General features: G+C 37.1%; 48 protein-coding genes (1 of these 48 running past the window's edge). 19 read left to right on the top strand and 29 right to left on the bottom strand.

What is annotated here, in order from left to right; genetic code table 11:
• Positions 1 to 51: 51 nt before the first annotated feature.
• The 3 genes from ansB to Q4D72_RS03400 all read right to left on the bottom strand — a co-directional run bounded on the left by ansB (position 52) and on the right by Q4D72_RS03400 (position 4,311).
• On the bottom strand, positions 52 to 1,107 hold the full coding sequence (ansB, locus tag Q4D72_RS03390; protein ID WP_303076013.1) for an L-asparaginase 2: 1,056 nt from the start codon (positions 1,105 to 1,107) through the stop codon (positions 52 to 54).
• Between the two features lie 205 nt (positions 1,108 to 1,312).
• Complete coding sequence (locus tag Q4D72_RS03395) at positions 1,313 to 2,638, bottom strand: anaerobic C4-dicarboxylate transporter family protein (RefSeq protein ID WP_303076089.1); 1,326 nt, start codon at positions 2,636 to 2,638, stop codon at positions 1,313 to 1,315.
• A gap of 494 nt (positions 2,639 to 3,132) precedes the next feature.
• A complete protein-coding gene (locus Q4D72_RS03400) occupies positions 3,133 to 4,311 on the bottom strand; it encodes a proline dehydrogenase family protein (RefSeq protein WP_303076014.1) in 1,179 nt (392 codons plus the stop codon).
• Between the two features lie 205 nt (positions 4,312 to 4,516).
• Here Q4D72_RS03400 and aroB point away from each other — a divergent pair, with 205 nt between their 5' ends.
• From aroB to Q4D72_RS03415, 3 genes are read left to right on the top strand one after another with little or no spacing between them, the layout of a single operon-like run.
• Positions 4,517 to 5,590 carry a 3-dehydroquinate synthase gene (aroB, locus tag Q4D72_RS03405; protein WP_303076015.1) on the top strand — a complete coding sequence of 358 codons (1,074 nt, stop codon included), beginning with the start codon at positions 4,517 to 4,519 and terminating at the stop codon, positions 5,588 to 5,590.
• Positions 5,591 to 5,594: 4 nt separating this feature from the next.
• Entirely contained in the window at positions 5,595 to 8,165 is a 2,571-nt protein-coding gene (locus Q4D72_RS03410) for a reprolysin-like metallopeptidase (RefSeq protein WP_303076016.1), read from the top strand.
• A gap of 2 nt (positions 8,166 to 8,167) precedes the next feature.
• On the top strand, positions 8,168 to 9,073 hold the full coding sequence (locus Q4D72_RS03415; protein ID WP_303076017.1) for a PorP/SprF family type IX secretion system membrane protein: 906 nt from the start codon (positions 8,168 to 8,170) through the stop codon (positions 9,071 to 9,073).
• Between the two features lie 24 nt (positions 9,074 to 9,097).
• Here the strand turns inward: Q4D72_RS03415 and Q4D72_RS03420 are convergent, their stop codons facing one another.
• The 3 genes from Q4D72_RS03420 to Q4D72_RS12135 form a co-directional block, all read right to left on the bottom strand.
• On the bottom strand, positions 9,098 to 12,382 hold the full coding sequence (locus tag Q4D72_RS03420; RefSeq protein ID WP_303076018.1) for an AAA family ATPase: 3,285 nt from the start codon (positions 12,380 to 12,382) through the stop codon (positions 9,098 to 9,100).
• Positions 12,383 to 12,386: 4 nt separating this feature from the next.
• On the bottom strand, positions 12,387 to 13,598 hold the full coding sequence (locus Q4D72_RS03425; RefSeq protein WP_303076019.1) for an exonuclease SbcCD subunit D C-terminal domain-containing protein: 1,212 nt from the start codon (positions 13,596 to 13,598) through the stop codon (positions 12,387 to 12,389).
• A gap of 109 nt (positions 13,599 to 13,707) precedes the next feature.
• Positions 13,708 to 14,472, bottom strand: coding sequence for a UbiA family prenyltransferase (locus Q4D72_RS12135; protein ID WP_368502027.1), 765 nt, complete (start codon positions 14,470 to 14,472; stop codon positions 13,708 to 13,710).
• 173 nt (positions 14,473 to 14,645) lie between these two features.
• Between Q4D72_RS12135 and mnmA the strand changes: the two genes are divergently transcribed.
• Complete coding sequence (gene mnmA / locus Q4D72_RS03430; RefSeq protein ID WP_303076021.1) at positions 14,646 to 15,839, top strand: tRNA 2-thiouridine(34) synthase MnmA; 1,194 nt, start codon at positions 14,646 to 14,648, stop codon at positions 15,837 to 15,839.
• Between the two features lie 65 nt (positions 15,840 to 15,904).
• On the opposite strand, the gene Q4D72_RS03435 is transcribed toward mnmA, so the two are convergent.
• From Q4D72_RS03435 to Q4D72_RS03460, 6 genes are all read right to left on the bottom strand, one after another.
• On the bottom strand, positions 15,905 to 16,984 hold the full coding sequence (locus Q4D72_RS03435) for an LptF/LptG family permease (protein ID WP_303076023.1): 1,080 nt from the start codon (positions 16,982 to 16,984) through the stop codon (positions 15,905 to 15,907).
• A gap of 29 nt (positions 16,985 to 17,013) precedes the next feature.
• Positions 17,014 to 18,189, bottom strand: coding sequence for a bifunctional phosphopantothenoylcysteine decarboxylase/phosphopantothenate--cysteine ligase CoaBC (gene coaBC / locus Q4D72_RS03440; protein WP_303076025.1), 1,176 nt, complete (start codon positions 18,187 to 18,189; stop codon positions 17,014 to 17,016).
• Between the two features lie 122 nt (positions 18,190 to 18,311).
• Entirely contained in the window at positions 18,312 to 18,626 is a 315-nt protein-coding gene (locus Q4D72_RS03445) for a DNA-directed RNA polymerase subunit omega (protein WP_303076026.1), read from the bottom strand.
• 24 nt (positions 18,627 to 18,650) lie between these two features.
• Positions 18,651 to 19,451, bottom strand: a complete 801-nt coding sequence (locus Q4D72_RS03450) for an outer membrane protein assembly factor BamD (protein ID WP_303076027.1) — start codon at positions 19,449 to 19,451, stop codon at positions 18,651 to 18,653.
• Positions 19,452 to 19,487: 36 nt separating this feature from the next.
• Positions 19,488 to 20,234, bottom strand: coding sequence for a 3-oxoacyl-[acyl-carrier-protein] reductase (gene fabG / locus Q4D72_RS03455; protein WP_303076028.1), 747 nt, complete (start codon positions 20,232 to 20,234; stop codon positions 19,488 to 19,490).
• A gap of 34 nt (positions 20,235 to 20,268) precedes the next feature.
• Positions 20,269 to 20,589 carry a translation initiation factor gene (locus Q4D72_RS03460; protein WP_303076029.1) on the bottom strand — a complete coding sequence of 107 codons (321 nt, stop codon included), beginning with the start codon at positions 20,587 to 20,589 and terminating at the stop codon, positions 20,269 to 20,271.
• 125 nt (positions 20,590 to 20,714) lie between these two features.
• Here Q4D72_RS03460 and Q4D72_RS03465 point away from each other — a divergent pair, with 125 nt between their 5' ends.
• Positions 20,715 to 21,722: a M28 family metallopeptidase gene (locus Q4D72_RS03465; RefSeq protein WP_303076030.1), complete on the top strand. Its 1,008-nt coding sequence runs from the start codon at positions 20,715 to 20,717 to the stop codon at positions 21,720 to 21,722.
• Positions 21,723 to 21,775: 53 nt separating this feature from the next.
• Positions 21,776 to 22,300, top strand: a complete 525-nt coding sequence (locus tag Q4D72_RS03470; RefSeq protein ID WP_303076031.1) for a DUF2892 domain-containing protein — start codon at positions 21,776 to 21,778, stop codon at positions 22,298 to 22,300.
• Between the two features lie 56 nt (positions 22,301 to 22,356).
• On the opposite strand, the gene Q4D72_RS03475 is transcribed toward Q4D72_RS03470, so the two are convergent.
• Together Q4D72_RS03475 and Q4D72_RS03480 are read right to left on the bottom strand one after the other, a co-directional pair.
• Entirely contained in the window at positions 22,357 to 23,058 is a 702-nt protein-coding gene (locus Q4D72_RS03475; protein ID WP_303076033.1) for an LrgB family protein, read from the bottom strand.
• 2 nt (positions 23,059 to 23,060) lie between these two features.
• Positions 23,061 to 23,405 carry a CidA/LrgA family protein gene (locus Q4D72_RS03480; RefSeq protein WP_303076090.1) on the bottom strand — a complete coding sequence of 115 codons (345 nt, stop codon included), beginning with the start codon at positions 23,403 to 23,405 and terminating at the stop codon, positions 23,061 to 23,063.
• A gap of 240 nt (positions 23,406 to 23,645) precedes the next feature.
• On the opposite strand from Q4D72_RS03480, the gene Q4D72_RS03485 reads away from it, so the two are divergent.
• Positions 23,646 to 24,599 carry a hypothetical protein gene (locus Q4D72_RS03485; RefSeq protein ID WP_303076034.1) on the top strand — a complete coding sequence of 318 codons (954 nt, stop codon included), beginning with the start codon at positions 23,646 to 23,648 and terminating at the stop codon, positions 24,597 to 24,599.
• Between the two features lie 72 nt (positions 24,600 to 24,671).
• On the opposite strand, the gene Q4D72_RS03490 is transcribed toward Q4D72_RS03485, so the two are convergent.
• Positions 24,672 to 26,594 (bottom strand): DUF294 nucleotidyltransferase-like domain-containing protein, encoded by a 1,923-nt coding sequence (locus Q4D72_RS03490; protein WP_303076035.1) that lies wholly within the window; start codon positions 26,592 to 26,594, stop codon positions 24,672 to 24,674.
• A 17-nt stretch (positions 26,595 to 26,611) separates the two neighbouring features.
• The gene (locus Q4D72_RS03495; protein WP_303076036.1) at positions 26,612 to 27,910 is read right to left on the bottom strand and encodes a dicarboxylate/amino acid:cation symporter; all 1,299 of its coding nucleotides are present in this window, start codon (positions 27,908 to 27,910) and stop codon (positions 26,612 to 26,614) included.
• A 259-nt stretch (positions 27,911 to 28,169) separates the two neighbouring features.
• On the opposite strand from Q4D72_RS03495, the gene Q4D72_RS03500 reads away from it, so the two are divergent.
• The 3 genes from Q4D72_RS03500 (at position 28,170) to Q4D72_RS03510 (ending at position 30,588) form a co-directional block, all read left to right on the top strand.
• Positions 28,170 to 28,589: a hypothetical protein gene (locus Q4D72_RS03500; protein WP_303076037.1), complete on the top strand. Its 420-nt coding sequence runs from the start codon at positions 28,170 to 28,172 to the stop codon at positions 28,587 to 28,589.
• A 54-nt stretch (positions 28,590 to 28,643) separates the two neighbouring features.
• Entirely contained in the window at positions 28,644 to 29,327 is a 684-nt protein-coding gene (locus Q4D72_RS03505) for an ABC transporter ATP-binding protein (protein ID WP_303076038.1), read from the top strand.
• Between the two features lie 577 nt (positions 29,328 to 29,904).
• On the top strand, positions 29,905 to 30,588 hold the full coding sequence (locus Q4D72_RS03510) for an RNA methyltransferase (RefSeq protein WP_303076039.1): 684 nt from the start codon (positions 29,905 to 29,907) through the stop codon (positions 30,586 to 30,588).
• A 177-nt stretch (positions 30,589 to 30,765) separates the two neighbouring features.
• Here Q4D72_RS03510 and Q4D72_RS03515 read toward each other — a convergent pair whose 3' ends face one another.
• From Q4D72_RS03515 to fbaA, 3 genes are all read right to left on the bottom strand, one after another.
• Positions 30,766 to 33,357 (bottom strand): carboxypeptidase-like regulatory domain-containing protein, encoded by a 2,592-nt coding sequence (locus Q4D72_RS03515; protein WP_303076041.1) that lies wholly within the window; start codon positions 33,355 to 33,357, stop codon positions 30,766 to 30,768.
• A 5-nt stretch (positions 33,358 to 33,362) separates the two neighbouring features.
• Positions 33,363 to 34,061 carry a GLPGLI family protein gene (locus Q4D72_RS03520; RefSeq protein WP_303076042.1) on the bottom strand — a complete coding sequence of 233 codons (699 nt, stop codon included), beginning with the start codon at positions 34,059 to 34,061 and terminating at the stop codon, positions 33,363 to 33,365.
• Positions 34,062 to 34,580: 519 nt separating this feature from the next.
• Positions 34,581 to 35,648: a class II fructose-bisphosphate aldolase gene (gene fbaA, locus Q4D72_RS03525; protein ID WP_303076044.1), complete on the bottom strand. Its 1,068-nt coding sequence runs from the start codon at positions 35,646 to 35,648 to the stop codon at positions 34,581 to 34,583.
• A 330-nt stretch (positions 35,649 to 35,978) separates the two neighbouring features.
• Here fbaA and Q4D72_RS03530 point away from each other — a divergent pair, with 330 nt between their 5' ends.
• Positions 35,979 to 37,175 carry a heparan-alpha-glucosaminide N-acetyltransferase domain-containing protein gene (locus Q4D72_RS03530; RefSeq protein WP_303076046.1) on the top strand — a complete coding sequence of 399 codons (1,197 nt, stop codon included), beginning with the start codon at positions 35,979 to 35,981 and terminating at the stop codon, positions 37,173 to 37,175.
• 59 nt (positions 37,176 to 37,234) lie between these two features.
• Here the strand turns inward: Q4D72_RS03530 and Q4D72_RS03535 are convergent, their stop codons facing one another.
• Both Q4D72_RS03535 and Q4D72_RS03540 read right to left on the bottom strand, forming a co-directional pair.
• Positions 37,235 to 38,881, bottom strand: a complete 1,647-nt coding sequence (locus tag Q4D72_RS03535; RefSeq protein WP_303076048.1) for a S41 family peptidase — start codon at positions 38,879 to 38,881, stop codon at positions 37,235 to 37,237.
• 92 nt (positions 38,882 to 38,973) lie between these two features.
• Complete coding sequence (locus tag Q4D72_RS03540) at positions 38,974 to 41,022, bottom strand: cytochrome c biogenesis protein CcdA (protein WP_303076050.1); 2,049 nt, start codon at positions 41,020 to 41,022, stop codon at positions 38,974 to 38,976.
• Positions 41,023 to 41,186: 164 nt separating this feature from the next.
• On the opposite strand from Q4D72_RS03540, the gene Q4D72_RS03545 reads away from it, so the two are divergent.
• Positions 41,187 to 42,068, top strand: a complete 882-nt coding sequence (locus Q4D72_RS03545; protein WP_303076051.1) for a PPK2 family polyphosphate kinase — start codon at positions 41,187 to 41,189, stop codon at positions 42,066 to 42,068.
• Here Q4D72_RS03545 and Q4D72_RS03550 read toward each other — a convergent pair.
• From Q4D72_RS03550 to Q4D72_RS03565, 4 genes are read right to left on the bottom strand one after another with little or no spacing between them, the layout of a single operon-like run.
• A complete protein-coding gene (locus Q4D72_RS03550) occupies positions 42,065 to 42,628 on the bottom strand; it encodes a phosphatase PAP2 family protein (RefSeq protein ID WP_303076053.1) in 564 nt (187 codons plus the stop codon). The two genes, Q4D72_RS03545 and Q4D72_RS03550, sit on opposite strands and share 4 nt — an antisense overlap.
• A gap of 16 nt (positions 42,629 to 42,644) precedes the next feature.
• Positions 42,645 to 43,229, bottom strand: a complete 585-nt coding sequence (locus tag Q4D72_RS03555; RefSeq protein ID WP_303076055.1) for a Uma2 family endonuclease — start codon at positions 43,227 to 43,229, stop codon at positions 42,645 to 42,647.
• Positions 43,230 to 43,246: 17 nt separating this feature from the next.
• Positions 43,247 to 43,831, bottom strand: coding sequence for a Uma2 family endonuclease (locus Q4D72_RS03560; RefSeq protein WP_303076057.1), 585 nt, complete (start codon positions 43,829 to 43,831; stop codon positions 43,247 to 43,249).
• A gap of 47 nt (positions 43,832 to 43,878) precedes the next feature.
• Complete coding sequence (locus Q4D72_RS03565) at positions 43,879 to 44,109, bottom strand: hypothetical protein (protein WP_018279119.1); 231 nt, start codon at positions 44,107 to 44,109, stop codon at positions 43,879 to 43,881.
• Positions 44,110 to 44,250: 141 nt separating this feature from the next.
• Between Q4D72_RS03565 and Q4D72_RS03570 the strand changes: the two genes are divergently transcribed.
• From Q4D72_RS03570 to Q4D72_RS03585, 4 genes are read left to right on the top strand one after another with little or no spacing between them, the layout of a single operon-like run.
• Positions 44,251 to 45,768 carry a helicase HerA-like domain-containing protein gene (locus tag Q4D72_RS03570; protein ID WP_303076065.1) on the top strand — a complete coding sequence of 506 codons (1,518 nt, stop codon included), beginning with the start codon at positions 44,251 to 44,253 and terminating at the stop codon, positions 45,766 to 45,768.
• A gap of 16 nt (positions 45,769 to 45,784) precedes the next feature.
• Positions 45,785 to 46,339, top strand: a complete 555-nt coding sequence (locus Q4D72_RS03575) for a hypothetical protein (RefSeq protein ID WP_303076067.1) — start codon at positions 45,785 to 45,787, stop codon at positions 46,337 to 46,339.
• A 6-nt stretch (positions 46,340 to 46,345) separates the two neighbouring features.
• Positions 46,346 to 47,128 (top strand): Rossmann-like and DUF2520 domain-containing protein, encoded by a 783-nt coding sequence (locus tag Q4D72_RS03580; protein ID WP_303076068.1) that lies wholly within the window; start codon positions 46,346 to 46,348, stop codon positions 47,126 to 47,128.
• Positions 47,109 to 47,618, top strand: coding sequence for an HAD family hydrolase (locus tag Q4D72_RS03585; protein WP_303076069.1), 510 nt, complete (start codon positions 47,109 to 47,111; stop codon positions 47,616 to 47,618). Before Q4D72_RS03580 ends, Q4D72_RS03585 begins: the two co-directional genes overlap by 20 nt.
• 505 nt (positions 47,619 to 48,123) lie before the next feature.
• Here Q4D72_RS03585 and Q4D72_RS03590 read toward each other — a convergent pair.
• The gene (locus Q4D72_RS03590) at positions 48,124 to 48,594 is read right to left on the bottom strand and encodes a helix-turn-helix transcriptional regulator (RefSeq protein ID WP_303076070.1); all 471 of its coding nucleotides are present in this window, start codon (positions 48,592 to 48,594) and stop codon (positions 48,124 to 48,126) included.
• A 168-nt stretch (positions 48,595 to 48,762) separates the two neighbouring features.
• Here Q4D72_RS03590 and Q4D72_RS03595 point away from each other — a divergent pair, with 168 nt between their 5' ends.
• The 3 genes from Q4D72_RS03595 to Q4D72_RS03605 all read left to right on the top strand — a co-directional run bounded on the left by Q4D72_RS03595 (position 48,763) and on the right by Q4D72_RS03605 (position 53,072).
• The gene (locus Q4D72_RS03595; protein ID WP_303076072.1) at positions 48,763 to 49,851 is read left to right on the top strand and encodes a M14 metallopeptidase family protein; all 1,089 of its coding nucleotides are present in this window, start codon (positions 48,763 to 48,765) and stop codon (positions 49,849 to 49,851) included.
• Between the two features lie 96 nt (positions 49,852 to 49,947).
• Positions 49,948 to 50,427 (top strand): Lrp/AsnC family transcriptional regulator, encoded by a 480-nt coding sequence (locus Q4D72_RS03600; protein WP_303076073.1) that lies wholly within the window; start codon positions 49,948 to 49,950, stop codon positions 50,425 to 50,427.
• 83 nt (positions 50,428 to 50,510) lie between these two features.
• Positions 50,511 to 53,072, top strand: a complete 2,562-nt coding sequence (locus tag Q4D72_RS03605; protein ID WP_303076075.1) for a phosphoenolpyruvate carboxylase — start codon at positions 50,511 to 50,513, stop codon at positions 53,070 to 53,072.
• 134 nt (positions 53,073 to 53,206) lie between these two features.
• Here the strand turns inward: Q4D72_RS03605 and Q4D72_RS03610 are convergent, their stop codons facing one another.
• The 3 genes from Q4D72_RS03610 to Q4D72_RS03620 all read right to left on the bottom strand — a co-directional run.
• The gene (locus Q4D72_RS03610) at positions 53,207 to 55,579 is read right to left on the bottom strand and encodes a thiamine pyrophosphate-dependent enzyme (protein WP_303076091.1); all 2,373 of its coding nucleotides are present in this window, start codon (positions 55,577 to 55,579) and stop codon (positions 53,207 to 53,209) included.
• Between the two features lie 118 nt (positions 55,580 to 55,697).
• Positions 55,698 to 56,741 carry an endolytic transglycosylase MltG gene (gene mltG, locus Q4D72_RS03615; protein WP_303076077.1) on the bottom strand — a complete coding sequence of 348 codons (1,044 nt, stop codon included), beginning with the start codon at positions 56,739 to 56,741 and terminating at the stop codon, positions 55,698 to 55,700.
• A 105-nt stretch (positions 56,742 to 56,846) separates the two neighbouring features.
• Positions 56,847 to 57,671: the 3' portion of a DUF4301 family protein gene (locus Q4D72_RS03620; protein ID WP_303076078.1), read on the bottom strand. 723 nt of this gene lie beyond the right edge of the window; only the last 825 of its 1,548 coding nucleotides appear in the window; the start codon falls outside the window, past its right edge — the gene reads right to left on this strand; it ends in the stop codon at positions 56,847 to 56,849.

Consider the following 57,671-nt stretch of genomic DNA (forward strand, 5'->3'; position numbering starts at 1 on the left):
GAACTTTGACAAAGGTTTTAGGTGGGGATACGCAATTATTGCGTATTTACCCTAATATTCATTAAAAAATTGCTGTATTTGCTTCCAATCTTTTGTTTTTGTGAGGGCTAACATCAATAAAACGCGTGCTTTTTGCGGATTTAGCGCTTGTGCCGCCACAAAATTGTATTTTGCATCGTCTACTTCAGCATCCAAAGTGGTTGCGCCTGTCGCTACCCTTGATGAACGCACGATTTGAATGCCTTTTTGCTGTGCTTTGACAGCCAAATCAAATAACGTATGGTAAAAATTACCGTTTCCAACGCCTGCGTAAACGATTCCGTCAAATTTAGCGTCGATAAAGGCTTTCATTGGTAATTCGGACATATTCGAATAGCCATAAACGATGCCAACTTTGGGAAGCGACTTCAAATTATCGACATTAAAGACCGATTGTTTGGTATGTTTGTTGAGCGGTTGTCTGTTAAAGAACACTTTTCCGTTGTGGAGGTACGCCAGCTTTCCATAATTTGCCCCTTGGAAAGTTTCAACCGCCGTAGTGCTGTGTTTTATCACATCTTTGGCGTCTAAAACGATTTCGTTCATAGCTACCATCACGCCTCGGTTTTTAGCTTCGGGAGATGCCGCTACAACCACGGCATTGTATAAATTTAACGGTCCGTCGGCACTCATACCCGTTGCCGGACGCATTGCACCGACCATCACCACGGGTTTATCGGAGTGAACGGTTAAATTGAGGAAATAAGCGGTTTCTTCCATCGTATCGGTTCCGTGCGTGATGACAACGCCGTCATATCCTTCCTTATTAAGGAGTTCATTGATGCGCTTGGCAAGTTTTAACCACACCTCATCATTCATATCCTGCGAACCAATCTTAACGAGCTGCTCGCCGCTGACTTCGGCAATATTTTTTACCTCCGGAACCGCTTGCAAGAGCTGATAGATGCCCAACTCGCCCGCTTTGTAGTTCGATTCGGTTGCTGATTTGCTCACTCCGGCAATTGTTCCGCCTGTTGCGATAATTCGTATCTTCGGTTTTTGTGCGAAGACTGCCACTGACATTACTAAAAGCAATGAAAAGGCAATTTTTTTGATTGTTTTTTTCATTATTGTTAATTTAAAATTTTTTCCAAATGTTGATTTTAATTTTTTACCCTTATTAAAGGTTTAATTTTCCGTAAAGGCAATTTATTTTATAAATGATGAGCCAAATGTACGGCTATTTTTTTGTTTTTCCTATATGGAAATCGTTAAAAAATTGATAAAAAGCACCTTTTGTCCTCTATTTTTTGTAGGTTTACCCTAAAAAAGGCTATATCAGTAAGATGATGGCGTATCCTACGGCGATGGCAACGATGGTTGCGACGAATCCCGGCAGTTGAAAGGAGTGATTGAGCACATATTTGCCAATGCGGGTAGTTCCGGTGCGGTCAAAATTGATAGCAGCCACCACCGTTGGGTAATTGGGTATGAAAAAATAGCCGTTTACCGCCGGAAACATTGCCAGCAGTGCCATCGGGGGAATTCCCAGCGCAATACCAAGCGGATAGAGCGTGCGTACGGTTGCCGCCTGACTGAAAAGCAAAATTGACATCACGAAAAGTGCCACGGCGAACAAAAACGGGTATTCCGTTACGATGCCTTCAATGTTTGATTTGAAAAAATCAATATTTCCGGCAAAAAAAGTGTCGCCCATCCACGCAATCCCGAAAATGGCGATGACGGCTTGCATTCCGGCAAGGAAAACGCTTCCTTTTACCGCCTTTTCGGTATTTGTTTTGGTGAAAATCAAAATAAGTGCCGCTACCGACATCATTACGATTTCAATAATCGGAATCATATCAAGCGTAATGGTTTCTTCACCTACCAAAAAGGAAGGTCGGAGCGAGCGAAACGAACCAAACAGCACGATTAATAGCACTCCGGACAAGAAAATGATTACCGAGGTGAGCGCTTTTCGTTTTTCCTGCTCACTGATGTTTTCTTGTTGGGAGGTTTCAATTTGTAGCAGCCCTTCGCGTATTCGGCGTTGGTATTCGGGGTCTTTTTCCAGTTCCACGCCCACAAATTTCACGGCGATGGCTCCCGCAATAACGCCGATGAGTGTTGCCGGTACACACACCATTAATATATCACCAAGTTCGATGCCTTTACCACCCAAAAGTGCCGTTCCGAGCAGTGCCGCCGTTGCTGCCGATATGGGGCTGGCTGTTATAGCCTGTTGAGAGGCTATTACGGAGATGCTGAGCGGGCGCTCGGGTCGGACTTTACTTTTTGTAGCGATTTCGGCGATAATCGGGAGTAGGGAATAGGCAATATGCCCGGTTCCGGACAAAAAAGTAAAGAAGTAACACACGATTGGTGCTAAAAACGTAATCATTGAAGGGTTTTTGCGAAGGATTTTTTCGGCGACACGCACCAAATAGTCAAGACCTCCGGCGGCTTGTAGCGTAGCTGCCGCTGTGATAACCGCCACGATGATTAACATCACGTCAATGGGGGCATTACCCGGTTTTAGTCCGAATCCAAACACCAAAATGGCAAGTCCGAGCATTCCGAAGACACCCAACCCGATGCCCCCCACACGCGCCCCGATGAAAATAGCCATCAGAACGATTAATAGTTCCACGTAAATTATCAAATCCATAATCTCACTAATTTTGTGGCTAATTTAGTGAAAAAATTTAAAATTAATAGCTGTTTTTTTGATTATTTTTTACAGAAAAGTATTTTTTTAGAGAGAAGTTGGTATTTTTGGTCAATTACACAAAATAACCAACGAAAATCAGAAAAACATACGAAGGAAATTACTTTTTTTAGCATAAAAAAATCGGACATTTATTTAATATCCGATTTTATATAGCTACTTCTATGTAATTTGTCTTTTTATGTCTGTTCTTTTGTCTTGAAACAAAAGAACCAAAAATTCAAGACTTTGGATACTACGCTAAAAATCAATTTTATTTCGCTGAAAATCTCCGAACTTGCTCCCTGCGGTCGCTTCGAACAGCGGATATTTTCCACGCTTCATTCATTGATTTTTTTAACGCTTCGTCTCCAAGGTCGGAGGCTCACTCTTGAAAATAACTACAATTTAAAATGGGTTAGCTATATTATCTGAAATGCTATTTTTTATTTTTCTTTTTGTCTTCGTTTGTGTTCTTGCATTAAAAGCGTTAATTCGCGCCCCATTTGCCCGGCTACGGAGGTGTTTTCTTGGGCGCGCCGTATCAGATAGGGCATCACTTCGCGTACGGGACCAAACGGAAGGTATTTAGCCACGTTATACCCTAATTTTGCAGCATTAAAACTGATATGATCACTCATTCCGTAGAGTTGCGCCAACCAAACGCGTTTGTCGTTGTGTTTAATTCCTTTTTTGTCCATCAAATCCATCACCAATGCCGAACTTTTTTCGTTGTGAGTGCCTGCGAAGAGCGAAATACGGTCAGTATGTTCAAGAATATAGTTGATGGCGCCATCGTAATTATCGTCGGTTGCTTGTTTTGAGACGCAAATAGGGGAGGTGTAGCCTTTTTCGGCGGCTCTGGCGTTTTCTTTTTCCATATATGCCCCGCGAACTACTTTTACGCCGATAAAAAATCCGTTATCGATGGCGCGTTGGTGTAATTTTTTGAGGTAATCGAGCCGGTCGTGCCGATACATTTGCAAGGTATTGTACACGATGGGCTCTTCGCGGTTGTATTTTTGCATCATTTGCTCAATGAGGTCGTCAGCGGCGTCTTGCATCCAGCTTTCTTCGGCATCAATCATAATAGGAAGTTTGTAGGCAGCTGCTTTGGCGCAGGCTTGGTCAAACCGATACACGATGCGTTCCCAAGCTTTTTTTTCTTCATCGGTAAGGGGTTGTTTTTCAGAGATTTTTTGGTAGATGGCAAGTTTCCCGAATCCTGTGGGTTTAAAAACGGCAAAAGGAGTTCCTTCATTTTGGTTTTGATGCACAAAATCAATGATTTCCATCGTTTTATTGAAGGTGGCTTCAAATGAGGATTCGTCTTCTTTTCCTTCAACGGAATAATCAAGTACCGAACCCACGCCTTTTTGTTTCATCTTGCGGATAACCGGCTTACAGTCAGCTTCTGAAACACCGCCACAAAATTGATTGAAAACGGTTTTTCTGATGAGCCATTCCACCGGTAAATGTAGTTTTAGGGAAAGATTCGTCAGGGTTGTACCCATACCGATGAGGGTATTGTTGCCAATAAATCGGAAAAGCCAATAGGCTCTGCCCAGTTCAAAGTTGTCTTTCAGAGCGAATGCGGTTTTGGTGTCGTTAAATCGTGTGCTCATTGTTTACGTAATTTCTTTTTGTTTTGTTAGTTATTAAAAAACTTTTTTTCTTTGTAAATAAAGAAAATTAAAGGGTTGGATAAAAAACAATTGTTTTTGAAAACGCAAAAGTATGATATTTTTTGTTTGTAATTCAATTTTTATCATTATTTTTACCCGAATTTTTTCAGATTTTAAAACTCACCAATCAATTTTTTACGGAATTATGAAATTAAGTACCATTAACGCCTCAAATTACGGGATTTACTTCAACGCTTCGGGTTTTGTTTTTTTGAATGAATTGCTGTGGAAAACCAATTATTCAAAGATTTTTGTTTTGACTGACAGCAATACCAACCGATGTTGCTTGGCGTTGTTTTTATCGGAAATAACCGCTGATATTCCACTAGAAATCATTGAAATAGAAGCTGGAGAAACCTTTAAAAATTTGCAAACCTGTGAACAGGTGTGGTATGCCCTTTCTGAATTGGAGGCTGACCGTAAGAGTTTGTTAATCAGTTTAGGAGGCGGAGTTGTTACCGATTTGGGTGGTTTTGTGGCTTCGACCTATATGCGGGGGATTGATTTTTTAAATGTTCCGACTTCACTTTTGGCAATGGTCGATGCTTCGGTAGGCGGCAAAACGGGAGTTGATTTGGGCGTTTTGAAAAACCAAATAGGAGTGATTAACAATCCGTTGGGGGTGATAATTGACAGTCGTTTTCTGGAAACACTTCCCGGAGAAGAATTGCGCAGCGGAATGGCCGAAATGTTTAAACACGGTTTGATTCAGTCCGAAGTATATTGGCAAAAAATGCTGAATTTGAGTAATTTAACGCTTGATGATTTGGATATGCTTATTTACGAATCGGTGGTGATTAAAAACAAGGTGGTGATGCAAGACCCTACCGAAAAAGGCTTGCGAAAAACGCTCAATTTTGGACATACGCTCGGGCACGCCATTGAATCGTATTGTTTGGAAAATGAAAATCGGCAAAAACTGCTTCACGGTGAGGCAATTGCTATTGGAATGATTTTGGCGGCTTTTCTTTCGGTTCAAAAATTAAATTTTTCATCGGTGAAGTGTGATGAAATTAAGTCCGCATTTAGCAATTACTTTGAAAAACAGTATTTTACCGTAGAAGAAATTGCCGAAATTATCAATTTAATGAAGTTTGACAAGAAAAATTCACACGGAAATATTAATTTTGTGCTTTTGGAAGATTTTGCAAAACCCAAAATCAATTGTTTGGTTGAAAACGGCTTGATTTACAGAGCTTTTGACTATTATTCAAATTAATGGTATGAGGAAATTATTATTCATTTTTTTATTATTTATCGTTGCAAATGTAAAGGCACAAACCTATTGGCACCGAACCGATTTATCGCAACGTCGAGAAAATAAAGTCGGGTACCATTATTATACACTTGATAAAGAGCAATTTAACAACGTTTTAAGTGCCACTAAAAATCAAGCGGATAGGCAAGTGATTTTGGTTCAAATCCCTGCTGATGATGGTAATCTTGAAGCCTATCGGATTCAAAAAACGTCAGTGCTTTCAGCGGAGTTAGCGAAGAAATATCCTCATATTAAAACATTTACGGGTGTTTGCGTTACTAAACCTGAAAAAACAATTCGGTTTACGTGGTCTGATTTTGGGCTTAATGCCATAATGGAAGAAAATTTTGAATATTCATTTATTGAAGCTGTTGATAATGAAGGTGTTAATTACAAGGTTTATCACAGAAATTCATCTGAAAGTGAGTCTTTTGAATGTAAAACGATAGAAGAAATGAAGCCGGAAAGAGATATAACCCGAAAGGCTACTTACCAAACTGATAATCAGTTGCGAACTTTGAAAATTGCGATTGCAGCGACGCATCAGTTTACCAATTATTTCGGTGGAAAAAATAAGGCTTTTGCACAGATTGTCAGCACAATAAATCGGATAAATCAGGTTTACGGAAGGCAACTTTCTATTCAGTTTGAGTTGGTTTCAGATGAGCGTCTTTTGTTTGACAATATAGCAAATGATCCTTTTCGGAACATAAATTATGACAATTGGTATGCTTCGGAGTCGCGTGTTTTGCAAAATACGCTTGATGCACAATTGGGCGAGGCGAATTACCACATAGGGCATTTGTTTCATAATCAGAACCTTGGTGGAAATGCGGGATGCATAGGTTGTGTTTGTACCAACGGACAAAAGGGACGGGCGTTTTCGTCGGTTCGTTTTCGAAGGAATATGGATATGGACGCGTTTGACATCAATGTGGTGGCACACGAAATAGGGCATCAACTCGGGGCGTATCACACTTTTTCACACGAATATGAAGGAACAGGCTCACAGATGGAACCCGGAAGTGGCTCAACCATAATGGGATATGCGGGAGTTATCCAAAATCAAAATGTACAAAATGTTTCAGATGCGTATTTTCACCATCGTTCGGTTTACGATATTATGCAAGTGGTTGCTAATCGCAGTTGTGCCTCTGTTTCAGCTACTTCCAACAAATCGCCTGAAATTGGTGAAATGAAGAGTTATACGATTCCGCACGGAACAGCCTACCGATTAAGCGGTTTGGCAACAGATGCCGATGGCGATAAACTGTACTACACTTGGGAACAAGCCAATGACCGAGACCGAACAAACTACACATTTTCGCCCTTGTCACGTAGCGGAGCCATAGCGCGTTCGTTATCGCCCACAGCTTCACCGATACGGTATGTTCCGAGGTTAAGTCGCATTGTGTCAGGTAATTTAACGCAAACCAATCCGGATATAGGTAGTGCTTGGGAAACGGTTACAACGGTTGGGCGAACGCTTAACTGGTCGTTTGTGGTATCAGACCGTAATTTAGCGGGAATGCCTGTTGGAAGTACGGTTTACAAAACGATTCAGGTGGTGGTGAGTGCTTCGGCAGGCCCGTTTCGGGTAACGTCACATTCTGAAAATTCTAATTGGTATATTGGTCAGCAACAGCTTATTACGTGGGATGTGGCAAGTACGGATTCCGGAGATGTCGGCGTGAAAAATGTAACCATTTTATTTTCAACCGACGGTGGAATTACATTTCCGCATACGTTGGCTTCGGGAGTGCCTAATAACGGAACAGCGCGGGTTTCCGTGCCTGATTCGTTGCAAACTCCAAACGGAAAGTATATGATTTTGGCTGAGGACAATATTTTTTTAGCCGTAAATTCGGGGATAATCACCGTAAAAGCCGATGAAGATACTGACGGAGACGGAATTATGTCAAGTAAAGACAATTGCCCGGAAGCACCCAATGCTGACCAAGATGATTTGGATAAAGACGGTATCGGTGATGTCTGCGATGATGATTGGGACGGAGACAACATACCCAACGCCACTGATAACTGCCCCAGAAAAGCCAATCCCGATCAAGCTGATTTGGACAGAGACGGTGTAGGTGATGTTTGTGATGACGATACGGATAATGACGGATTTTTTGACGATACGGACAATTGCCCAAGTATTTACAACCCTGACCAAGCGGATTTAGATCAAGACGGTATTGGCGACTTGTGTGATAATGACATTGATGGCGACGGCATTGAAAACAGTATTGATACTTCATTAGATTATGTGTTGATTTCCAATGCTTTTACACCTAATAACGATGGGGTTAATGACTATTTCACTATCGTTAGGGCTGAAAACTACCCAACCAATACACTTCGGATTTTCAATCATTTAGGGCAATTGGTTTATGAAATGAGGGGGTATAAAAATCAATGGAACGGTATTAGCATAGGAGGCAGCAAAGTTCCGCAAGGTTCTTATTACTATATATTTACGTTAGATGCCACTGAAATTTACAAACGACAAGGATGGATATTTATCAATTATTAACGATGAAAAAGATGTTTCGCAATAGTTTATTTATCGGTTTGAGCGTTTTTGCTTTTTGGCAGTTGAAAGCTCAAAATCCGACGTATTTATTTTATAATCAGCATAAAAATTTGGTTAATCCGGCTGCGGTAGGCACGGAGAGCGGGCATACGCTTTCTGTTGATATTCGCAATCAGTGGCAGGGCGTGGTTGATGCCCCTCAAACGCAAACTTTCTTCACTACACATAAAATCAATGACCGTATCGGGCTTGGGTTTTCGATTGCAAATAACAAAATTTTTATACAAAAACAAGCCGGAATTTATGCCGATTTTTCATATTCATTGCAATTGAGTGACAGCACCAAAATATACACCGGAATCAAGTTTGGAGGCGACTTTTTTAACATTGACGGAAGCCGTATTCACACTTATACAAGTCCGTACAACACGCGTTATGACCCTTATTTACAGACCATATCCGGAAAATTTCAAGTGAATATCGGCACGGGTATTTTTTATGAACATCCGAAGTTTTATTTGGGTATTTCGATTCCTAATTTATTGGCTTCCAGAGAAGTTAAGCTTAAGGATGATGTAATGACCTCGGTGGCTGAACGTTTGCATTTTTACGCTATGGGGGGCTATCATTGGCGTATTTCGGGTGATTTTACGCTGCGACCAAGCCTGCAAGTGCGCTTTGCAAAAGACGTAAGTCCGTCATTTAACATCACGCTGGCAGGGGTTTATCTCAAAAACAGCGAAGCGGGGATTACCTACCGCACCGACGGCGCTTTGGGGGGCTATGTGTTGTTTTTCGTACCGAACTATTTTGTCGGGGTAGGGTATGGCTATGAAAGCGTAACACAATCACAATTAAATTTATACGCACGTAATTCGCACGAATTTTTGGTGCAATTTAAATGGTAGTTTGGTGTTTTGCATTGAAATTATTTAGCTTACAATTTGTATTTTTGAATGTCCGTTTCCGGTGCTAATCACCTCAATATGCGTAGCGATGCGTTCTTTAAGTTCCGATAAATGTGAAATTACGCCGATGATTTTCCCTTCGCTTTGCAGGTTAGAAAGCGCGCTGAGGGCTACATCTAAATAATCGGTATCAAGCGTTCCGAAGCCTTCATCAATGAACATTGTGTTGATTTCCATATTTTTACTTGCCATTGAAGCTAAACCCAAGGCAAGGGCAAGCGAAACCACAAATTTTTCGCCACCCGACAGGTTTTGAGCCGTTCGTTGCTGGTCATTCTGAAATTTATCGATTACCAAAAGCTCAAACGGATTTGCCCCATTGTCATTACTGCGTTTTAGCAAATATCGTTCCGACATTTTTTGCAATTGTTGGTTGGCGAGGCTTATCAAATGCTCAAAGGTCAGCGCTTGGGCAAAGTTGCGGTATTTTTTGCCGTCACTCGCTCCGATGAGTTCATTTAAACTGCTCCATTTGTGATAGATAGCTTCTTGTTTTTCTTTTTCGTTGCGTTTTGTCTCATTCTGTTTTATATTTTCGTCATTGAGTTTTAAGGTTTGTTCACAGGCGCCTACTTTTTGTGATAAATCGGCATAGAGGCGTTTTTTTTCTTGGAAGGAATCAAGCAATTCCTCTTCGGTTAAAGTGGTGATTTGTTGTGTTTTAAGAGCTGATAATTCGGTTTGTTTTTCGTGAGCGATGGCTTTATGCCGTTCAAATTCAGTATTTGCATCGTTTTTAGCTTTTTCGGTTTTTGTTTTTGCCGTTTCACTTTTTTCGAGTAAGTTTTTTAGGTGGTTTTCTTCCGCTTCAACTGATTTAGAACCAAAAATAAGATTACGTGAATGTGTTAATTTTTCTTTTTCTGCTGTTATTAGTTCTTTTTCATTTTGTTTATTTTTTAAAAACGATGAGTTATTCTCTAATGATTTATTATTTATAGCAATATCGGAAGTCAGATTGGTAATTTGGAGGGTTATGTTTTCCGTTTGTTGTTTATTTTCATTCCAAAGTGTTACGTAATTTTTTAGTGACTCAATATTTTCAGTGTCATATTGTTTGATTTTTTCCAAAAAAGCATTTTTTTGAGTTTCTTGTTTTGTTTGTAATGAATTGATTAATAATTGTTTTTGTGAAAGTTGCTGTTCAGCTAATTTTTGTTCGGTTTCGGATTTGTTTTTAGCATTTAGGGCGTTATCTCGTTCATTTTGCAATGTTATGATTTCAGTATCACGAAGATATGAAATTTGTTTTTCCAATTGATTAGCACTCTCAATCAGGGAATTAAGCGTTTTAAAATGATTTCGTTTTTCTGACAGAATAACGTTTAATTTTTCAGATTTATCATCACCTGTGGGGAACGAAAAATTAATGGGATGCCGTTTTATGTCATTTTCAATTTCATTTTGTTTAAAACCAAATTCTTGTATTTTTTTTTCTTGTTTATCCTTGTTTATTAGATTATTTTCTTTATCGGATAGCGTTTTTGTAAGTTTTTTTTCATTTTCTTGAATATTATTTAAAAAGAATAAGTGTTTTTCTTTTAGGGAAGCTAGTTTCGTTTCGTTGTCGTTTATTTCAGGCGTGCCTTTTTCCATAAACGGATGTTCCAAAGCACCACAAAGCGGACAGGCTTCTCCGTGTTTGAGTTGCTTGCGATGTGCGTCTAAACTTTGTATTTTTAGAGTTAATTGTATGTTTTTGTTAAGTAAATCTATTTGATTATCAATGTGTTTTAACGTTTCTTTGTCTGATTGTAATTTTTCTGAGAGTTGCTCTAATGTTGTTTCAAAGGCGTTGTCTTTATCGGTGAAATCCAAAATTTCTCGTTTGTTTATTTCGATTTGATTTTCGATTTCGAGCCAATTTTTGAGTTGCACTCCCAAAGCCGAAATTTTTTCTTTTTCGGATTGAAGTTCCGAGATTTCCTTTCCGTTTAAGAGCGTTTTTAAAGCCGATTTTTGTGATTCTAATTCTTGAATTTTTAACTCTAATTCATTGTTTTTTATGTTAAAATCAGAGCTACTTTTTTGAAAATCAGCTTTTTTAGAAGTAACTTCATTTTGCAATGAGGTGATTTGTTTTGTAAAATCATCAATTTCATTTTCGGTTGCAATAAGCAATTGATGCTCTTTTTCAATAACAGAAAACTCTCGTGTAAGTTGTTCATACATATGATGTTTGTGCAACCAGTTTTGTTTTTCAGTAAGGACTTTCTGCAATTTTTCGAGTTGGGAAGTTTGGTTTGTGAGTGTTGCAGCAAGGATTTGATGTTCTTTTTCCAATTCCAAAATGCTGTTTGAAATGGGAGCTAACATTTTTTCTTTTTCTGAAATTTTGGTATCCAATTCACGTACTTGTTTAAAAATTGGTTCTTGTTGTGCTTGCTGTTTTTTTAAGTTTTGTAAAATTTCGTATTGTTGTTCAAAAACGATGTTGGCTTGAGTGGCTTGGGCTTGCAGTATGGGTAATTTTTCGTGAATTTGATTGATTTGATTTTCTAAATGTCGTACATCGTGCAGCCATTTACGGGCAATTTCCAGTTGCTCAAGTTCGTAAGTGGTTTGTTCTGTTTGTTTTTTAATAGTTTCAATATCAGTGATTAAACGTTGTTTTTCTTCTGCTGAAAGCATTTTGATGGATTGTAATTCGGCATTGATGAGGCTCAATTTTTCTTTTTCATTTCGGTTGCGTTCAAACACTTTTCGTGAAATTTCGCCATAGATTTCCGTGCCGGTAATTTGCTCCAATAATGCACCTTTGTCGTTTTTGTCGGCTTGTAAAAAAGCGGCGAAACTGCCCTGTGCCAGCAAAATAACCTTGGTGAATTGCTCAAAAGTAAGCCCTATGATGGCAACGATTTTGGTATCGCAACTCCGTATTTGGTCGGCAATGATGTTGTTTTGTTCATCGGCAATCATACGGTTTACAGGTTTTAATTTTCCGTTTCTGTTACGTTCTTGTTTCCAAGAGGTTTTCCATATCTTTTTATTTGCTTCGAAAATAACTTCTGAGTAGCAATCATTTTTTCCTTTGGTCATCACTTCATTTTCGGTTCCGCTAACTTCCAGCCGAGGGGTTTTTCCGTACAAGGCTAAGGTAATGGCATCAAGTATGGAACTTTTTCCGGAACCGGTTTTGCCCGTGATGGCAAAAAGCCCGTCATAGGTGAAGACTGATTGGGTAAAATCAATCTCATTTTCACCGGCTAATGAGTTTATATTCTTGAAGTTAAGTTTAAGGATTTTCATACGATTAATCTTCTGTTTCTAATGAATTAACAATTTCTTGGTAAGTTATTTTAAGTTCTTGCTTTTGTGTTTCGGCAATGCCATTTTTTTCTAATAATCTTTCAAAAACATCAATCGGGTTTAGTTGATTGAGGGTGTTTTCAGTATCGTTTTGTGTTAATGATTCATTCGAAAGTTGTTTGTTTTGTAACTTTAAAATTTCGATTTTTGAATGCGCTACTTGCTCATTTACCCACGAGCTTAGTTCGGTAAAAATAGTTTTTCCGTTGTAAATAATCTCCACCCAAACAGACGTATTTAATGCTTTAAGCTCTTCCAATCGATTGTAAATGAATTCTTTATCTCCAATAATTGATTTCAATTGCTGAAAAACAGGAATTTCAATTGTTTCAATAGGATTTTGTGCTTCAAAATCAATTATGTAAACACATTTTTTTTGTTTTGCTTCACCAAATCCCATCGGAATGGGAGACCCACAATATCGAATGTGATTTTTGATGACAGACGGAATATGATAATGACCAAGTGCCACATAATCAAATGCTTTTGGGAAAATATCGCTACTAATGGCTTCCACATTCCCGATGTAGGTTTCACGAACGCCATCGTCATCACTTCTTTTTCCACCGATAACAGACAAATGTCCCATAGCAATAATTGGGATTTTTTTAGAAATTTTAACACAGATTTGTTCAGCAATTGTAGCAATTTCCTGATAGTGTTTTTTAATATTTTCGTTCACGCGTTTGGAACGGTCGGTATAACTCTCTTTTTCAGTGAATTTACTGATGTCACGTTCACGTAAAAAAGGAACACCACAAATAATCATTACAGGGTTTAAGTTGCTGTCTTTGATTAGGATAACTTCATCTTCAAGGGAATTGGTAACGCTGCCAATTACGGTGATGTTCAAGGCTGCCAAAAGTGCTTTTGGAGCGTTTAAAAAATTGGGTGAATCGTGATTGCCCCCTACAATAATCACGTTTTTGCAGGGCGTGTTTTGTATTTGTGTTAAAAAATCATAATATATTTTTTGTGAGGTAATGCTTGGTGTTGCGTTGTCAAATACGTCTCCTGCAATCAAAAGAATATCAATGGATTGCTCTTTTAAAGTGGACTGTAACCAGTTCAGAAAAGCAATGTGTTCTGCTTGTCTTTCTTTTTTTGCATAAAGTGTTTTTCCTAAATGCCAATCTGATGTGTGTAATATTCTCATTGATTTTCAGTTTGTAAAGAGGTCTTACTGCCATTTTCGATATAAAAATATGAAATCACTTTAAAACGAGCAAAAATAGGAACTTTTTTATAATTTTTTTACTTTTAATTTAGAATTTATTAAGTAAAAGATAAATAAATCCAATAAAAATAGGAATGCTTTCACCCCAAAAAGTGTAGTAATACCGACTTTTTTCTGTGCTAGAAAATATTAAGAAAAGGCTTATAGTTGTGGTAAACAAAAAATTGATAACAAAAGGAATTTCGTTATACAGATTGAAAAAAAACAAAATTATTATAATGCTAATTCCTATATTTTTAGTGTTTTGAGTGCCTAATTTTCTGGGGAAAGTTACAATGCTGACATCTGTTTTTATGTCGCGAATATCAAAAGGTAGGATTAAAATTCCAATCCAAACAAAAAAAGAAAAGGCATATAACATTACTTTTTGGTCGGGTAATCGTTCGACTATGACGGGCATCAAAATACTTGTTAAAATCCAACAAAATGCTACAATGACGATTTTTGCATACGGAATTTTTCGTAAGTTGAATCGGGTGGGGTAGGTGTAGAAAAATAATATTACGAAAGTAAAAAGGCTGATTTTTTGAATATTAAACGGAAGGTAACACAGTGAAAATATGGAGATTAAAAAACAAACAGTATTTAAAATAATTGCTTTTTTGATTCTTCTTTTGGAAAAATTATATCCGAAAATGGTACTACAAAAAATAAAGCACAGTAGTACATAATTTGGTTTAATATGCTGTGTATCAAAGGTAAGAAACGTAATGAATACCACCGATAAAGCAACGTGGATACTGTTATCTAAATAAAAATCAAATACTGTTTTTATCTGTTGTTTTATATTCATTAGGTTGATTTTGTGCTTTTTACGTAGTTCAAATTGCGTGGTTTTTATAAAAAGATGGCAAAATTATGAATTTTAGCCTAAAAACAGAAGTAGGAGTGATGTAAAATAACGAAAAATCATAAAAAAATAGTAACTTTGCATCTTGATAATTAACTAAAAATTCGGCAGATAGTATGAAAAAGGTAGTCGTAGGGCTTTCGGGCGGTGTGGATAGCAGTGTGGCAGCGTATTTGTTGCAACGGCAAGGGTATGAGGTGATTGGGCTTTTTATGAAGAACTGGCACGATGATTCGGTAACCATTTCCAACGAGTGTCCGTGGCTGGAAGACAGCAATGATGCTCTTTTGGTAGCCGAAAAATTGGGCATTCCGTTTCAGACCGTTGATATGAGCGAACCTTACAAACAACGCATCGTGGATTATATGTTTAACGAGTATGAAAACGGACGTACGCCAAACCCTGATGTACTGTGTAACAGAGAGATAAAGTTCGATGTGTTTATGAAATTGGCTCTTTCGCTTGGGGCGGATTTCGTGGCAACAGGGCATTATTGCCGAAAGGAAGAAACCGAAATCAACGGCGAAAAAATCTATCGTTTGCTCTCAGGGAAAGACACTAATAAAGACCAGTCCTATTTTTTGTGCCAACTATCACAAGACCAGCTCAGTAAGGCTCTTTTTCCGATTGGGGAACTGCAAAAATCAGAAGTCAGAGCCATCGCTGCCGAGCAAGGACTGATTACCGCCGAAAAGAAAGATTCTCAGGGACTTTGCTTTGTTGGGAAGGTGCGTTTGCCTGAATTTTTACAACAAAAACTGCAACCCAAAACGGGTGATATTGTTGAAATTCCGACCGATTGGAAAGGCTATCAGGCGTTTGACAGTCTAAAAGCGTTTGAAACCTACGAAGATGAATTGAAATATTTGTCGCAACGTTTTCATTATCAGCTTTCTGACGGAAAGAAAGTCGGCTCACATCAGGGGGCTCATTATTTCACCAAAGGGCAACGAAAAGGGCTACACGTAGGCGGAACACCTGAACCGCTTTTTGTGATAGAAACCGATGTAAATCAGAATGTTATATACGTAGGGCAAGGGAATACACACCGCGGACTTTTCCGAAATGCCTTGTTTATTGACAATGCAGAATTGCATTGGGTTCGCCCTGATTTGGCTCTGCAAACAGGTGATAGTAAGGAAGTTATGGTGCGAATCCGTTACCGACAACCCTTGCAAAAAGCGGTTTTGTACAAGGCTGAAAGCGGATTGTTTATTCATTTTGAAAATCCGCAAAGTGCTGTTACTGAGGGGCAGTTTGCTGTTTGGTATACCGAAGATGAGCTTATCGGTAGTGGCGTGATTGCATAATCAGAAGCTGTAAAGTAATTGATAATCAAAAAAACAAGACGGTAATCACTTGATAATTAGTTGTATTAACTTCGCACGGATTTGAGTAGGTAAATTGCCAGTAGTAAAAATATAATATTCGGGATGGCGACTGCCATTAAGGGCGACCAACCCGAAGTTTCGGCAAGTGTGCCAAAAATACGGTCGAAAAATACGAATACAAAGCCGATAACAATCCCGAATGCTAAGTTTACACCCATTCCACCTCTGCGTTTTACCGATGACACGGCAACTCCGATAATAGTCAAAATAAAAGCCGTAACCATCAGGCCCCATCGGCGGTATTTTACTAATAGATAGAGGTTTAAGTTAGGTGATCCTTTCATTCTTTCGCGCTCAATGAATTTATTGAGTTCAAAAATATTTTTGTTTTCAGCGGCATATTCCATCGGCATTAAATCTTCAATTGAGAAGTTGAAAAGCGTGTCAAGCACAGGCTTACGCTCAATGATGTCCTCGTGTTTACCGATGGTGCGTTTAACGTAATCCGTTAATCGATACGTTTTTACGCTGTCATTTTCAATCCACTGAATGGATTGCGCCATTATTTTTTGTTTCAGATAAATTCCTTCAAAATGTTCCACCGAAAAATTGTAACCCGTTTTTTCGTTATAGTTAAACGAACTGACGTACAGGTAATCGTTTTCTGAAAATTGATTGTACAAATCGTTCACGCTACTGACAGTTCGGCTGCGTGTGTATTTATTGGCAAAATCGTTGTAATATTGGCTTGCTTCCGGAACAACAAACATTCCCATAACAAAAACAATTACCGAAATGATGGAAGCTCCGATAAAAAACGGACGTAAAAAGCGGTTAAACGAAATTCCGGAACTTAAAATGGCAATAATTTCGGTGTTATTCGCCAATTTGGACGTAAACCAAATGATGGATAAAAACAACAAAATCGGGAATAAAATATTAGCGAAATAAATGGCAAAACTCCCGTAATAGATTAATATTTCGTCAATTGGAGCTTTTCGTTCAATCATTTTATCGACCTTTTCCGATAGGTCAATAACGATGCCGATGGGTACAAAAAGCACCATCAGAGCCAAAAAAGTGGTCAAATATCGTTTTAATATGTACCAGTCTAATATTTTCATTTTCAGTATGGAAGCCCTCAAATAGGGTGCTACATTATTTTTTGAATTTCGTTTAAAATATCTTTGGCTACTTCTTTTTTGCTTTTTAGCGGAAAAGCAGTTTGACTCTTATGAGTGATGAAAGTGATTTTATTAGTTTCTGTTCCAAAACCTGCTCCTTTGTCTTTCAATGAGTTAAGAACAATGCCGTCTAAATTTTTTCGGGTTAATTTTTTGTTGGCATTTTCCAATTCGTTTTCGGTTTCCAAAGCAAAACCGATAAGCACTTGTTGTTTTTTTCGTTTGCCCAATGCTGCCAAAATATCAACGGTGTTTACCAGCTCCAAAATTAAATTTGTGTCCTTTTTCTTAATTTTTTCAGGTGCTTTTGTTTTCGGGGTATAGTCTGCTACGGCTGCTGAAAGAATCGCAATATTGGCGTTATCAAATTCATTTATAGTGGCTTCGTACATTTGTAAGGCGCTAATTACTGGGTGTACCTGTACCTTTTTATCGATATTCGTTTCAGCGGAAGGTCCTAAAATCAAATGAACCTCGGCATCTTGTGCAGCAGCTTCATTGGCAAGGGCTATTCCCATTTTTCCGGTGGAAAAATTCCCTATAAAACGCACAGGGTCAATGGCTTCGTAAGTAGGTCCGGCGGTAATGACTATCTTTTTTCCTTTAAAGACGCTATTTTTACAAAGTGTATTTTCAATTGCGGTAACGATGTCTTCCGGTTCTGCCATTCTGCCTTGCCCAACCAGTCCGCTTGCCAGTTCGCCATATGCGGCAGGAATAATTTGATTTCCAAAGGATTGCAGTTTTTCCAAATTCTTATTCACCGTTGGATGTGCGTACATATCCAAATCCATAGCGGGAGCCACAAAAACGGGCGCTTTTGCTGAAAAATAAGTAGCGAGTAATAGGTTATCACACTGACCGTGAGCCATTTTTGCCAAAGTGTTTGCCGTGGCGGGCGCTATGAGCATCACATCAGCCCAGAGTGCCAAATCAACGTGGTTATTCCATTGATTATCATTGGTTTGAAATGATGAAAGTACTTTGTTTTTAGAAAGTGTAGCTAATGTCAGCGGGGCTACGAAAGCCTCGGCATTTTCGGTTGTAATTACCTGTACTTGATGTCCTTGCTTAACGAGCAGGCGTACCAAATGAGGCGTTTTATAGGCTGCAATGCCACCCGTAATCCCTAAAATTATATTCATTTTTAGCTTAAAAAAGATGAAACAACGGCTTTTAACACAAACAGATAAACTCCATACAATGAAATAATTAAGTTTGATTTTCATTGTTTGGAGTTATGCTAAATTGTTTAAACAGGTATGGATTAGTTTGATTCTCTGTAATAAACCTTATCTTCCAACCATTCTTTAATGGCGATAGCTTGTGGCTTAGGAAGTTTTTCGTAAAATTTAGAAACTTCAATTTGTTCCTTATTTTCAAAAATTTCCTCCAAATTATCGTTGTTGGTGGCAAACTCATCCAATTTTTCGATGAGTTCCTTTTTTATTTCAGAATTGATTTGAACGGCACGTTTTGCAATGATTGAGATTGCCTCGTAAATATTTTCGGTAGGCGCTTCAATGGCACTTCGGTTGTAGGTAACCGTAGTTGTAGGTGCATCAATCTTTTTAAAATCCATAGTTTGTAATTTTTATAATAAGAGTTACGAATAATTTTTTAATGATGTTTCAATTTTCCCAAGCATTCTGTCGGCGTCTTTTTTATAGCGCGTTTCAGGGAACGACTTCATTAGGGTTTGATAGGCTTCTTTAGCAATGTCCAGTCGTTCTTTCTTTTTGTGTTCCACGCTGTTTGCTGCCCATTCGTAAGCGGAATGCAACCGAATGTAAAGGGCCTCCTCTCTGAAAACACTTCCGGGATTGTTAGCTAAAAAATTGTCTAATGACTTGATAGCCGCCTGATAATCACGGATTAAATCATATTGTTTGGCTATTTCAAATTCTTTTTTTTGTAAACGAGTAACCAAATCCAAAGTCATTTCATTGGCTTCTGCGGCGTATTCAGAGCGTGAATGGCGGTCTAAGAAAAGTTGTAACTTTTCAAGTGCACTGTTTGTAAAAGTCTGGTCTACACTGTATTTGGGTGCTTCGGTGTAAAGCGATTTTGCCTCTAAAAAAGCGGCTTCGGCAACCTTTTCACTTCGTGGATACAATTTTTGAAAACGCTCAAACTGATACGCAGCCAAGTTGTATTGCTTAGATTTGTAATATGAATCACCGAACATATACAGCACGCGTTCGCCTTGCGGTTTTCCGGCATAGGCAGGTGAAAATTGCTCAAACAACCGGATTGCTTTTTTGTATTTTCCGTCTTTATAGAGTTGTTCAGCCATTGTGTATTTGGCTGAACTATCGGGTGATTTCAACACCTTTTGATACTCTCCGCAAGAGCTTACCAATCCGGCTCCTACCAAACTTATAATGATGTGTTTTTTTATTTGCATTGGGCAAAAGTAAACAGTTTTTATGATATATCAAAATTATGTAAGCATTCCGCCATCAACGTTAAGCACCTGACCTGTTATGTAAGCCGACATATCAGAGGCTAAAAACACGCAGGCGTTTGCCACGTCTTCGGGTTTTCCGCCGCGTTTTAGCGGAATATTATCGCGCCAGCCTTGCACTACTTTTTCGTCAAGCACGGCGGTCATTTCGGTTTCGATAAAGCCCGGTGCAATGGCATTACAACGAATGTTTCGCGAACCCAATTCAAGCGCGATTGATTTGGTAAAACCAATGCTTCCGGCTTTTGATGCGGCGTAGTTTGATTGTCCCGCATTTCCCTTTACACCAACAACGCTGCTGATGTTAATGATGGAACCTTTTCGCTGTTTTAGCATTGTGCGTTGCACGGCTTTGGTCATATTAAAAACGGATTTCAAATTCACTTCAATCACTTTGTCAAAATCTTCTTCCGAAATACGCATTAGCAGATTATCTTTGGTAATTCCGGCGTTATTAACCAGAATGTCAATATTTTCAAATTCTGATACAACCGTATCAATAAATTTTTGAGCTTCGTTAAAATCGGCAGCATTACTTTGATATCCTTTGGCTTTTATACCCTTGGCTTTCAGTTCATCTTCAAGTTTTTGTGCCGCCTCAACCGATGAGTTGTACGTAAAGGCGATATTGGCTCCGTGTGAGGCAAAAACTTCGGCAATTCCTCGCCCGATACCCCTGCTTGCTCCCGTAATAACGGCTGTTTTTCCTTCTAATAGTTTCATAATTTAAAAAGTTTATAAGTAATTATTATTTAATTTATCCTCCTACACGTTTCACCTTAAAACCCTTACTTTTGAGAAAATCCATAATTTTTTCGCGATAATCTCCCTGAATGATGATGGTGTCGTTTTTGAATGATCCGCCAACGCCTAAAAGTGTTTTGATTTCTTTGGTTAATGTTTTAAAATCGTGGTCTGCCCCTGTGTATCCTTCAATGACAGTTACGGGTTTGCCTTTGCGTTTTTCGTATTTGCATAACAGCGGGTCATCTTGCAACCACACATTTGAGGGTTCTTGCTTGGCAATCGGCTCTTCAATATGGTCAGGAAACAAATTTTTGAGTTGTTCACGCAACATTTTGTCAGTGTGTAATAAAATCGGGCAAATGTACGAATAAAAAAATTAATTTCTGGGAATATTCAGATTAAATTTAAATTCTTTGCTAATTTTGCACCCGTTAAATTTTAATGATTACAGAAAAAATGAAAAAATTATTTTTTGTCTTTTTTATGCTATCGCTACTAAGTTGTAGTTCGCAGAAAGCTGACTTACAGCAAGATGATAAAATATTGTCGTTGTTTTTGAATGAAATTTCACAGCCTCGGCTTCGTGAAACTTTGCAAGTAATCGCTGCCGATTCAATGCAGGGACGTGACACAGGGAGTGAAGGCATCAAAAAAGCAGCCAATTACATCGTTTCACGCTATGAGAAAGAAGGGATTAGCCGCCCGCCCAAGGCTTCGGGCTGGTTTCAAAGCATTCCAAAATCGTTTTGGGGCAATCGTTTTGGTGATTCCGACAACATTTGGGCTTTTGTGGAAGGAAGTGAAAAACCCGATGAAATTATCGTTGTTTCAGCGCATTATGACCATATCGGAAGCAGTTTTGGTCAGATTTTTAACGGCGCCGATGATAACGGTTCCGGAACCGTAGCCGTGATGGAATTGGCACGTGTTTTTACCCAAGCCAAACTAAAAGGATTTTCATCCAAGCGTTCCATACTGTTTTTATTGGTGACCGCCGAAGAGAAAGGGCTTTACGGTTCGGATTATTATTCCCAAAATCCGTTGTACCCTTTGAAAAATACGGTTGCCAATATCAATATTGATATGATTGGGCGGGTAGACGATTTACATACCGATAATAATTATATTTATGTGATTGGAGCAGATCGACTAAGTTCTGAGCTTCACGCTATTAACGAAACGATGAATCGAAAGTATGTCGGCTTGCATTTAGATTATAAATATGACGACCGAAATGACCCTTGGCAGATTTATTATCGTTCTGACCACTACAATTTTGCAAAACACGGCATTCCGTCCGTATTTTTCTTCAACGGCATTCACGATGACTATCATCAGCCTACTGATACGTATGAAAAGATAGATTTTGAGGCACTTACCAAACGAACCAAGCTCATTTTTGCCCTTACGTGGGAGCTGGCAAACCGCTCCGAGCGCATCAAAGTTGATAGAGACGGAAAATAAAATTGTGAAATCACATTTAATTTGCTACTTTTGCACGCCTAAAAAACAGAAAAATGAAATATTTACAGAATAAATACGTAAAAATAGGTATAGCCGCATTGATTGTCGTGTGGGCAGTTTATCAGTTTGTGGAAGGAAATATCGGTAACGGCATTGCGTTGTTGCTCTTGTCGTTAATTCCCGTTTTTTTGTATTTCCGCAATGAATTTATTTTGCTGGCGTTTTTCAGATTGCGAAAACAAGACTTTGCCGGAACACAAAAATGGTTGAGCAAAATTGTGGAACCCGAAACGGCTTTAATCAAAAAACAACAGGGATATTACAATTATTTACACGGAATTATTTACTCGCAAATTAACTTGACGCAAGCCGAAAAATTCTTCCGTAAGGCGCTGGATTTGGGACTTACGATGGATTATGACGTTGCGATGGCAAAACTGAGTTTGGCGGGAATTATGATGCAAAAACGCCGAAAACGAGAAGCTCAAGAATTGCTTGCCGAAGCCAAAAAATTAGACAAGCAAAATATGATGACCGAGCAAATCAAAATGATGCAGCAACAATTGAAAAAGATTTAAGTATAGTTTTTTTAATCAAAAAGAGCAGTTTACACACGTTTGTAAATTGCTCTTTTTTACAACCAAACACTGAGCCATTTCATAATCGCGGGGGCTAAAACAGCTGTGAAAATTCCGTTGAAAATCATTCCTAAACTGGCATAAGCGGCGTGTTTTTCACTGAGCCGAAACGCTGCCATAACACCCAGTCCGTGAGCCGCCGTTCCCATTGCGATGCCTTTGCCCATCGGGCTTTTCACGCTGCATATTTCCAAAATTTTAAATCCGAAAAGGCTGCCTAAAATTCCTGTGGCAAGTACCGAAGTAACCGTAATGGCGGGTATGCCGCCAAGGGTTTGTGATATTTCAATGGCGATGGGCGTTGTTACCGATTTGGGTGTGAGTGAAGTAACCACCTCTTTGCCTGCTCCCAACCATTTAGCGGTAAAACAAACCGAAAAAATCCCCACTAAACTGCCAATAAACTGACATACAATAAGCGGAATTAATTGTTTTTTGATTTTTGAAAGTTGCAAATATAACGGCACACCCAGTGCAACAATTGAGGGTTTCAGCCAAAACTCAATAAAAACGCCCGCTTGTACATATTTTTCGTATGAAATACTGAAAACCAACAGATAACCAATCAAAACCGCTGTGGTTATCAAAACCGGACTCAATAGGGGCGATTTGTATTTTTTCTGTAAAAATAAGGCTCCGTAATATATAAGGAAGGTCAAAGTCAAAAGCAATAGCGGATTTTCTGAAAATGAATTCATCTTTACTTTATTTTTTTGCGTAAAAATTGATAAACGTGTCCGGTAACTACCATAACAGCTATCGTACTGACAACTATGGCGGTACTAATCGACCAAAAGTTGCTTGAAATCACATCGAAATAAACCAAAACGGCAACACTCGGCGGGACAAAAAACAGCCCTAAGTTTGCAATCAAAAGGTCTGAAATCGCTTTTACCCACTGCAATTTTACCCACCCCAAATGCAAAAACAGGGTCAGAAAAAACATTCCTATAATACTTGAAGGAAAACGGATTTGCGTCAGGTAAACAACCAATTCACCCAAAGCCAAACACCCGAAAATAATGGCACAATACCGAACTAACATAACTACGAAATAGAAAAATCGTTGCAAAAATACTTTCTTTTTTGCAAAAACGAGTTATTTTACAAGAAAATTTTAAATTATGAAAATAATTAAAAAATAGTGTATTTATTTGGTTTTTAGTTTTTTATGTCTTTAAGCGATTTCTTGCACGAAAAAAAATATGTGAAAAAAAACATAAAATTTTGTGAGGCTATCAAACTTTTGTATATATTTGCCCTGTGAACAAAAAAGGAAAAAGCTATGATGAATTCAGACAACTTAAAAGAGACTCAACAGGAAGAATTTTCATTTGAAAATGAGTACAACAATGAGCCTAAAAAAGGGGGGGGAGTAGTATCCAAGATTTTAATTGGAATTTTGGCTATCACGACCGGTTTTGTGGGATACCACGCTTATTCGCTTCGTACAGAAAAAGAAAAAAACGAGGCTGAGCTTAACCTACAAAAAGAGCAAATCATCAATGAGCTTGGAGCTTTAAAAACCAGTTATGATAAAGCTGTTGAAGAAAATAAAGCTACAAGCCAAGAGTTGGTTGAAGCTCGCAATAAGGTGAGTCTATACATAGACTCTCTTAAAACGATGAAAGTTTCCATCGCCTCATTGAACAAGTATCGCAATCAGGTGTTTGCCCTAACCAAAGAGCGTGAGCGTTTGTTGGCAATCAATGATTCGTTGCGCCGTTCAAATGCTGTGATTACGCAACAACGCGACAGCGTTACCGGAGCGTTGCAAAATGCTACCGTTTATGCCGATTCATTGGTGCAACAAAACACGAAGCTTAAAAAAGTGGTTGAAAGTGGTGAGGCGTTGAGCATCAGTAAGTTAGTTACCGAAGCTGTGAAAGAGCGTTCAAGCGGAAAGTTAATTGAAACTAGCCGTTCAAGAGCTGCTGACAAAATTCGTGTTTGTTTTACCGTAACCGCTAACAGGATTGCTAAATCCGGAACACGTTACTTCTACGTGCAATTGATTGACCCAAGCGGAATTACATTAGGGCAAAATGAAACTACCTCAATGGAAGATACAACCATCAATTACAGTACCGCTGCACGGTTTATCTATGAAAACAAAAACATTGATGTGTGTGATTTTGTAGCAAAGTCAGGTGACAGATTTGAAAAAGGAACTTACAAAGTGGTTGTTTTTGATGACAAACTCCGTAATGTGGGTGAAACAGAATTTGTTCTTAAATAAGGAATGTTTAAAAAATTATTAATTAATACAAAATCCGGAGTTATCTTTTGATAACTCCGGATTTTTTTATGATTAAACATACGTTAAACTTACTTTAAAACGCTGCCGTACCAAATCTTGCACCTGTGAAATGGATTTGAAACAACGTTTTAATTTGGTTTTTTCTTCCTTGCTTAAACTATTGATATCCAAATATCTTCCGTTGTTATCGTGTTTTAATCCGCTTTTAATTCTGAATTTTAACAGTGCTTTGGCGGCATAGGCGGCATCTAAATAAAGTTCTTTATTGGCAGGTTCGGCTTCGGCTAACTTTTCAAATCGTTCGGCGGTGTTGGTAACGTTTTTGATTTTAAACAAAAGTGTAAGCAAACGGGCTATATCACTAATGGTTGTCAAAGCTCGGGCTTTTAAATCAAATTGGTCTTTGTATTTTCCGTCGTGTTCTACAATAAAATTTCTGAAAAATCCAAGAGGAGAAGGATTTTCAAGCGCACTTTTTGCCAATAAAGCCATAAAACGCTCATTATTTTGAGTAAAATCAACTACTTTTTCACTCAGTTTTTGCACCAGTGTAGGTTCGCCGAAAGAAAATGCCATATCATAAAAAATCGAAAACATCAAAAGGTCGGCATCGTTGGCATTAGATATCCACTTATGAAACTGGGATTCCCATTTTTCCAAACTCAAACACCAATTTGGGTTTCGAGCCATCATATCAGCCGGACAGTAATCGTACCCGATTTTGTTGAGCATCGTGTTGATTTTATCGGCTAATTGCAGAAAATATTCTTGTGTTTTTTCATAATTTTCTTCCGTAACATTCTCAAAAACAATAGCGTTGTCTTGATCAGTGAGTAAAAATTGTTCTTTTCGGGCATAGCTTCCCAAACCTACCCACGCAAAACGAACGGGTGGGGGAGCAGGCATTCGTTTGATACATATTTCAATGACTTTTACGGTAATGGCTTCAAAAAGCTGATGAAACAAATCGGTTATCAAGCCTAACGGAATGTTTTGTAACACATAGCCTTTCAGTAAGTTAAGTGATTGCTTGCGAATCCGTTTTAGGTGTTTTGACTTTTTTGAGCGCTTTACGGCTTTCATCAGTTCAGGGATACTGTTGCCTTTAACGGTTTCAATGTCGTGCTGAGTCATAATGCCGCATACAGCGGTTTGAGGACTTCCGTCTTCGGTGATTATCAAATGATTAATGTTATTTTTAATCATTTCAAACTGGGCTTGGGCGATGGTCATTCGTTTTGGATAGGTTTTGACGGGGGTGCTCATCACTTGTGCCACTTTCATATCCAATGAAAAGAAACCCGTTGCGATTTGTTTTCGTAAATCCTTGTCGGTAACGATGCCGAGCGGTTTTTTATCGGAATCGGTTACCACAATGCTGCTCACACGCTTTTCCGTCATTAAAGAAGTAGCTTGTTGAATGTTTTCTTCTGGTTTGATTTTGACTACTTTACGAACATAAACAGCCGGTTGTAGTTCAAAAAAATCTTTTTGAAGCATATTGCGGTCAAAATTCTGATACAAAAACTTGGTATAATCAACCGAATAGGGATTACGTGTTTTTGAGGCAAAAATTTCGATTAGATACAGCCCTATTTTGGTATCTTTTTCAATAATGGGGCGAAATTCATTGGCGGGAATCCCGTAAACGATTGATTCTTCTTGTGTAACAGCCGTCATCATATAAGGCGTGTTGGTAATAATCGGTCGCACGCCAAACACATCGCCTTCATCACAAATATCCACCATTTCCGAGTTGTCATTCACCGTTTGCCGAATTTCAATAGCGCCTTCTTTTACGATGTATAAATAATCGTGTGCTTGGTCGTGTTCTTTGAATAAAATTTCTCCCTTTTGTAAATAAATAACCACTACTTCCTTTGATAAATTGAGCAAATCATTCTCATCAATAGCATCAAAAGGAGGATATTTTTTTAAAAAATCGTGAACCCTACGGGCTATGGTATTTTTCATATATATATGATTTACAGCTAAGTATGTTGTTGTTTTTCATTTACATCGTGTAACTTCCCAACCGATTTCCCGACAATCATTGCCACACAGGCATCGCCGGTAACGTTGGCTACGGTTCGCATCATATCCAGTGGGCGATCAACGGCAAAGATAAGTGCCAATCCGGCTTCGGGTATGCCCGCTTGTTCCAAAATGATAACCAACATCGCGATGCTGGCACCCGGAACGCCCGCTGCCCCGATAGAAGCTAATGTGGCGGTAACGACAATTCCCAACTGAGCCGTGAAACTCAAATCCAAGCCCGAAGCCTGTGCAATGAAAATGGTGGCGATACCGAGATACAAACTGGTTCCGTCCATATTTATGGTAGCGCCCAACGGAATTACAAAGCTCGCAACTTCTTCATCTACACCCAATTCGTCTTCCACGCGTTCCATCGTTAAGGGCATTGTTGCCGAGCTTGAACTGGTTGAAAATGCCAATAGCTGAACCGGAGCCATTTTTTGAAGGAAAAATTTCGGCGTTCGTTTGGTGAAAACCCATACTAAAATGCAATAGATGCCCATCAGTATCGTTAAACCGCTAAACACGCACAAAGCATAAACAAACAAAGCCGAAAGTACCTCTGAATTAGGCACTTCAACAATTAAACCGGCAATGAGGGCAAACACACCGTAAGGGGCAACTTTCATTATTAAATCAATGACTTTCAATATAATATCATTGAGGCTGTTGAAAAAATCCTTCATCGGTTTGGTTTTTTCTTCCGGAATTAAAATCATCGCAAACCCGAAAAGAATGGCACAGAAAATAATTTGCAACATATTGGAATTATCCGTCGCTGATAGGAAAAGGTTGTCCGGAATAAGATTTTCAATGGCATCAAGCGGTCGGGCTTCTTTTTGTTTTTGCGCAATGCTGATGCTTTTATCTGCTTGTGATTTAAAGCCTTCCATCAATTCGGTTCGGGTTTCGGAGGTAAGCATTTTGCCGGGTTGTACGATGTTTGCCACCGTAAGCCCGATGGAAACCGCCAAAACCGTTGTCATCATATAAATTAAAATGGTTCGTGTACCGATTTTTGAGAACTTGGAAATATCTTTCAAATCGGAAATTCCTTTGATTAATGAAGCTAAAATCAGAGGAATAGCAATGATTTTTAGTGCTTTGATGAACATATTTCCGAAGGGCTTGATGTAATCCAAAACAAAGTTTTTGCCCCACGAAAATTGCAACATTACCAAAGCCAACAAACCGCCGGCAAGCATTCCGATGAGGATTTGCCAGTGTAACGCTATTTTTTTCTTTTTTTCCATACGCTTAAAAATGTAAAAGTGATTGAAATTCTTTTCTTCTTGATTTGACCCGCAATATATAACTTTTTTGAAAAATAGTAAATTTATAAACTGTTTTTTCTATTTTTGCAAGCGAATTTTTTAACACTTACAGGTGATTTTTACAGATTATCTTCGTTTCTTGGTTCGCTCAATTCATTTACACGGAGTGCATTCTCCTTTTGTTTTTGATTTGATTACAAATTGTTTATGCTTAAAAAATCAAAAAACAATTGCTCCGATGAATCAGTTGCTTCAAACGGGAATTTCATCAAAACAATTTTCACTTTTGTTGCAAATAATTCGGCATTTTGGCGTGAAAAATATGCTGATTGATGATGAAAATCTTCAAAAAATACTCAATTCCGTTTTTAAAAATATTCAGATTGAAAGCAATTTTGATTTGGAAATGAAAACCAAAAAATACGATTTGATTTTCCTGAAAAATAGCTTGAAAACCAGTTGCCCGACTTCTTTTTTGACCTGTATGCACAATGATAGTGTTTTGATACTTAATGATATACATACGAAAATGAACAAACCGCATTGGCGTAAAATTGTGCAACATCATCAAACAACGGCTTGTGTTGATACTTTTAAGCAGGGATATGCTTTTATCCGTAAAGAACAAAAAAAAGAACTTTTTTTCGTTAAAGTGTGATATTTTTCATATATTCGCACGAAATAACCAAATCTCCCAAATATATAGCACGCTATGAATTTATTGGAAATTAGAGACATAAAACGCGATTTTAAATTAGGAAGCGAAATTTTGAACGTTCTTAAAGGAATTCATTTGGATATTAAGAAAGGGGAGTACGTAGCGCTGATGGGACCGTCAGGTTCGGGCAAATCCACATTGATGAATATTTTGGGGTGTTTGGATACGCCCACATCGGGGGAATATTTTCTTAACGGAAAGGATGTGAGTAAGTTATCTGACGGGGAACTTGCCGATATTCGCAATAAAGAAATCGGATTTGTGTTTCAAACTTTTAATTTGATGCCGCGAACAACGGCGTTGGATAACGTTGCTTTGCCAATGGTTTATGCCGGAATTAAAAAAGAAAAACGCCAAGAGCGCGCTCGTGAAGTTTTGGAATTGGTTGGGTTGGCTGACCGTATGAGTCATAAACCCAATGAGTTATCCGGAGGGCAACGCCAGCGGGTTGCCGTGGCGCGGGCTTTGGTTAATCATCCTTCGATTATTTTGGCTGATGAACCCACCGGAAACCTCGATTCCAAAACCTCGTACGAAATAATGGCGCTTTTTGACGAGATTCACCAAAAAGGAAATACCGTTATTTTAGTAACCCACGAAGAAGATATCGCGCAACACGCTCATCGAATTATTCGATTGCGTGACGGATTGATTGATAGTGATATACAAAAACAATAAAACAACAATGAAAAACATTTTGTTGTGTTTTATTTTTAAATAAATAACAGCATACAGATTTTAAACACGATAAAAATTTGATTTATATCTTATAAATCAAATTTTTTATTTGTTATATGATGTATTTTAGAGTAAAACTGTTTTTTGTACGTTAAATCTTTGTCAAAGTTTTAAACTTTGACAAAGATAAAATATAAAAATTATTTTTTGATATAAAAAAATATAAAAGTAATGTTGAAATTTTAAAAATAAACGTTGTAAATTATATTTTATACATATAAAATTAAAAAAGTAATGTTGTAAAAATGATTTTTAATATACAAAATCATTTTTTATACGTTAAAATATTTGTTAAAGTTCAAAATTTTGACAAAGATAAGAAATAAAAGTTATTTTTGATATGCAAAATTATTTTTTATATATTAAAATTTTTAAAAATGCTAAAATTTTGGAAAAAGTAGGAGGGAAGAGCTGTTTTTATGATAAAAAATAATATAATCAATAATTTTTTATTAAAAATCTGATGAAAAAAGTAAAAATAATCAAGTTGAAAACAAAAACTAAATAAATTAAAAGAATGAATACGTTAGAACATACATTTTTAACATACTTAGAGAATTTTATAACTGATGCACGAAAAAATAGATTTGAAGAAATCCTTTCGCAACGCACGAATCACTTTACCGTAGCAATTGAAGACGTTTTTCAGATGCACAACACAAGCGCCGTGATACGCAGCTGTGAAGTTTTTGGTGTGCAGCAGGCACATTTGATAGAAGAACGTTTTGGAAAGCGTTTAGACGCAAAAATAGCGATGGGAGCGCAAAAATGGGTTGATACTTTTCGATATGAAAGCACAAAAAACTGTATTGATACGTTACGCAAGAAAGGATATCAAATTGTGGCAACAACTCCACATACAAAAGCTAATTTTTTAGATGACTTTGACATCAGCAAACCAAGTGCTTTCTTTTTCGGAACTGAAAAAGATGGTTTGTCACGTGAAGTATTGGAACAAGCAGATACGTATTTAAAAATTCCAATGGTAGGATTTACCGAGAGTCTAAACATTTCGGTTTGTGTAGCTATTATTTTGCAGCAACTAACTGAAAAACTACGAAAATCAAGTATAAATTGGCAACTTTCAGATGAAGAAAAACTAAAAATACGTATTGATTGGACTAAAAAGTCAATTCGGAATGTAAATGACGTTATAAAACGTTTCAATGAGCTTCATAAAGCGTCATTCAACGTTATTTAAACTATTTTTGACATATAAAATTAAAAAAATAACGTAGTTTTTTTAATTTTTATCATCTTTTTAAATTTAAAAACCTTTGAGAATCTTTTTTGTATGTTCTCAAAGGTTTTTCTTTGAATTTTTTGTAATTTTATAGATGAATTATGGTAAAGTTAATCTGAAAAATTACTTTTTTTTCTAAAATTTGAATTCGAATGTAAGATAAACATATCGGTTGAATATTTTATTCTTTGAAATTTCAAGAAAAGATTCATTTAGGTCATAGGTTGTGAAAAAATGAGTATTAAAAAGGTTTCCGCTACCTATACTATACCGAAATCGAGGTGTTTTATAAGCTAGTTCAGCATCTAAATTCACAAAATGATGTTTATCTTTAAAAAAGTAAATATGCTGAACGTATAGTTGCGATAATAATTTCTTATTTATAAATTGCTTTTTTAAAAGTATAGATGTATTTAAGAAATTAACAGCTTTATGATGTGTAGTTGTTGAGTTCTTAAAGATAAAGTGAGCATACTTTGGCAAAAAAGTAGCTGAAAAATCATCATTTACTTTATATAAAAGGTCTAAACTATTTATAAAACGTTGTGCTTGTGATGTTTCAAGTGAATTTTCTTGTAGATATTCAGTTTGGTTACCTAAATATTCCGAACTTATAGTTAGCCAAAGCTTTTGGGAAAGTCGTTTTTTATATTTTATAGAATACAAATTGAATTGGTTAGTAAGCTGATTGGCTTGGGAATATATAAAATCATTTTTGTAAACATAATTATTTTGATTTTTAGTTTGCCCGTGCAAATAGGCAACTTCCAATTCTGATTTGTTATTAAAAATTTTATTAAAATTAGCTGTATAAGTGGTATTGTATGTAGGAAAAATGGTTTGGCTACTTGTAAAAATGGTTTGGTAATCTAATAAGAGGTTTCCGCTTACTATTTTTTGGAGCGGGAATGTTGTTATATTTTTTTCTATTGATGCCGAAATATTAGTAAAGTTATCCCAATTGTAAGTTAATGTTGCCTCATACTCGGGAAAGCTGTTCTTTTCATTGGGAAAGCTTTCCCAAGGAGTGGGAAAGGTCAAAAATGAGTAAACTAATCTTCCTTTTATAAAAAGATTGCCCAAAAATAGATTTAATTTGTAATAAATTGAATTTTTTTGATAACTTAGCTTTGTTTTTTGGTTTCCAAAAGCATTTTCATTAGCAATTTTTTCATTATCAAGCTGAAAAAGTGTATATTCATATCCGATATAATGTGTGCCAAGCATTTCTGAAATAAAGGAAAGCTCATTATTGCTTGCAATTGTTTTATATCGGTTTTTGTTTTCTTGAAAAAGGTTTGGGAGAGTACGACTTTGCTTTTGGAGATGTGCAAAAGTGGTGTAATCTTCATTTTTGAATGAAAATTTAGCTATAAAACCCCATTTTTTAGTTATCAGATATTCTAGGAGATTATTAAAATAGAAATTGTTTTCATATTGTTTCTTTCGGAAAGTATTCCCAAACGGATTGTGAACTATATTACGGGTTTGTTGGTCAAAATAAACATAATTTACATCTGATAGTAATTTTAGATTATCAGAACTATATTTTAGTTGAACTTTACTTTTTGATTGGTATTCAGCAATAAACCCTTGGTCATTAATATAATCCAATAGGGAATCACCCAAAAAGAGTTGGCGTTCAAATCCTTTTTCAATGAAATGATAATTGGCAAATGTTCCAACATATAAATCGGTTTTTTCAGACAGCGGAAGGTTTAGTGAAAGTCCGCCAATGCTTTTGTCTTGTGAAAGAAAGCTTTGGAAACCATAAATATCTTCTTGGTAAGTACTCCTTTTTTTTAGGTCATTAATATCAACGGGAATGCTAAATATTTTATGGAATGCTTCTTCTCCAATGTTGCGAATGTATTCTAATTCAATGGTATTTTTATTAAAATTATTGTTTTCGGCAAAAAGCTGAACGTTTATTTTTGAATTTAATGAAAAAAGATTGGTTATTCCGCCCAATTTCAAGTTGTTTTGGTATCCGGTGTTGATTTGCTGCTTTCCGAAGAATGATTTTTTAATATTTTTTTTGAGTTTTATGTCCAAAACAACAAATTTTTCCGCATCAATGAGGCTTTCTTTTATTTTTTTATCCTTTTCATCGAAACGAACCTCTATGTTTTGAACGTTTTTCGGGTCGATTGTTTTGGTGAGCATCGCCGCACCGAAGTCGGAAACCTCTTTTCCGTCAATAAGCACCTTTCGGATTACTTTGCCGTTCACTTCGATGCTTCCGTCGGGGTGGATTTTGAATCCGTCAATCTTAGCAAGCACTTTTTCAAGTGATTCATCGTGATTTTCGGTAAAGAAATCGGTATTGTAAATGATGGTATCTTTCTTGACGATGATGGGTTTTTGTTTTTGAATGACAACTTCGTCAAGTTCAATGTTTTTTGGGCGTAAGGCAAGCTCAACAGTCAGTTTTTTAAGTTGGTCGGTGCCGATAACAACGGTTTGTGAACTTTTTTCAAACCCGAGTTTGGAAGCATCAATGCGGAAAATGCCTTCGGGTTGCTCTTTAGTGAATGAAAACACACCTTGCTCGTTGGTATATTGATATTCAAGGATTTTGTTGGTGTTGGCATCGTATAACAAAACGGCGGCATTATCAATAACCGTTTGTTTTTCTGCGTTTTTGACAATGCCGCTTATTTGTGTTTGAGCATTAATGTTTGTGATGATGAACAAAATCCCGATAAGGTAATAAAATCGGTTCATTTGCTTTATTTTTTGAGTTTTTTCTTGTTTTGTTTTTGGATTTCTTTAATTTTTTTTGGGTTTTCGTGGAAGAAATAAACGACATCGTTCTTAGTAACTTCGTTTTCTTTGTTGAACTCTTTAAACGTATAAGAGCTGTTAAAATCAATGTTTTTCGCAGTCCATACATTGTTGGATTTTTCAAACTGAACTTCTAAAATTAACCCGGGCAAGCCGTAATATCTTGTTGGTCCAGAAGGTATTGGAATTTCAGAAGTGAACCAAGCAATGGCTTTCCCTTTATAAAAAAAGTCATCTTTTTCAGTGTCAAACGAATCGGTAGTAGCTTTTTGTACCTTATAGCCCAATATTTCTTTCGTGTCATCGTGAATTTCCCAGACAATATCATTTTTCCATCGGCTGTATAAAATGGTACTATCTTTTAGCGTACGATTGTCTTCTACTTCTTGTTGTTTATAATGATAATTACTGATGTACTTAATAAAATGGGGCGTAATCAGGTAGTTATTAACTCTGTAATCTCTTTCCTGTTGTAAAAAAACAAATTGTGATTTTGAGTCAGTCAAATACAAATGACAATTATCTTCCACTACTTCCGGAAATTTAGTGCTGTATGTTACGTAATCAACTTTTACCACATTTTCCTGGCTGTATATGTTAGCATTGAATACCATTAATAAAATTAATATAATAAGGTTTTTCATAATGTAACGAATTTTAAGAAAAATGTTTGGAGAAATCCCCCAAACAATTTTCAGAGAAACAAATCTTACTTACTAAAATGAAAATCATTTTTCTCATATTCTAAAAAATTTATTAATTATTACTGGTGCAAAGATATAAAAACGTATTTCTATTTTCCAAATTTTTACCGGAAAAAAAATAGGTTTATTTATTTTAACAAAGAAAATATGTTTAAATAGTCTCATTTTAAGAGAATATTAAGTTTTGTGTTAAAAAAATAAGAATTTAAAAAAAATAGAGGGTTAAAATTTTTAAATTCTTATTTTTAAGTGTTTTTTAATGTTTCGTAAAATCAGTGTGTTATCAATTTTAAAATATTTAAAACATTGATTTATAATTAATTATTTTGTATTTTAGGAATGATAAAAAAAATAAACTTTAACTAAAATTTGCAAATTAAAATTAATTTTGAAATGAAAAAATTAAAGTATAAAAAAAGCCGCCATTAGGCAGCTTTTTGTTTATTATTTATTGAATTTTTACAAGGTATTGATGTTGTTTAAATCTTCAAAGGCTTTTTTCAAACGGGTAACGAATGTTTTTTCGCCTTCTCTGAGCCAAACGCGTGGGTCGTAATATTTTTTGTTAGGAACATCCGCACCTTCGGGGTTTCCGATTTGCGATTGCAAGTAAGGGGCTTTGGCAGCCATATAATCACGAACTCCCTCAGTGAAAGCATATTGCAAGTCGGTATCAATGTTCATTTTGATAACCCCGTACGAAATTGCTTCACGAATTTCCTCAACGCTTGAACCTGACCCTCCGTGGAAAACGAAATCAACGGTGTTGTGAGGTACGTTGTAGTTTTTAGAGATGTATTCTTGTGAATTTTTCAAGATTTTTGGCGTAAGTTTCACGTTTCCGGGTTTGTACACGCCGTGAACGTTACCGAAAGCGGCTGCAATGGTAAATTGTGGACTCACTTTCAAAAGCTCTTCATAAGCGTAAGCCACCTCCTCGGGTTGGGTGTACAATTTTGAAGCCTCAACGTCGGAATTATCCACACCATCTTCTTCGCCACCGGTAATTCCGAGCTCAATTTCGAGGGTCATACCCATTTTGCTCATTCGCTCCAAATATTTTTTGCAGATTTCGATGTTTTCTTTCAAAGGTTCTTCCGAAAGGTCAATCATATGCGAGCTGAACAAAGGTTTTCCGGTTTCGGCAAAATGCTTTTCTGAAGCGTCAAGCAAGCCATCAATCCACGGAAGTAATTTTTTTGCACAATGGTCGGTATGAAGAATTACGCTAACTCCGTAAAGTTCAGCCAGTTGATGTACGTGTTTTGCACCCGCCACAGCACCGGCAACAGCTGCACGCTGGTTTTCGTTTGAAAGTCCTTTTCCTGCCATAAAGCAAGCGCCTCCGTTTGAAAACTGAATGATTACGGGGGCATTGACCTCTTTCGCGGTTTCCATCACGGCATTGATAGTGTTTGAACTAACAACGTTTACAGCCGGAAGGGCAAATCCTTTTTCTTTGGCGTATTGGAAAATCTCTTGCACTTGTTTCCCAACGGCTACGCCCGGTTTAATGTTATGTGCCATTTATATTATGAAATTAAAATTATACTTCGTTGATAATTAGTAAAATATTTAGGATTAAAAACATAAAATAACAATTTTCTCTTGTTTTGTTACCCAGCCTAAATTTGGTAACAAAGATACTATTTTTTGTTCAGATGACAAAAATAAAGTTTGTTTTTCTGGGGATAAATTTTTTATCCATTAACTATTTGTAATTGAAAATCAGTTTTTTATTTGAAGATACACAAGATAAATTTCGGGTCGTTAGGTGTTAAATTTTCGATAAATATCAGATTATTTACAGCTGTGTTGATTTATTTTTTAACTTTGCCCTTTGTAAAACAAAAATTTATGAAAAACCCTACATTCAGGCTTTATTTTATTGATGTAATGCGGGCTTTTGCCATTTGTATGATGCTGCAGGGGCATTTTGTTGATGGGTTATTGGCAAATGAATATCGTAATACGGATTATTTACCTTTTTCTACATGGTTGTTTTTCAGAGGACTGACAGCTCCTGTGTTTTTTACCGTTTCAGGTTTCATTTTTATGTATTTGTTGGCAAAAGAAAAAACAGAAGGTAAAACGGGATGGAATCACGTTAGAGTTGTCAAAGGAATTCGAAGGGGTATTACATTGATTATCACAGCTTATTTGTTGCGCACTCACTTTTGGAGTCTGTTTGCCGGAAAAATATATCCGAATACGTATATGGTTGATGTACTGCATTGTATAGGACTTTCACTGTTGTTTCTCATCGCCATTTATTTGTTTTCATACCGTAAAAAAACGTACGTAATGCCCGTTATATTACTCGGTTTTACGCTGTTTTTATTTGCGTTTGCGCCTGTTTATTTGCAACAATCGTATGACTTTTTGCCTGTGGCATTGGCGAATTATTTCACGCAAGCTAACGGTTCGGTTTTCACGATTTTCCCTTGGTTTGGCTATGCTTCATTTGGGGCGTTTGTCGGGGTTTTGTTCAGTATTTTCAGAAATCGGGCAGACGTATATCGTTATGCTATTGCTTTTACCACTTTCTTCGGATTGTTGTTATCATTTGGTTCTCAGCCGTTTTTGGGGTGGATTCATCATTTAGTGAATTCGGAGATTACCCTATTGATGGCTCAAAATACCATATTTAATCGTTTGGGAAACGTGATGCTGATTTTTTCGGTGTTTATGTTGCTTCGTGATGTGATTATGTCAAAAACCATACGCACCATTGGGCAAAATACGCTTTCGATTTATATTATTCATTATATTATCCTCTACGGAAGTTTTACGGGTTTTGGGTTGTATCAGTATTTTCACCACCAATTAAGTCCGTATGTGGTAATTCCGGGGGCACTTTTGTTTGTAGTGCTAAATGTCTGGTTGTCATTTAAGTACAACCAATGGAAACCTATTGTTTCAGAAAAATATACCATTGTAAAACAAGAGATTAAAATGTTTCTGATTGAAGTGTATTATCTGATGGGGGTGTTGCTTAACAGATTAAAAAACAAGCTGTTGGAATTTATTTTTGCACTTAAACGAAATTCGTGATTTTTTTCCATTTTGATAAAAAACGGGAATGATTTTTTGAGTCATTCCCGTTTTTGTTTTTATGAATTGCTTTTTTTTCGGCGTTGTTTTTTCTTTTTCGGGTTGGTTGTTTTAACGGGAGGTTCGCCACCTTTATAATGATACAAACACTTTTCAATGTAAAAATCACCTTGATTACGAATCATTCCGGCGATGTTGTCATCATACCAAATTTCAGCCAAATTTGCTTTTAAGTATTTTGAAATTTCGTCTTTATTCCACTTAAAATCAATGTGTATTTTTCGTCCTGATAGGAATTTTGAAAAAGCCGTGAGCATTTGTTTTGAAATACGGTAATTTGCAATAAAATCTGATTTTGTGGGTTTTACATTGTGTTCGGGGTGGTTGTCAAGATATTCAAATAAAAAGTAACTTGTTAATCCTGAGTTGAGTACCTCGTGAATGATGTACGATTCGGGTTTCATATCTGTCGGAAGGTACACATCGGGGTAGATGCCGCCACCGCCGTAAACCGTTTTTCCGTTAGGCGTATAAAATTTCAATGAATCGTGTATTTTGCTGTTATCAATCTGGGAACTTCGTTTATTTTTTAAGTGATATGGTTTTTGAATGGAACGCCCCGTCGGGGTGAAATAACGTGCCGTTGTCAGGCGTACTGCCGAACCATCCGGTAGGGGCATTTCACTCTGTACCAGTCCTTTACCAAAGGTTCTTCGCCCGATAATAACGCCTCTGTCATTGTCTTGTAAAGCACCTGCCACAATTTCACTTGCCGATGCGGTTTGCTCGTTTACCAGCACAAAAATAGCTCTGTCTTCAAAAAGCCCCCCATCGGTGGAGTACGTTTCATCGATTTCTTTACGGTTATTTTTGGTGAAAACAATCATTTTGTCTTTGTCCAAAAATTCATCGGCAATACGTATTCCCATATGCAACAGCCCACCGGTATTGTTTCGTAAGTCTAAAATAAGGCTGTTAATGCCTTGTTTTTCAAGTTCTTTTACTGCATATGTAAATTCTTGATGTGAGGTTTCGGCAAAGCGGCTCAATCGTATGTATCCAAGCGTGTCGTTCACCTTGTAGTAACAATCAATGCTTTTTATGGGGATATAATTTCGTACAATCGGGATAGTAAACAGGCTGTCGTTGGTTTTTCGGTATACGGTTAAATCCACTTTTGAATCAATTTCGCCTTTTAAAAGATTTCTGACCTTTTCAGCCGATAAATTTTTACCGAAGAGCGTGTCTTTTCCTGCTGTTAAAATACGGTCACCCAGTACGATACCTTTTTTTTGTGCATCGCCTCCTTCAATGGGTTTTATAATAGCGATGGAATCGTTGTACATATAAAACGTAACGCCTACACCCACAAATTTTCCGTTCATATTTTCAGTAACATACTGAATGTCAGCTTTTGAAATATAAGTGGAATGTGGGTCTAATTTGTTTAAAATTCCGTTTACAGTTAAATCAACGATGCTGTCGGTGTCTATTCTGTCAACATATTGATTTTCAATATAATCAATGAGTTTTTCCAGTTTTGCTTTACTCTGACTTATTTCCTCGGTAATTGTATCGGCAACAGGAACGGGTAGGGGAGGCGGTAATGATTGTTGGCGCCAATCGGATAACAATTTACCCGTTAATAGCCCAACAGCCAACACACTTCCTAACACGACAGGGATTATGTAGGTTTTTATTTTCATTAAAACTGAAAATTTTTGACTGAATATTACAAAACAAGACGCCTTCCCAGCAAGAAAGGTCGTCTCGTTTTCTTTATAATTTTACTTCTTTTTTATTTGCTGAATGCAGCCACGCCCGTTTTAAGCCAATTATGAAACTCGTCCACGTCGGGAGTGTATCCGATAGGGGCAATCAAATTGCTTTCATCGTGGTTCATAAGCACGTAGAACGGTTGCGAATTGGCTTTATACCGAAGGGTTTGGAATTCGCTCCATTTTTGCCCGATGTATTTAATTTTTTTACCAGGTTTTAGTTGCGACTCAACTACTTGATTTTCAGGTAGTGGACGTTTGTCATCAACATAAAGCGATATCAAAACAACGTCATTTTTCAAAATATCAAGCACGTGTGGTTTTGCCCATACGTTTTGTTCCATTTTTCGGCAATTCACGCACGTCCAGCCGGTGAAATCCAGCAAAATAGGTTTGTTTACTTTTTTGGCGTAATCAATTCCCGTTTGGTAATCGTCAAAAGCCAAAATGTTGTGAGGTTCAAGCAGATGTGCTCCTTCCGGAAGCCGGTCTTCTTGGGAAACGGAAGAGACACTTCCCGTTTTGGTATATCCCACACCATAAGGCGATTCGCTATAATGTTGCGGCGGAGGAAAGGCACTAATTAAGTTTAGAGGTGCGCCCCAAAGCCCCGGAATCATGTAAATGGTGAAGATAAGCGAAACCAAGCCCAAACTCAATCTGCCTACCGAAATGCTTTCAACAGGCGAATCGTGTGGCAAGCGGATTTTTCCGAATAGGTAAAATGCCAAAGCTCCGAAAATGGCAATCCAAATGGCTAAAAACACCTCGCGCTCCAACCAGTGGGCTTGCACCGCCAAATCGGCATTTGACAAGAATTTGAAAGCCAACGCCAACTCCAAAAAACCCAAAACAACTTTCACCGTATTGAGCCAACCACCCGATTTTGGCAGTGAGTTTAACCAACCGGGGAAAGCGGCAAAAATGGCGAAAGGCAACGCTATGGCAAGCGAGAAGCCAAACATACCTACGATGGGGGCGATACCTCCTTTTGAGGCGGCTTCAACAAGTAACGTACCCACGATAGGACCCGTACAAGAGAACGATACCACCGCCAACGCCAGTGCCATAAAAAAGATACCTACCAATCCGCTACGGTCGGCATTGGCGTCAATTTTCGTACTCCACGAACTGGGAAGCGTAAGCTCAAAAGCTCCCAAAAACGATGCGGCAAAAAACACCAAAATAATGAAAAATATGATGTTAAAAGCCACGCTACTTGCCAAGGCGTTCAGGGCGTCGGCACCGAAAATACCCGTTACGACCGAACCTAAAATCACGTAAATCACGATGATGGAAAGCCCGTATAAAACGGCGTTTTTAATCCCTTTGGCTTTTGATTTACTCTGTTTGGTAAAGTAACTTACCGTCATCGGAATCATCGGGAATACACAGGGTGTTAAAAGAGCGGCAAAACCCGATAAAAACGAAATAAAAAAAATTGTCCAAAGTCCTCTGCTTTCAGATTTCTGATTTTCAGTATGTTTAGTGACGGGTTGTTCTTCCTTTGGGGTTGTTACCATTTCTTCTTTTTCGGTTGGGATAGCCATTTGCTCATTTTGAGTTTGAGCAACCACACCGGCAGAAATTGCAGAAGCACTCGAAACGTTTGCACTTGCATTGTCGGCAGTGAAAACAAACTCCAAATCAACCGTATCCGGCGGTAAGCAATTGGCATCATCACAAACCATAAATTCAACCGTACCTTTAACTACTTGCAAAGGTTTGGTTGTTTTTATACGTTGTTTAAAAACGGCTTTTTCGTAAAAGAAACCGATTTCCATATCAAAAACGGCATCGTGTTTTTTGATAGTGCCTACTTCTTCGGTTTTGCCAACCAATTCAAAATCTTTGTTGGTTACAAACTCAAAAGAAGTGGGAACGGGACCCTGTGGCGGAACGTGTTGTGAATAGAGTTTCCAACCTTTCTCAATTAGGGCTGTTGCTGTTAAAACAAACTCATTTTCAGTTATTTTTTCCACTTTGGTCTCCCATTTTACAGGGTCGTGAATCTGTGCATTTAGGGCAGTAAACACCGCCAAAAATACGAGAGTTATTATTTTTTTCATTGTCTAATAAAGATACTTTGTTATGTACAAGACCGCAAATTTAATAAAAAAGAATGAATTTTCAGAATTTTAATGACTATTTTTACATACAAGTTAATTTATTGAGGGTAGAGCTTATCTTTTTCGGAAGAAATCATTATTTTTGCGGAAACAAAAATAATTTTATGAAAAAAATAAATACGGAATTGTATCGTGTTGAAAATCCCATTACTTTGGCGAGTATGTCTACGTATGAAGATTTTTCAAAAACAGCTAAACAACTGAAAAACAAAATGAAACAAATTAGTGAGAAGTTAGCTGATTTTCAAGATATTTTATATGCAAATAACCAATACAGCGTGCTTGTTTGCATTCAAGGAATGGACACTTCGGGCAAAGACAGCCTTATTCGTGATGTTTTTAAAGGATTTAATAGTCAAGGTATTGAGGTTCATAGCTTTAAAACCCCTACAAAAACCGAATTGCAACACGATTTTTTATGGCGACATTATGTGGCCTTACCAAAGCGGGGTAAATTTGGGATTTTTAACCGAACACATTATGAAAATGTGATTGTGACTCGTGTGCATCCTGAATATATTTTAAACGAAAATATTCCGAAAATAAATGATATTAAGGATATTACAAAAGATTTTTGGGAAGAACGTTTTGAGCAAATCCGAAATTTTGAAAAACATCTGGTGCAAAACGGCACGATTCTTTTCAAATTCTTTTTACATCTTTCGAAAGAGGAACAAAAACGCCGACTTTTGCAACGATTAAACACGCCTTCAAAAAATTGGAAATTTTCGCCCGATGATTTGCAAGAACGCAAACTTTGGGATTCATATCAGGTTTGTTACGAAGAAGCAATTAATAAAACATCTTCAAAATTAGCGCCTTGGCACATAATTCCGGCAGATAACAAACCCGCAGCACGTTTGTTGGTAGCCAAAATTTTATGGCAAACGCTCAAGCAATACACCAACATCACTTATCCAAATCTAAACGAAAAAGACCGAACTTTACTCGAAGAATACAAAAAACAGTTGCAAAACGAATGTTAATATTTGTATTTTGTAAAGAAATATACTAAAATTTTATAAAAAATAAGTCCTAAAAATCCGCCTATGATGAAACCCGTAAGCACATCACCGGGGAAGTGAACTCCTAAATAAATTCGGCTGTAACCCACTAAAAATGACCACGAAAGCAACACGGGGAGCAGCCATTTTATTTTCTTACGGAATAAGCCGCCAAAAAAGACAGCCGCCGCCATTGAACTGGCTGCGTGAGCCGAAAAGTAGCCGTATTTACCGCCACAAATCACCAAACGCATTTGTGAAATCAGGCTGTCGTCGTGGCACGGACGCAGGCGTTCAAATCCGTATTTAAAAAGATTTGCCAACTGGTCGGTAGAAACAATCATTAGTACTACACAAAGTAAAATCAGTAGTGTTTTTTTCCATTTGAAGCATTTAAAACAGAAAAAAAGAAGTAATAAATACAAAGGCAAAGCCGACAATTTATGGCTTATAAACAACCAAAAATCGTCCCATTGCTCAGAGCCTAACCCATTGAGGTATAGGAGAAATGCTTTGTCTTTTTCGATAATGTACTCTAACATAGCATATTAAAATACGTTAAAAAATATCCGAAGTATGGATTTTCAGTTCGGGAAAACGAACCGATGTAATGTATTCATCTACAACAGGTTTCAAGATTCTGTATTTGCCGTCTTCCAAAACATTAACCAAGATGTTTTCGTCCGTTGGATTTACAATCCAATATTCTTCCACGCCCGATTCTTGGTACAATTCAAATTTATTTTTCATTTCCTTTTTGGAATTTCCGGGCGAAAGAATTTCGATAATAAGGTCAGGAGCACCAATGCAACCGCGTTCGTCCAATTTGTTTTCATCGCAAATTACACACAAATCGGGCTGAACTACCGTGTGAATTTGGTCGCCTTTTTCGTTCTTTTTGGGCAATCGAACATCAAACGGAGCAGAAAATAATTGACATTTTTTGTTTTTGAAATAAATGTGAAATTCTCCGTGTAGTGCCGAAGAAACTTTTTGATGTTTTACACTCGGTGCAGGCGACATTCTGAAAATTTTTCCTTTGAGAAGCTCCACGCGTTCTTCAAACTTCCAAAGCAAATAATCGGCGTAGGTGTAAATGCCATTTGCTATATCTAACTGATTGATATTGGTGATAGTAGCCATAATAATTCTTTTTTGTGTTAAAAAATATCCGAAGTGTGGATTTTCAGTTCAGGAAAACGAACCGATGTAATGTATTCATCTACAACGGGTTTCAAGATTCTGTATTTGCCGTCTTCCAAAACATTAACCAAGATGTTTTCGTCCGTTGGATTTACAATCCAATATTCTTCCACGCCCGATTCTTGGTACAATTCAAATTTATTTTTCATTTCCTTTTTGGAATTTCCGGGCGAAAGAATTTCGATAATAAGGTCAGGAGCACCAATGCAACCGCGTTCGTCCAATTTGTTTTCATCGCAAATTACACACAAATCGGGCTGAACTACCGTGTGAATTTGGTCGCCTTTTTCGTTCTTTTTGGGCAGTCGAACATCAAATGGAGCAGAAAATAATTGACATTTTTTTCCTTTGAAAAACTGCCATAACAATCCACTCAAATTCATTGATATTTTTTGATGCCTCAAACTCGGTGCAGGCGACATTTTGAAAATTTTTCCTTTGAGAAGTTCCACGCGTTCTTCAAACTTCCAAAGCAAATAATCGGCATAGGTGTAAACGCCGTTTGCCACATCTAACTGATTGATATTCGTGATTGTAGCCATAACTAAAATGTATTACTATTTTATAAAAGGTGTGTTGTCAAAAAAAGTTATCCTTCGTAACGGTCAATCTCCCGTTCGTAAAATTCGTTGGCTTGCTGAATGAGGTTTTCAGCCTCTGTTTCAAGCTCTTTGGTGTCTTCTTCGTCAAATTCTTCCAGCCATTCTACTTCGTCGGTTTCTAAATTCAGTACAAAACGCGGATATTCGGTGTGAATTACGAAAATAGCATCAGGAAAATCGGTGTTGTCTCCCAATAAAAATTTAGGAAAATTGCTCATAATGTTGTATTTGATGATTTTTATTTATTACTTGCAAAAATAGGCGAATTGTGTTTATAAAACAAATTTTTGGGGCTTAATTTTTTATTTTCCATTATTTATCATACCTTTGTTGCTTGTATTTTTATGAACTAAAAACAGATGAGCAAAATAGAATCTTTTAAAGAAACCATTACAAACGGATATGCTTGCAAAGGTGATTACATCACGCTGGGCGGGGCTATGTTTGAAGGGCAACCTGTTGAAAATGTATTGGTTAATCTTCCTTTGAAAACGCTGAATCGTCACGGACTCATAGCGGGAGCCACCGGAACGGGAAAAACCAAAACGTTGCAAGTTATTGCCGAAAATTTGTCAAAAAACGGAGTCCCCGTACTTTTGATGGATTTGAAAGGCGATTTGAGTGGTTTGGCATCGGCAGGTGAGGAAAAATCCTTCATTACCGAACGACATAAAAAAATCGGATTATCATTTGAACCACAGGATTTTCCGGTGGAATTACTGACTATTTCCGAACAGAAAGGAGCCCGAATGCGGGCAACGGTTTCCGAATTTGGTTCGGTGTTACTTTCCCGTATTTTGGATTTGACCGACGTGCAGGAAGGCGTGCTTGCCGTGGTTTTCAAATATTGCGATGACCACGGTTATCCGCTGTTGGATTTAAAGGATTTGAAAAAAATATTGCAATTCGCCACTGAAGAAGGAAAGGCAGATTTTGAGAAAGAATACGGTGCGATTGCCAAAACATCAACAAGTGCCATTCTCAGAAAAATAGTTGAATTAGAGCATCAAGGAGCCGAATTATTTTTTGGAGAAAGAAGTTTCGAACCGCAAGATTTACTACGGAGGGACAAAAACGGAAACGGTTTCGTGAACATTATCCGCTTGACGGACATTCAAGACCGCCCCAAAATGTTCTCCACGTTTATGCTCAGTTTGCTCGCCGAAATTTATTCCACTTTCCCCGAAGAAGGCGACTTACAAAAGCCTAAATTGGTGATTTTCATCGATGAAGCTCACTTAATTTTCAGCGAAGCTTCCAAAACCTTGTTAAATCAGCTTGAAAATATCGTGAAATTAATCCGTTCCAAAGGGGTCGGATTGATTTTCTGTACGCAAAACCCAACCGATGTGCCCGATGCGGTACTTTCGCAATTGGGAATGAAAGTGCAGCACGCACTCAGGGCTTTCACAGCCAAAGACCGAAAAGCCATCAAATTAACAGCTGAAAATTACCCGATTTCGGAATTTTACAATACCACCGAAGTGCTGACCTCATTAGGGACGGGTGAGGCTTTCGTTACTGTTTTGAATGAGAAAGGGATTCCTACACCGTTGGTAGCCACAATGTTACGTGCACCAATGAGCCGAATGGATATTTTGTCGGATGCTGAAATTCAAAATTTGGTAAACAATTCCGAATTGGTGCGAAAATACAATGAGGTTATCGACCGTGAAAGTGCTTATGAGCTGTTAAACAAGAAGATAGCTGAAATAAACAATCAAGCCGAAGCCCAAAAAGAACAACCTTCCAAACAGCGACAAGCAAGCCAAACAACCAAACGCAGTACGGCTCAAAATCCGTTGTTGAAAATGGTAACCAGTGCTACTTTTATACGTGGCGTTTTCGGAGTTTTAAGTAAAGTAATGAAAAAATAACGTTGTAAAATTTAATATGAAGAAATATATTGTACTACTATCAGCCCTTGTAAGTATTGTGGCGTGCAAAAAAACGGATACTAAATTCCTGATAACCAAGGATAGAGTAGGGGTGTTAGAGAAGAATACGCCCGTTGCAAAATTGGATTCTATTTACGCCAAAGATTCGCTTGTGAACACCACTTTTGAAGGGGAACTCCGTTATGCGAGCACCGAACGGATTATCGTTTTTGAAAAAGGCGGAAGCGGATTACTTGAAATAACGCCGGCAACCAACGCCAATAACGAAAAAGTTGCCGAAAGTATTTTGATTTTAGACCCGCGTTTCACCACCGAAGAAGGTATTTCGTTGGTGAGCACTTATAAGGACATTAAAGATAAATACGCTGATTTTCAGATAGAACACACCTTAAAAAGTATTTTAATTACGCCCAACGACAAGAATTATTATTTTACGATTGATAAATCTTTTTTGAAGAATAATAATTTTGGACTTTCGTCGGATATTACGAAAAACGACATTGAAGATGAGGCGAAAATAATGCGAATAACCATCAATTGGGATTTATAAATTCTGATGGAAAACAAGCGTCAAAAATTATCGGTAAGCATCGTTGGGGGTGGTAATGTAGCCTTTCATTTGGCGAATGCTTTTTATAAAAATAATAAAATAGAAGTGAAGCAACTTTGTAACAGAAGTAGCTTCACTTCTCATTTTGAGCAGTTTACAATTGATAAAATTACAAATGTAACAGATTTAAAGCCTGTTGATGTTTGCATAATTGCAGTGAAAGATGCTGCGATTTTTGAAGTGTCTGAAAAACTGCCTTTTTCGGGAAAATTAGTTGTTCATACTTCCGGAAATACAGATGTAAACGTTTTGAGTGATAAAAACAGAAAAGGTGTTTTTTATCCGTTGCAATCCTTTTCAAAAGAATTACCTATTGATTTTCAGTCTGTTCCTTTATGTATAGAAGCTAAAAGTTCATCGGATTTGAAAACATTACGCATTTTAGCAGAAATTTTAACAGAAAAAATTTACGAAATTGATAGTTTTCAACGGAAAATTTTGCATATTTCGGCGGTTTTTTCCAATAATTTTTCCAATCATTTAATACATATTGGTCAGGAAATTTGTGAAAAACATAACATTCCGTTTGAAATTTTACAACCGTTATTGGCTCAAACGTTTGAAAAATTACAAAAAACAACCGCTTTTGAGGCTCAAACAGGGCCAGCCCGACGAGGAGACAAGCAAACCATTGAAAATCACTTGCAGTTGCTTGATTCAAACCAAAAAGAAATTTATAAAATCATAACAAATTCAATATTAAAAACCTATGGAAGCGAAAAGTTATAAAGAATTTTTGAGAAACATCACCACTTTTGTCTTTGATATCGACGGAGTGCTGACAAATGCACAAGTTTTAGTTACCAATGAAGGCGAATTATTGCGAAGTATGAGTGTGAAAGACGGTTTTGCAATGAAATTGGCGTTGGATAAAGGCTATAATATGTGTATTATCACAGGAGGAAACAATCAAGGAGCTAAAAAAAGGCTTGAAGATTTAGGAATTGTTGATATTTTTATGAAAAAACAGCACAAATTGGATTCTTTTTTGGAATATCAGCAGAAAAAAGGCCTAAAAAAGGAAGAAATTTTGTACATGGGAGACGATTTGCCCGATATTTCGCCGATGCAATATTCTGGTTTGGCTACTTGTCCGCAAGATGCAGCTCCTGAGGTAAAAGCCGTTGCGGATTATATTTCGCATTTGAATGGGGGAGAAGGTTGCGTACGAGATGTAATTACACAAGTGTTAAAAGCACGAGGCGATTGGGATTTTTAAAATTTTTATCATAAAAAAAGATTCAAAGTCTATAAGCATATTGAAATTGGTTTGGTTTTTCTTAACTGAAAAACCAAACCAATTTTTATACAAAATACTGGTTATTAATTATTTGTATAAACAAAAGTGAAGTATTACTTTAATTAAACTTTATTTGATGATAACTGAAAAGCAAATAATTATTAAACATCAATATAAAATACTCATTATCAACATTTTCTAAATAGGTTAATCAGAAATTAATTTGATAAATGACAAAGTATCATATATTTCTAAATTGTTAAATAATTTGATGTATTACTTTAAATAAACACATTTAAAATATTAAAAACCAGTTATTTATTTTGTATAAATATATAAAAGTTATTTCTTATATTTTTTGAAAATTTTTTTAATATATAGAAAAACTAAAAAATTACAAGGTAAAAGAATCACGATTTCGTGAAATTTAGTGTGATTTCTTTGACCTTTGCATAAAATGAATTTAATCTAAGCAATATGAATTTTACAATTGTGTATTTTCAAAAATCTCAAAGCTGTTGTCTGTGTAAAAAAATACAATTTTATAGATTTCTTTTTTACGTGTTTTTGTTTCTGAAAGTTTAATAGCGATTTGATTATCAGTGGATACACTTTTAATTTCATTTATTTCTGTTTTTTCCGAACTATTTGAAGCAATAGGTTCATCGTTAAATAAATTTGCCTGAACAAATTGTTCTTTTTTAAGAACAGAATCGTTTTTTGCAGTAATATTCGGGAAAACACCTTTACCTTGTGTTATCCAATAAATGTCAATTTCAGGAAATCGCTCTGTAAGTTTTAAGATAAAATCCAAACTTGGTTTATTTCGTTCAGAGAGTAAATGCGAAATATTTGAGGCTTGAACATTAAGCTTATCAGCTAATGCTGAGGAAGTTAATCCGTAATAATCCATTACTTTTTGCAGCCTCATAACAAAATCAGATGTGTTTACCATTGTAAAATAGAGTTAAAATTAATTAAACTACAAATGTAAAACAAACATTTGAAAAAAACAAATTCTGTCAAACCATAACATTACAAAAGTGAATAATTGTGTTTTTACAAATGTGATATATTTTATTTTTGCAATAAAAATTTATTTTCATATCTTTGACAAAAAATTATGAATCAGCAATATAAATACAATAAAGAAGAGGCTTTGAAAGGGAAATATATCACTTTTTCAATGATTTCTCCTCTTTTAGATAAGCATCATTTTGATGGTATTTTTCCTTTGGGACATTCCGTAAAAGGTGTTCCTATTATGCTTTATCAAAAGGGTGTAGGATCAAAAAAAGTTTTGATGTGGTCACAAATGCACGGTAATGAGTCTACTACAACAAAAGCTTTGTTTGATGTTCTGAATATGATTGGAAAATCATTCATTTTAAAGGATTTAAGCATTTATTTTATTCCGATGCTGAATCCTGACGGAGCTGAACGTTACACAAGGGTAAACGCCAACGAAGTAGATTTAAATAGAGACGCATTTACGCTTTCACAGCCTGAAAGCCAGTGCCTTAGAAAAGCATATAACTTGGTTCAGCCCGACTTTTGTTTTAACTTGCACGACCAACGTACCATTTTTAGTGCCGGAAAAACCAAAAATCCGGCAACGGTTTCATTTTTAGCCCCTTCATTTAATGAAAATCGCGATATAAATGCAGTAAGGCAAAAGGCGATGGAAGTTATTGAGGTAATGAATGAAATGTTACAAATGTATATCCCTAATCAAGTTGGGCGCTTCGATGACAGTTTTAATATTAACTGCACGGGGGATATGTATACTTACTTGGGTACCCCTACAATCCTCTTTGAATCAGGGTTTTACCCAAATGATTACAATCGTGAAGAAACCCGAAAATACATTGCATTATCCATTGTTACAGCCCTAAAATATATTGAAAAAGATAATTTTACAAATGTAAAAAAGGAACAGTATTTTAATATTCCTGAAAACGATACATTATTTTTTGATGTATTGTTACGAGACGATTTAAACGGAAATACAACCGACGTAGGCATTTTATTTCGTGAAAATTTGGTAAGTAATAAAATTATTTTTGAACCTTATATTGCCGAAATAGGGAATTTGAAAAACTACTATGGGCATATGGAAGAAAAATTATCAGCTATTTTTACCAATAAAATCCACAAAAAAGACATTGAAAAGAGCCTAAATTTAAAGAAATATCAACAGAAAAGTGTTTAGTTTTATTTTTTTTTGAAAAAAAACGAAATTTTTTTGAATATATCGAAAAAAAATATTTACTTTGCATTTGGAAATTAAATAGTATAAGATATGCAAGTGGGAAGATTTAAACTTGATGAAATTGATCATCAGATTTTGGATTTGTTGATAGAAAACACACGCACACCGTTCACTGACATTGCTAAGATGTTGAATATTTCGGCAGGGACGGTGCACGTGCGCGTTCGGAAAATGGAAGAATCGGGCATTATCAAAGGCTCAACTTTAACCATTGACTACGAAAAAATGGGCTATACTTTTGTGGCTTATGTGGGCATTTTTCTTGAAAAAAACCATCAAACTCAGTTTGTTCTTGAACGCTTGACCGAAATTCCTTACATAACAGTGGCACACGTTACCACTGGAAAATACAACGTTTTTTGCAAAATTCGCGCACGCGATACAAAGCACGCCAAAGAAATTATTTATATGATTGATGACATTCAAGGGGTGTCACGCACTGAAAGTATGATTTCTTTGGAAGAAACCATCAACGATAAAAAACGATTGATGCATACTGTTTTTAAAGAGCTGTAAATCAATTAATAATATAAAATTAAATCCTCTTGAAATCATTGATTGAAGAGGATTTTTTTTCGTAATAAAAAAGAATTTTAACGATGTTAAGAAAAACCAAATTAGAGCGATTCAATGAAAGTGTTTTGAGTAAATATCAGATTTACAACGGTATTTTGATGACGCTTCCGTATGAGGAAGTGCTAAACACAGGGACGCTGTTACCGCTTTTTAACGAAATGTGCATTAAGGGCTATGATCAAAATTTGTCGCCAGCCGAGATAGTTGATCATTTTTTCGCAAAATATTTAGAAAATCCAACTGAAAAACAAAAAAATGATTTGCTTTTCAGATTTATACAATATATTGAAAGACAGGTAGTTCTATTCGATGCAATTGAAGATGCAAGTTTTACGATTGTTACGAATATGGACGGTATCGGGACCCTACGAAACGTTCGTGAAAAGGCTGAATCACAGGAAAAAACCGAACAATTAAAAGCCTATTTGCGGTATGCCAAAGTCCGTCCGGTGCTTACGGCTCACCCTACGCAATTTTATCCCGGAGCCGTCTTGGGCATTATTACCGATTTGGCTGATGCCATTAAAAAAGATGATTTGATGACCATCAAGAATTTACTGGCGCAACTGGGCAAAACACCTTTTTTCAAAAAAGAAAAACCAACGCCGTATGATGAAGCCGTGAATTTGATTTGGTATCTGGAAAATGTTTTTTATCATTCCATTGCACGAATTTATAAATATATTTACCATAATATATTCAAAGACAGTCAAATAAATAACCAGATTATTGAATTAGGTTTTTGGCCCGGAGGTGATCGTGACGGCAACCCGTTTGTTACAGCCGAAATTACGCGCAAAGTTGCCGAGCGCCTGAGGCGTTCCGTTATACGAAATTACTATAAAGATTTGCGCTTAATCAAAAGACGATTAACTTTCCCCGAAGTAGAACCTTTGATTAATGAGCTGGAAACCAAGCTGTACAATCTTAGTTTTTTACAAAAAGATGATTCTATTTCACGTGCGGAATTTGTGGAGGAACTCAAACAAATACGACAAATTCTCACTGAAAAATATCATTCGCTTTTTGTTGATCAAATAGATGATTTGTTGCATAAAATTACCGTTTTCGGGTTTCATTTCGCAACTTTGGATATTCGCCAAGATTCAAGAGTGCATAATTCTGTAATTCAGGATATTGCAATAACTTTAAAAGGAAAAATACTGCCTGAAAACTATGGAAAACTTTCTCCTTCTGAAAAACTTGAATCGTTAAAAAATGCACACGGAACGCTCAACGCCAATGATTTTACAGACGATTTAACCAAGCAAACCATTGAAAGCATTTACGCGATTAAAGATATTCAAGAACTCAATGGTGAGCGCGGTGCTAATCGCTACATAATCAGCAATAATCAGAGTTCATTAAACGTGCTTGAAATTCTGACGATGATTCGTTTGTGTGATTGGGAAAATCCGTCCGTTGATATTATTCCGCTTTTTGAAACCATAAATGACCTTACTGTAGCAGCCGACGTAATGCAAGAACTTTATGCCAATCCGTTGTACAAAGCTCACTTGGAAAAACGTAATAATATGCAAATCATTATGTTAGGTTTTTCTGACGGAACAAAAGACGGCGGTTATTTAATGGCGAATTGGAGTATTTATCAGGCAAAAGAACAACTCACTGAAATAGCGCGTAAAAACGGAATCAAAGTAATCTTTTTCGACGGAAGGGGAGGACCACCGGCACGTGGCGGCGGAAAATCGCATCAATTTTATGCCTCATTGGGCAAAAACATTGAAGCCGAACAAATCCAGCTAACCATTCAAGGACAGACCATTAGCTCTAATTTCGGAACCTTGGAATCCTCACAATATAACTTGGAACAGCTTCTTAGTGCGGGTATTAACAACAAAGTTTTTGATAATAATGAAAATACGATGCTTTCCGAAAGCGATAAAAAAATAATTTCGGAATTGGCAACCGTTAGTTATCAAAGTTATTCCGATTTTAAAAATCACCCGATGTTTATCCCTTATTTAGAGCGGGTTAGCACATTAAGGTACTACGCCAAGACAAACATCGGCAGTCGCCCGAGTAAACGTTCACAGTCTGACGAGCTGAATTTTAGCGATTTACGAGCCATTCCGTTTGTAGGTAGTTGGAGTTTGCTCAAACAAAACGTACCGGGATTTTACGGCGTGGGAACGGCATTAAAACATCTTGAGGATAAAGGTGAATTTGACAAAGCTTGTCAGTTGTATAAAAACTCATTGTTTTTCAGGACTTTACTTGAAAACAGTATGATGAGCTTAACAAAATCGAATTTTAAATTAACTCAATATATGCGTAATGATGCTGAATTTGGCGCATTTTGGACAATCATTTACAACGAGTTTGAACTAACGCAAAAAATGCTTTTGAAACTCAGCGGTTATACCAATTTGATGGAAAATCATCAAGCGGGAAAAGCCTCAATTGATTTGCGTGAAAAAATGGTTTTACCGCTTTTGACAATTCAGCAATATGCCTTGCTAAAAGTTAAGGAAATAGCTGACAAAGAACTGATTACCATTTATGAAAAAATGATAATGCGTTCAATGTTCGGAGCAATTAACGCTAGCAGAAATTCGGCATAAATAATAACAAAAATCACTCAATAACCGAGTGATTTTTTATCACATCAATTTGTACTATAATTTATATTATGTAAAATAGAAAATTTAAAAAATTAAAAAAACCTTTATATTTATGTATAAAGGTTTTTATGTATTTATCTGAATTTAGGATATTTAACCGGATTGGATTCGTGCATAATGTCATATACCTTTTCAAAAACATCATCAATATTTGGTTTTGAAAAATAATCGCCATCAGTTCCGTACGCCGGACGATGATCTTTTGCCGTGAGCGTTTGTGGAGCGCTGTCCAGATAACGGTATCCGTTTTGTTCTTCTAGAATTTTTTGTAAAATATATGCTGATGCACCGCCTGAAACATCTTCATCAATGACCAATAATCGGTTTGTTTTGATAAGACTTTTGACAATATTGTACTGTAAATCAAAAGGTAAAAGTGACTGAACGTCAATTACTTCCGCGTTAATTCCAAAGCGTTCCAATTCCTCGGCGGCTTGGCTTACAATGCGTAACGTGGAACCATACGAAACTAACGTGATGTCTTCTCCTTCTTTGATAGTTTCAACCACACCGATAGGCGTTTTAAATTCCCCGAGATTACTTGGGAGTTCTTCTTTGAGGCGGTATCCGTTCAAGCACTCAATAACCACGGCGGGCTGATTGCCTTCCAGTAAAGTGTTATAAAATCCGGCAGCTTTGGTCATATTACGTGGTGTTAAAATGTAAACACCTCGTAATGTGTGTAATAAAGTCCCCATTGGTGATCCCGAATGCCAAATTCCTTCCAACCGATGTCCGCGCGTTCGGATAATCATCGGAGCCGTTTGTCGCCCAAAGGTACGATAATGCAATGAAGCCAAATCATCACTGAGGGTTTGCAATCCGTAAAGAATATAATCCAAATATTGAATTTCGGCAATTGGGCGTAATCCCCTCATTGCCATACCAATACCCTGCCCTATGATGGTCGTTTCCCGAATGCCTACATCAGCAACGCGGCTTTCACCGTATTTTTTTTGTAAGCCTTCCAATCCTTGGTTTACATCGCCAATTGCTCCGGTATCTTCTCCAAAAATCAATACGTTAGGATATTTGGCAAACAACGCATCAAAATTTTCACGAAGCACCACACGCCCATCAACTTGTTGCGAATTTTCAGTAAAAACAGGCGGAACCTCTTTTATGAAAACAGGATTTTGTTCATTTTCGGTATAAAGATATTTGCTGTATCTAACCTGTGTTTCAGCCATATAAACGGCAAGCCATTTTTTGAGTGAAACAACGGCAGAATTGTTTTCAGCCCCCACATATCGGAGTATTTTTCGTCCGGCACTTACAATGTCTTTCCGAATGGGATAACTTATGGAAACCAAATTATCTCGTATAGTTTTGATTTCGTGTAAATTATTATTTGCTTGACTGCAAATATCATCAATTATTTTGACAAGGGTATTCCGCTCATTTTTAATCGGAAGCGTATAAGCCTGCCAGGCACGTTTTTTTCCTTCCAACACTTCTTTTTTGACTTGTGCTTCAAGGTCAAGAAGTTCTTGTTCAGTGGCTAATTTACTTTCTAAAATCCATTCACGCATTTTGCGGTTGCAGTCAAATTCCTTCTCCCAAGCCAATCGTTCTTTGCTTTTATAGCGTTCGTGTGAGCCTGAGGTGGAATGTCCTTGAGGTTGTGTGAGTTCCGTTACGTGAATGAGCACCGGAATGTGATTTTCGCGGGCAATTTTTCCGGCTTTTTCAAAAGTTTCAATCAAAGCAGGATAATCCCAACCGTTAACCACGAAAATTTCAAATCCGTCGTGGTTTTTATCACGTTGAAATCCTTTTAAAATTTCCGAAATACTTTCTTTGGTGGTTTGGTACTTGGCAGGAACCGAAATTCCGTAGGCGTCGTCCCAAACGCACATCACCATCGGCACTTGCATTACACCGGCAGCGTTGATGGTTTCAAAAAAATGCCCTTCGCTGGTACTGGCGTTTCCGATGGTGCCCCACGCCACCTCATTTCCGTTGTTTGAAAACAAACTATTTCGTGTTTCGGGTACTTCACGATATATTTTTGAAGCCTGTGCAAGCCCCAGTAAACGAGGCATTTGTCCTGCCGTACACGAAATGTCACTACTGCTGTTTTTTTGTTTTGTGAGGTTATTCCAATTTCCGTTTTCGTCCAAACTATGGGTTGAAAAATGCCCGCCCATTTGGCGTCCGGCACTTGTCGGGTCAGCTTCAATATCGGCGTGTGCATAAAGTCCGGCAAAAAAGTTTTCAACGGAAAACGCTCCGATTGCCATCATAAAGGTTTGGTCACGATAATAGCCACTGCGGAAATCACCGTCTTTAAAAGCCCGTGCCATAGCCAATTGCGGGACTTCTTTTCCGTCTCCGAAAATACCGAATTTGGCTTTTCCGGAGTGAACCTCTGCCCTACCCAAAACACTACACTCCCTGCTGATAAGGGCTATTTTATAATCTTTTAATGTGTTGTTTCTTGATATATTTGTTGTATTTTTTTTTGTCATAATTAAAAACGTAATTAGCTTTCAAAGATAACGTACTTTTATGAAATATCCAAAATTTGATGAAAAATTTAAGCTATTTTGCTATATTTAAAATTTACCGCTTAATTCCTTGTGAATTTATCCATTGATGATACGCCTTACTGTTGATAAGATGCTGATTATAAGTACGTGCGAATTTGTGAAATCCGGGCTTTTCTATGTCAGCCACGAAATAAAAAAAATCGTGATTTTCAGGGTTTAACACCGCTTCAATTGATGAAACATCGGGCATTGTGATGGGAGCCGGCGGCAATCCCGCATATTTATAGGTGTTGTAAGGCGAATCAATTTCCAAATCTCGGTTCAAAACCCTTTTGATGATGGTGTCGTAATTGCCTGTGTGTTCTTTTATAGCGAAAATTACGGTCGGGTCGGCTTGTAGTAACATATTAGATTTTAATCGGTTAAGATACACACCCGCTACCCTACTCCGTTCTGAAGTTTGGGCAGTTTCTTTCTGCACAATCGAAGCCAAAACACCTACCTGCTTCGGATTAAGATTTTGATTTTTAGCCTTTTGCTCTCGCTCCTGATTCCAAAAACGACGATATTCTTTCAGCATTTTACCTCTGAATTGTTCAGCAGATGTATTCCAAAAAAATTCGTACGTATTAGGCAAATACATTGCAATGGCTTCTTTTTGAGTAAAATCATTCTCTTTCAGGAAGTTACTATCCAAAAAAGCATTCAACAATGAAACGCTATCTGCTTCAATTTGTTGGGCAATACGTCCTGCCAGATTTTCCAATCGTTCTTGATTGTTGAAGGTAACTTTAATGGGTGTATTTTTACTTCGTAACGTATTGATAATGTCATTGTTACTACTTCCTTTTTTGATGATGTATTTTCCCGCCTTTACGCCACCGACATATTTTTTTTGCTGTGCCACCCGCACAAAAGTGTTTACGTCAGCCAAAAACGGACTTATTTTATGCGTAACATCATCAAAATCAGAACCCGACGAGATGAAAACTGTGATTTCGTCTTCCTGAAAATTCGTATTCGGACTCAAAACGGCGTTGTACACAAAATACGAAAAAACCCCTAAAATAATCAATCCGATAACGGAAATGGCAAGTACAATTTTTTTCAGATACATTTCTTAAAATTTCAAAAAATTAAAACGAGATGATTTGGAAATTTATAAAAAGGAAGCAAACATAAAATTCGCTCAAAATCTCCAAATCATCTTATAATCAGTTGATTACTGATGTGTTTTTTTCAGCAAATCATTTACGGTTTTCACCGGATTAAAGGTAATTAACGGAACTTCAACAAAAAGGGTAATCCAGTTTGCCATTGAGCCGTTCCAAAGTCCGGGACGTTCGAGGGCTTTCAGCGGTTTTCCCATATAGGTTTTTCCGGTGATGAACGCCTGTTTTGGGTCGGTAAACTGTTGTAAATCAAATTTTTCTCCTTTGAAGTTTTTCGTTCCGCAAACCAAATCAACCGGATTAAAATGCGTGGATTGTGCAAAAATTTCTTTCTGCTCGGGGTTGCTTAAATCCACCTGTGCCGATTCAATGATTTGCAGACTGATGTTTCCGTTGGCGTCTTTCACCCAGAAAGGACCTCCACCCGGTTCGCCCTCATTTTTTACCATTCCGCATACGCGAATTGGGCGATTGAGCTGTTCTGCAATAAACTCCAAAGCGTAACGTCTTCTGAATTTATACAGATAATCAGGTACATAGATATTAATTTCCTTTAAGAAATTCAGTATTTTTTTAACTTCTTTTTTCTTAACTTTATCGTTTTCAATGCGTTTCAGAATGTGAAATACTTCCGATTGCACTTCGCGAAGTTTTCCCGCCAATGCTTCCTTATAGAAAACAGTTTCATCGGTGTATTTTTTAACTACCACGTTATCAATGTTTTTTATAAAAATAACATCGGCGTCAATTTCGTTGAGATTGTCCAGCAAAGCCCCGTGACCCGACGGACGGAAAAGCAATTCGCCGTTTTCATCACGAAAATATTCGTTGTCTTCCGTTACCGAAACCGTGTCCGTGCTGGGTTTTTGATACGA

It is taken from the genome of Capnocytophaga sp. (assembly GCF_030532915.1).
GTDB lineage: Bacteria > Bacteroidota > Bacteroidia > Flavobacteriales > Flavobacteriaceae > Capnocytophaga.

Bases quoted from the DNA above. Each gene is read 5' to 3' on its own strand.
- ansB (WP_303076013.1), bottom strand. From the start codon at position 1,107: ATGAAAAAAACAATCAAAAAAATTGCCTTTTCATTGCTTTTAGTAATG.
- Q4D72_RS03400 (WP_303076014.1), bottom strand. From the start codon at position 4,311: ATGAGCACACGATTTAACGACACCAAAACCGCATTCGCTCTGAAAGAC.
- aroB (WP_303076015.1), top strand. From the start codon at position 4,517: ATGAAATTAAGTACCATTAACGCCTCAAATTACGGGATTTACTTCAAC.
- Q4D72_RS03410 (WP_303076016.1), top strand. From the start codon at position 5,595: ATGAGGAAATTATTATTCATTTTTTTATTATTTATCGTTGCAAATGTA.
- Q4D72_RS03415 (WP_303076017.1), top strand. From the start codon at position 8,168: ATGAAAAAGATGTTTCGCAATAGTTTATTTATCGGTTTGAGCGTTTTT.
- Q4D72_RS03420 (WP_303076018.1), bottom strand. From the start codon at position 12,382: ATGAAAATCCTTAAACTTAACTTCAAGAATATAAACTCATTAGCCGGT.
- Q4D72_RS03425 (WP_303076019.1), bottom strand. From the start codon at position 13,598: ATGAGAATATTACACACATCAGATTGGCATTTAGGAAAAACACTTTAT.
- Q4D72_RS12135 (WP_368502027.1), bottom strand. From the start codon at position 14,472: ATGAATATAAAACAACAGATAAAAACAGTATTTGATTTTTATTTAGAT.
- mnmA (WP_303076021.1), top strand. From the start codon at position 14,646: ATGAAAAAGGTAGTCGTAGGGCTTTCGGGCGGTGTGGATAGCAGTGTG.
- Q4D72_RS03435 (WP_303076023.1), bottom strand. From the start codon at position 16,984: ATGAAAATATTAGACTGGTACATATTAAAACGATATTTGACCACTTTT.
- coaBC (WP_303076025.1), bottom strand. From the start codon at position 18,189: ATGAATATAATTTTAGGGATTACGGGTGGCATTGCAGCCTATAAAACG.
- Q4D72_RS03445 (WP_303076026.1), bottom strand. From the start codon at position 18,626: ATGGATTTTAAAAAGATTGATGCACCTACAACTACGGTTACCTACAAC.
- Q4D72_RS03450 (WP_303076027.1), bottom strand. From the start codon at position 19,451: ATGCAAATAAAAAAACACATCATTATAAGTTTGGTAGGAGCCGGATTG.
- fabG (WP_303076028.1), bottom strand. From the start codon at position 20,234: ATGAAACTATTAGAAGGAAAAACAGCCGTTATTACGGGAGCAAGCAGG.
- Q4D72_RS03460 (WP_303076029.1), bottom strand. From the start codon at position 20,589: ATGTTGCGTGAACAACTCAAAAATTTGTTTCCTGACCATATTGAAGAG.
- Q4D72_RS03465 (WP_303076030.1), top strand. From the start codon at position 20,715: ATGAAAAAATTATTTTTTGTCTTTTTTATGCTATCGCTACTAAGTTGT.
- Q4D72_RS03470 (WP_303076031.1), top strand. From the start codon at position 21,776: ATGAAATATTTACAGAATAAATACGTAAAAATAGGTATAGCCGCATTG.
- Q4D72_RS03475 (WP_303076033.1), bottom strand. From the start codon at position 23,058: ATGAATTCATTTTCAGAAAATCCGCTATTGCTTTTGACTTTGACCTTC.
- Q4D72_RS03480 (WP_303076090.1), bottom strand. From the start codon at position 23,405: ATGTTAGTTCGGTATTGTGCCATTATTTTCGGGTGTTTGGCTTTGGGT.
- Q4D72_RS03485 (WP_303076034.1), top strand. From the start codon at position 23,646: ATGATGAATTCAGACAACTTAAAAGAGACTCAACAGGAAGAATTTTCA.
- Q4D72_RS03490 (WP_303076035.1), bottom strand. From the start codon at position 26,594: ATGAAAAATACCATAGCCCGTAGGGTTCACGATTTTTTAAAAAAATAT.
- Q4D72_RS03495 (WP_303076036.1), bottom strand. From the start codon at position 27,910: ATGGAAAAAAAGAAAAAAATAGCGTTACACTGGCAAATCCTCATCGGA.
- Q4D72_RS03500 (WP_303076037.1), top strand. From the start codon at position 28,170: ATGAATCAGTTGCTTCAAACGGGAATTTCATCAAAACAATTTTCACTT.
- Q4D72_RS03505 (WP_303076038.1), top strand. From the start codon at position 28,644: ATGAATTTATTGGAAATTAGAGACATAAAACGCGATTTTAAATTAGGA.
- Q4D72_RS03510 (WP_303076039.1), top strand. From the start codon at position 29,905: ATGAATACGTTAGAACATACATTTTTAACATACTTAGAGAATTTTATA.
- Q4D72_RS03515 (WP_303076041.1), bottom strand. From the start codon at position 33,357: ATGAACCGATTTTATTACCTTATCGGGATTTTGTTCATCATCACAAAC.
- Q4D72_RS03520 (WP_303076042.1), bottom strand. From the start codon at position 34,061: ATGAAAAACCTTATTATATTAATTTTATTAATGGTATTCAATGCTAAC.
- fbaA (WP_303076044.1), bottom strand. From the start codon at position 35,648: ATGGCACATAACATTAAACCGGGCGTAGCCGTTGGGAAACAAGTGCAA.
- Q4D72_RS03530 (WP_303076046.1), top strand. From the start codon at position 35,979: ATGAAAAACCCTACATTCAGGCTTTATTTTATTGATGTAATGCGGGCT.
- Q4D72_RS03535 (WP_303076048.1), bottom strand. From the start codon at position 38,881: ATGAAAATAAAAACCTACATAATCCCTGTCGTGTTAGGAAGTGTGTTG.
- Q4D72_RS03540 (WP_303076050.1), bottom strand. From the start codon at position 41,022: ATGAAAAAAATAATAACTCTCGTATTTTTGGCGGTGTTTACTGCCCTA.
- Q4D72_RS03545 (WP_303076051.1), top strand. From the start codon at position 41,187: ATGAAAAAAATAAATACGGAATTGTATCGTGTTGAAAATCCCATTACT.
- Q4D72_RS03550 (WP_303076053.1), bottom strand. From the start codon at position 42,628: ATGTTAGAGTACATTATCGAAAAAGACAAAGCATTTCTCCTATACCTC.
- Q4D72_RS03555 (WP_303076055.1), bottom strand. From the start codon at position 43,229: ATGGCTACTATCACCAATATCAATCAGTTAGATATAGCAAATGGCATT.
- Q4D72_RS03560 (WP_303076057.1), bottom strand. From the start codon at position 43,831: ATGGCTACAATCACGAATATCAATCAGTTAGATGTGGCAAACGGCGTT.
- Q4D72_RS03565 (WP_018279119.1), bottom strand. From the start codon at position 44,109: ATGAGCAATTTTCCTAAATTTTTATTGGGAGACAACACCGATTTTCCT.
- Q4D72_RS03570 (WP_303076065.1), top strand. From the start codon at position 44,251: ATGAGCAAAATAGAATCTTTTAAAGAAACCATTACAAACGGATATGCT.
- Q4D72_RS03575 (WP_303076067.1), top strand. From the start codon at position 45,785: ATGAAGAAATATATTGTACTACTATCAGCCCTTGTAAGTATTGTGGCG.
- Q4D72_RS03580 (WP_303076068.1), top strand. From the start codon at position 46,346: ATGGAAAACAAGCGTCAAAAATTATCGGTAAGCATCGTTGGGGGTGGT.
- Q4D72_RS03585 (WP_303076069.1), top strand. From the start codon at position 47,109: ATGGAAGCGAAAAGTTATAAAGAATTTTTGAGAAACATCACCACTTTT.
- Q4D72_RS03590 (WP_303076070.1), bottom strand. From the start codon at position 48,594: ATGGTAAACACATCTGATTTTGTTATGAGGCTGCAAAAAGTAATGGAT.
- Q4D72_RS03595 (WP_303076072.1), top strand. From the start codon at position 48,763: ATGAATCAGCAATATAAATACAATAAAGAAGAGGCTTTGAAAGGGAAA.
- Q4D72_RS03605 (WP_303076075.1), top strand. From the start codon at position 50,511: ATGTTAAGAAAAACCAAATTAGAGCGATTCAATGAAAGTGTTTTGAGT.
- mltG (WP_303076077.1), bottom strand. From the start codon at position 56,741: ATGTATCTGAAAAAAATTGTACTTGCCATTTCCGTTATCGGATTGATT.